This is a genomic window from Streptomyces durocortorensis (genome assembly GCF_031760065.1).
In the GTDB taxonomy this organism is placed as follows: domain Bacteria; phylum Actinomycetota; class Actinomycetes; order Streptomycetales; family Streptomycetaceae; genus Streptomyces.
Genome location: NZ_CP134500.1, coordinates 5268857 through 5326527 on the forward strand (window position 1 = coordinate 5268857; position 57671 = coordinate 5326527).

At 72.0% G+C, this 57671-nt stretch carries 38 protein-coding genes and 1 pseudogene (2 of these 39 running past the window's edge); 21 read left to right on the forward strand and 18 right to left on the reverse strand.

The annotated features are described in order from the left end of the window. Together RI138_RS23525 and RI138_RS23530 are read left to right on the forward strand one after the other, a co-directional pair. On the forward strand, positions 1-165 hold the 3' portion of the coding sequence (locus tag RI138_RS23525) for a GTP-binding protein (protein WP_311121499.1). The gene continues 486 nt to the left of window position 1, outside the view; only the last 165 of its 651 coding nucleotides appear in the window; its start codon lies off the left edge, out of view; the stop codon is at positions 163-165. A gap of 42 nt (positions 166-207) precedes the next feature. Next, a complete protein-coding gene (locus tag RI138_RS23530; protein ID WP_311121500.1) occupies positions 208-1443 on the forward strand; it encodes a styrene monooxygenase/indole monooxygenase family protein in 1236 nt (411 codons plus the stop codon). Between the two features lie 54 nt (positions 1444-1497). Here the strand turns inward: RI138_RS23530 and RI138_RS23535 are convergent, their stop codons facing one another. From RI138_RS23535 to RI138_RS23555, 5 genes are all read right to left on the reverse strand, one after another. Next, on the reverse strand, positions 1498-2712 hold the full coding sequence (locus RI138_RS23535) for a C40 family peptidase (RefSeq protein WP_311121501.1): 1215 nt from the start codon (positions 2710-2712) through the stop codon (positions 1498-1500). A 129-nt stretch (positions 2713-2841) separates the two neighbouring features. Then, positions 2842-5979: an outer membrane protein assembly factor BamB family protein gene (locus tag RI138_RS23540; RefSeq protein WP_311121502.1), complete on the reverse strand. Its 3138-nt coding sequence runs from the start codon at positions 5977-5979 to the stop codon at positions 2842-2844. An 80-nt stretch (positions 5980-6059) separates the two neighbouring features. Next, a complete protein-coding gene (locus RI138_RS23545) occupies positions 6060-6335 on the reverse strand; it encodes a hypothetical protein (protein WP_311121503.1) in 276 nt (91 codons plus the stop codon). Between the two features lie 4 nt (positions 6336-6339). Next, the gene (locus tag RI138_RS23550; RefSeq protein ID WP_311121504.1) at positions 6340-7122 is read right to left on the reverse strand and encodes a TetR/AcrR family transcriptional regulator; all 783 of its coding nucleotides are present in this window, start codon (positions 7120-7122) and stop codon (positions 6340-6342) included. A gap of 34 nt (positions 7123-7156) precedes the next feature. Then, positions 7157-8092: an AurF N-oxygenase family protein gene (locus RI138_RS23555; protein ID WP_311121505.1), complete on the reverse strand. Its 936-nt coding sequence runs from the start codon at positions 8090-8092 to the stop codon at positions 7157-7159. A gap of 202 nt (positions 8093-8294) precedes the next feature. On the opposite strand from RI138_RS23555, the gene RI138_RS23560 reads away from it, so the two are divergent. From RI138_RS23560 to RI138_RS23570, 3 genes are all read left to right on the forward strand, one after another. After that, complete coding sequence (locus tag RI138_RS23560) at positions 8295-9410, forward strand: ferritin-like domain-containing protein (protein ID WP_311121506.1); 1116 nt, start codon at positions 8295-8297, stop codon at positions 9408-9410. 68 nt (positions 9411-9478) lie between these two features. Then, entirely contained in the window at positions 9479-10393 is a 915-nt protein-coding gene (locus tag RI138_RS23565) for an ADP-ribosylglycohydrolase family protein (RefSeq protein WP_311121507.1), read from the forward strand. A 107-nt stretch (positions 10394-10500) separates the two neighbouring features. Then, the gene (locus RI138_RS23570; protein WP_311121508.1) at positions 10501-11358 is read left to right on the forward strand and encodes a hypothetical protein; all 858 of its coding nucleotides are present in this window, start codon (positions 10501-10503) and stop codon (positions 11356-11358) included. 74 nt (positions 11359-11432) lie between these two features. On the opposite strand, the gene RI138_RS23575 is transcribed toward RI138_RS23570, so the two are convergent. From RI138_RS23575 to ligD, 10 genes are all read right to left on the reverse strand, one after another. After that, the gene (locus RI138_RS23575; RefSeq protein ID WP_311121509.1) at positions 11433-11918 is read right to left on the reverse strand and encodes a DUF3291 domain-containing protein; all 486 of its coding nucleotides are present in this window, start codon (positions 11916-11918) and stop codon (positions 11433-11435) included. After that, positions 11915-13000 (reverse strand): amidase family protein, encoded by a 1086-nt coding sequence (locus RI138_RS23580; protein ID WP_311121510.1) that lies wholly within the window; start codon positions 12998-13000, stop codon positions 11915-11917. The genes RI138_RS23575 and RI138_RS23580 overlap by 4 nt, the downstream gene beginning before the upstream one ends. A gap of 35 nt (positions 13001-13035) precedes the next feature. Next, positions 13036-14493: a peptidoglycan D,D-transpeptidase FtsI family protein gene (locus RI138_RS23585; protein ID WP_311121511.1), complete on the reverse strand. Its 1458-nt coding sequence runs from the start codon at positions 14491-14493 to the stop codon at positions 13036-13038. Further along, positions 14490-15899: an FtsW/RodA/SpoVE family cell cycle protein gene (locus tag RI138_RS23590; RefSeq protein ID WP_311121512.1), complete on the reverse strand. Its 1410-nt coding sequence runs from the start codon at positions 15897-15899 to the stop codon at positions 14490-14492. The genes RI138_RS23585 and RI138_RS23590 overlap by 4 nt, the downstream gene beginning before the upstream one ends. 155 nt (positions 15900-16054) lie before the next feature. After that, entirely contained in the window at positions 16055-16540 is a 486-nt protein-coding gene (locus RI138_RS23595; RefSeq protein ID WP_311121513.1) for an SH3 domain-containing protein, read from the reverse strand. Positions 16541-16633: 93 nt separating this feature from the next. After that, positions 16634-18004, reverse strand: a complete 1371-nt coding sequence (locus RI138_RS23600; RefSeq protein WP_311121514.1) for a HAMP domain-containing sensor histidine kinase — start codon at positions 18002-18004, stop codon at positions 16634-16636. Next, positions 18001-18798, reverse strand: a complete 798-nt coding sequence (locus RI138_RS23605; protein ID WP_311121515.1) for a hypothetical protein — start codon at positions 18796-18798, stop codon at positions 18001-18003. The genes RI138_RS23600 and RI138_RS23605 overlap by 4 nt, the downstream gene beginning before the upstream one ends. 158 nt (positions 18799-18956) lie before the next feature. Beyond that, entirely contained in the window at positions 18957-19280 is a 324-nt protein-coding gene (locus RI138_RS23610) for a zinc ribbon domain-containing protein (protein WP_096626859.1), read from the reverse strand. Next, positions 19277-21784, reverse strand: a complete 2508-nt coding sequence (locus RI138_RS23615; protein ID WP_311121516.1) for a HEAT repeat domain-containing protein — start codon at positions 21782-21784, stop codon at positions 19277-19279. The genes RI138_RS23610 and RI138_RS23615 overlap by 4 nt, the downstream gene beginning before the upstream one ends. Before the next feature lie 291 nt (positions 21785-22075). Further along, entirely contained in the window at positions 22076-22987 is a 912-nt protein-coding gene (gene ligD / locus RI138_RS23620) for a non-homologous end-joining DNA ligase (protein WP_311121517.1), read from the reverse strand. A 76-nt stretch (positions 22988-23063) separates the two neighbouring features. On the opposite strand from ligD, the gene ku reads away from it, so the two are divergent. Further along, positions 23064-24230: a non-homologous end joining protein Ku gene (ku, locus tag RI138_RS23625; protein WP_311121518.1), complete on the forward strand. Its 1167-nt coding sequence runs from the start codon at positions 23064-23066 to the stop codon at positions 24228-24230. 55 nt (positions 24231-24285) lie between these two features. Further along, on the forward strand, positions 24286-26100 hold the full coding sequence (locus tag RI138_RS23630; protein WP_311121519.1) for a serine/threonine-protein kinase: 1815 nt from the start codon (positions 24286-24288) through the stop codon (positions 26098-26100). On the opposite strand, the gene RI138_RS23635 is transcribed toward RI138_RS23630, so the two are convergent. Further along, positions 26069-27847 carry a hypothetical protein gene (locus RI138_RS23635; protein ID WP_398863576.1) on the reverse strand — a complete coding sequence of 593 codons (1779 nt, stop codon included), beginning with the start codon at positions 27845-27847 and terminating at the stop codon, positions 26069-26071. The genes RI138_RS23630 and RI138_RS23635 overlap by 32 nt on opposite strands. Positions 27848-28156: 309 nt before the next feature. Here RI138_RS23635 and RI138_RS23640 point away from each other — a divergent pair, with 309 nt between their 5' ends. From RI138_RS23640 to RI138_RS23680, 9 genes and pseudogenes are all read left to right on the forward strand, one after another. Then, positions 28157-29467 carry a serine hydroxymethyltransferase gene (locus RI138_RS23640; protein ID WP_311121521.1) on the forward strand — a complete coding sequence of 437 codons (1311 nt, stop codon included), beginning with the start codon at positions 28157-28159 and terminating at the stop codon, positions 29465-29467. A gap of 62 nt (positions 29468-29529) precedes the next feature. Beyond that, positions 29530-30169: pseudogene (locus tag RI138_RS23645) on the forward strand (zinc-dependent alcohol dehydrogenase); the annotation flags it as partial. 312 nt (positions 30170-30481) lie between these two features. Beyond that, complete coding sequence (locus tag RI138_RS23650; RefSeq protein WP_311121522.1) at positions 30482-30793, forward strand: trypco2 family protein; 312 nt, start codon at positions 30482-30484, stop codon at positions 30791-30793. Next, the gene (locus tag RI138_RS23655) at positions 30783-33794 is read left to right on the forward strand and encodes a trypsin-like peptidase domain-containing protein (RefSeq protein ID WP_311121523.1); all 3012 of its coding nucleotides are present in this window, start codon (positions 30783-30785) and stop codon (positions 33792-33794) included. Before RI138_RS23650 ends, RI138_RS23655 begins: the two co-directional genes overlap by 11 nt. A gap of 152 nt (positions 33795-33946) precedes the next feature. Further along, entirely contained in the window at positions 33947-34483 is a 537-nt protein-coding gene (locus RI138_RS23660) for a hypothetical protein (protein WP_311121524.1), read from the forward strand. Positions 34484-35084: 601 nt separating this feature from the next. Then, positions 35085-37712 carry a GmrSD restriction endonuclease domain-containing protein gene (locus RI138_RS23665; protein ID WP_311121525.1) on the forward strand — a complete coding sequence of 876 codons (2628 nt, stop codon included), beginning with the start codon at positions 35085-35087 and terminating at the stop codon, positions 37710-37712. A 74-nt stretch (positions 37713-37786) separates the two neighbouring features. Beyond that, complete coding sequence (locus RI138_RS23670; protein ID WP_311121526.1) at positions 37787-38998, forward strand: serine/threonine-protein kinase; 1212 nt, start codon at positions 37787-37789, stop codon at positions 38996-38998. 149 nt (positions 38999-39147) lie between these two features. Then, entirely contained in the window at positions 39148-42180 is a 3033-nt protein-coding gene (locus RI138_RS23675) for an SNF2-related protein (RefSeq protein WP_311121527.1), read from the forward strand. Position 42181: 1 nt separating this feature from the next. After that, positions 42182-47740, forward strand: coding sequence for a DNA methyltransferase family protein (locus RI138_RS23680; RefSeq protein ID WP_311121528.1), 5559 nt, complete (start codon positions 42182-42184; stop codon positions 47738-47740). A gap of 50 nt (positions 47741-47790) precedes the next feature. On the opposite strand, the gene RI138_RS23685 is transcribed toward RI138_RS23680, so the two are convergent. Both RI138_RS23685 and RI138_RS23690 read right to left on the reverse strand, forming a co-directional pair. After that, positions 47791-47976 (reverse strand): DUF397 domain-containing protein, encoded by a 186-nt coding sequence (locus RI138_RS23685; protein WP_311121529.1) that lies wholly within the window; start codon positions 47974-47976, stop codon positions 47791-47793. Continuing rightward, positions 47973-48836 (reverse strand): helix-turn-helix domain-containing protein, encoded by an 864-nt coding sequence (locus RI138_RS23690; RefSeq protein ID WP_311121530.1) that lies wholly within the window; start codon positions 48834-48836, stop codon positions 47973-47975. The genes RI138_RS23685 and RI138_RS23690 overlap by 4 nt, the downstream gene beginning before the upstream one ends. Before the next feature lie 211 nt (positions 48837-49047). Between RI138_RS23690 and RI138_RS23695 the strand changes: the two genes are divergently transcribed. The 5 genes from RI138_RS23695 to RI138_RS23715 all read left to right on the forward strand — a co-directional run. Next, positions 49048-49494, forward strand: coding sequence for an ATP-binding protein (locus tag RI138_RS23695; protein ID WP_311121531.1), 447 nt, complete (start codon positions 49048-49050; stop codon positions 49492-49494). A 121-nt stretch (positions 49495-49615) separates the two neighbouring features. Continuing rightward, positions 49616-50911, forward strand: a complete 1296-nt coding sequence (locus tag RI138_RS23700) for a DUF262 domain-containing protein (RefSeq protein ID WP_311121532.1) — start codon at positions 49616-49618, stop codon at positions 50909-50911. Then, positions 50908-52098 (forward strand): AAA family ATPase, encoded by a 1191-nt coding sequence (locus tag RI138_RS23705; protein ID WP_019763858.1) that lies wholly within the window; start codon positions 50908-50910, stop codon positions 52096-52098. The genes RI138_RS23700 and RI138_RS23705 overlap by 4 nt, the downstream gene beginning before the upstream one ends. Positions 52099-52153: 55 nt before the next feature. After that, positions 52154-53095, forward strand: a complete 942-nt coding sequence (locus RI138_RS23710; RefSeq protein WP_311121533.1) for a hypothetical protein — start codon at positions 52154-52156, stop codon at positions 53093-53095. A gap of 97 nt (positions 53096-53192) precedes the next feature. After that, positions 53193-57671 carry the 5' portion of a DEAD/DEAH box helicase gene (locus RI138_RS23715; protein ID WP_311121534.1) on the forward strand. It continues 2343 nt past the right edge of the window, so only the first 4479 of its 6822 coding nucleotides appear in the window; the start codon lies at positions 53193-53195; the stop codon falls past the right edge of the window.

The following is a 57671-nucleotide window of genomic DNA, read 5'->3' on the forward strand; positions in this document are numbered from 1 at the left end:
AACCATTTCGAGGGGACGCCCGGTTACGAGGCGGAGGACGTCAGGGAGGCCCTGACCGTACCGCCGGAGGTGCCGATAGTGATCATGGACGCGCGCAACAGGATCACGGTCGTCGAGTCGCTCCTCGCCCTGGTCGGCCACGCCCTCGACGTCACCCCCGCCTAGACCGCACAGACCGCCTCGAACCAGAGACAACGGAGAGCCGCGATGCGGAAGATACTCATAGTCGGAGCCGGTCAGTCCGGGCTCCAGCTGGCCCTGGGCCTTCAGTCCAGAGGCTACGAAGTCACCCTCATGTCCAACCGCACGGCCGACGAGATCCGCACGGGCCGGGTCATGTCGACGCAGGTCATGTTCCACACCGCGCTCCAGCACGAGCGGGACTACCAGCTGAACTTCTGGGAGTCCCAGGCCCCGAGGATCGAGGGCCTCGGCGTCTCCGTCGCCGCCCCCGACTCCTCGCGCGCCGTCGACTGGGTCGGCAAGCTGGACGGGTACGCGCAGTCCGTCGACCAGCGCGTGAAGATGGCGGGCTGGATGGAGACCTTCGCCCAGCGTGGCGGGCAGCTGGTCATCCACGGGGCGGCCGTCTCCGACCTGGACTACTTCTCCCGCACCTACGACCTGGTGATGGTCTCGGCGGGCAAGGGCGAGCTGGTCTCCATGTTCGGCCGGGACGCGGCCCGTTCGCCGTTCGACGCCCCGCAGCGGGCACTGGCCGTCGCCTACGTCCACGGCATGGGCCCGCGCCCGGAGCACCCGGAGTTCGACGCGGTCCGCTGCAACCTGGTGCCGGGCGTCGGCGAGCTGTTCGTGATGCCGACTCTCACCACCTCCGGCCGGGCCGACATCCTCTTCTGGGAGGGCATCCCCGGCGGCCCGCTGGACGCCTTCCAGGGCATCAGGGACCCCTCCGAGCACCTCGCGAAGACGCTGGAACTCATGGAGAAGTTCACGCCCTGGGAGTACGCCCGAGCCACCAGGGTCGAGCTGACCGACGCCAACGCAACCCTCGCGGGCCGTTACGCCCCCACCGTCCGCAAGCCGATCGGCCGGCTCCCCGGCGGCGGTCTGGTTCTCGGCGTCGCGGATGTCGTCGTGGCCAACGACCCGATCACCGGCCAGGGCTCCAACTCGGCGTCCAAGTGCGCCGACTCCTACCTGGACTCGATCATCGAGCACGGAGAGAAGGAGTTCGACGCGGCGTGGATGCAGTCCGCCTTCGACCGCTACTGGGACACCGCCCAGCACGTCGTGAGGTGGACCAACGCGATGCTCGGCGTCCCCCCGGAGCACGTGCTGAACCTGATCGGCGCGGCCGGTCAGCTCCAGCCCGTCGCGGACCGCTTCGCCAACGGGTTCAACGACCCGGCGGACTTCGACGACTTCTTCTTCGAGCCGGAGAAGACGAACGCGTACCTGGCCTCGGTCTCCGGAGCCTGACAGCGGGTGTGCTTCGGCGGCCGGGCCCGCACCGCCGGTCCGGCCGCCGGGAGCCTATTCGGGTGCCGCGTCCGGTGCCGTGTCCGCGCCGTACCCGGTGTCCGAGCCGTCGCGGGCGCCCTCGGGGAGATCCGGGAGCGTGTACGCGGACAGCGGTACGCCGCCGGGGTCCGGGCGGACGGCCCCGAGCAGCGGGTTCGACGCCACCGGGGAGACCTTCACCTCCGTACCGGGGCGGGGTGCCTGCACCACGAGGCCGTTGCCGATGTACAGCGCCACATGGGTCGCCTTCGGGAAGTAGACCACCAGGTCGCCGGGGCGCAGTGAGGAGAGCGGCACCTTCGGGAGCCGCTTCCACTGTTCCTGCGAGGTGCGCGGGATCGGCCGTCCGGCCGACGACCAGGCCCGGGACGTCAGCCCGGAGCAGTCGAAGGACCCCGGCCCCTCCGCGCCCCACACGTACGGCTTGCCGATCTGCCGGATCGCGTACGCCACGGCGTCGCCGCCCTGCCGTGTGGGCGGCCGGGTGGAGCTGAGGGCCCCGGAGGCGACCAGTTCGCGCTGGGCCGCCGCCACGCCCTGCTGCTCAAGACCGGCCAGCTGGTCCAGTTGCTCGGCGGAGAGCGTGGCGAGCAGGGCCTCGACCCGCTCCAGCTTGCCGCGCACGGTGTCGCGCTGCTTCTTCTGCCGCGCGGCCAGCTTCTTCTGCTGGTCCATCGCCTTCCGGGACGCGGAGGCCAGCGTGTCCGCGCGCCGGGCCGATTCGGTCAGCCGGTCCACCGTAGCCGCACGGCCCGCGGCCACGCGCTCGATGACGTGGGTCTGGTCCAGGGCCCGCAACGGGTCCCGGGCCAGCAGCAGCTGGAGGAACGCGGAGAAGTCGGTGCGCCCCTGGTACTGCTCCCGGGCCAGCCGCCCGGCGTCGCCGCGGCTGAGTTCCAGCGCGGCCCGCGCCTTCGTCAGGTCGGAGTCGACCTTCTTCGCCCGCGCGGTCTGCTTCTTCAGCTTCTCGGCGGTGGCGTTGTAGGCCTCGCTCGCCTCCTCCGCCTCCTGGTAGAGGGTCTGCAACTCGCGCAGAAGGGTGGCGACACTCCTCGGCGCCCCGGCCTCGGGGGCGGCGAGGGCGGTCTCGGCGTCGACGAGGGGAGCGGATGAGGAATCGTCGGACGGTACGGGGTCCGGCTCGGCGGGTGCGGCGATGGCCGGGGAGACCGTGAGCGCCGCGGTGAGGGCGGTCGTACAGACCGCGCGCAGGAGCCTGCCTGACACGACATCACCTCCGTGACCCAAAGTGGGTTGATCCGATTAATCCGGTCACTCGGTGTCAGGTGATGCAAGCACTGCGCGGCGTGCCGTCCGAGGAATCCCCCGGACGGCGGTGGGGGGAGGGGGAGGGCCTCAGACCACGGGGAAGGCGTAGAAGACCTTGTCCCGCTGGACGACGGCGGTCCTGCCGACCGTGAGCGTCCGGTACGGCGCGATCACCGTCCCGCCCTTGGGGTCGGTGGCACCGATGTCCTGGAACTTCCACAGCCGCTCACCGTCGGCCGCCGAGAACGCCGTGACCTGGATCGCGTCGGCGGCGATCAGGGTCTTCTCGCTGGCGCTCAGCGTGATGGACGGGGCGTTCCCGATCCCCGGCACCTCCGTGGAGCGGCGCCACACGAGCCGGCCGGTCTCCCGTTCCACCGCGCCGACCTGCCGGGTGCGTTCGGTGGTGTGGATCAGCGGTCCGGCGAGGATCGGGGTGCCGAAGACCGAACCAGGGCTGCCCGCGACCCGCCAGAGCGGCTTCGTGGTGTCCGTCTCGAAGGCCTGGAGGTCGGTGCCGACCGCCGCGAACAGCGCCCCGTCCTCGTCGCCCGCGATGCCCGCGACGGGGGAGGTCGTGCCGTACTGCTTCGTCCCCAGCAGCTTGCCGGTCTTCTGGTCGAACGAGCGGATGGAGCCCTTCCCCTTGGCCGCCTTGACCTCGGCCGGCGTGAGCGTGACCGACTCCTGGCGTACGAGGATCTCGGTGGAGCGCTCCCCGATGACCCGGTAGACGGGGGTGCCCGGGGCACGGCCCGCCGGTACGGGCGTACGCCACAGCTCCTTGCGCTGCACGATGTCGTACGCGAAGAAGTACGCCTGGACGACCTCCTTGTCCTTGGCCTTCTTCTCGCCCTTCTTCGGCTTCGGCGCCTCCACGGTGACCGTGTGCGAGCCGGTGAACCAGACGACCGTGCCTGAGTGCCCGGCCAGCCGCCCGACCGCCAGGCCGGGCAGGTCGGTGAAGCCGTCCGTGTACCGCAGCCGGTGCACGACGGTGCCGTCCTCCGGCGACAGCCACAGGAACTCCGTCGGGGTGGCCACGAAGCACAGCTCATCGCCCGCAGCCAGCGCGGCCTGCCCCTTCGCGGCGTCGGCGCGCTGCCACAGCCGCTTCCCGGTCCGCAGGTCGACGGCGCTCGCCTGGCTCTCGCTGGTCACCACCAGCAGCCGGTCCCGCCACAGCGCGGTGGTGCGTGGGGCGGACTCGGAGGCCGGGTGCCGGTAGATCCAGCGCGGCTCGGGGGCCTGCCCCGGCAGCGTACGGCGGGGCTTCGGCGCGGGCTTGTCGTCCGTGGCCGCCGCGGTGTCCCCGGAGCCGAGCGCGGCAACCGCACCGCCGCCCACGACCAGTCCGCCGACCGCCGCGGCCGCGATGGTCAGCAGGGTCCGGCGGCTGGTGGCGGGGTCGGGCGCGGGGGCGGGTGCGGGGGGCAGGGGCAGGGACACCATCGGGCCACCGCCGGGCCCGCCCGGGCCTCCCGGACCTGAGGGCCCGGCGGGGAGCGCCGGGAGGGCTGCCGGAGGGTACGGGGCCGGGCCGCCCTGGGTGTGGCTCGGCTGCTGCGGGGCGGCGGGTGCCGCGGGCAGCTGGGGAGCCTGAGGGTGGGGGGCGCCCGGGGGAGCGGTCATTTCGTGGGGGACGGCGAGCTGTGTGGTCGGGCGGTCGTTCTGCGGCGGCCGCGGCCCGGTGTTGAGGAAGCGCGTGGTGCCCCGGTCCTCACCGATGTCTCCGTCGGCCCCGCTGTCCCCGTCGCCTACGGGGGTGGCTGCTGGGGGAGCGGTGGCGGCCGCCGGTGCCGGTGCGGTGGTGGGGCCCTTCGCCAGTGCGGGAAGCGGCCGCGAGTCCTGGGGCACGAGGGCCTTGCGGGGGTCCTCGGGCCGGGCGTCCTCGGGCTGGGGGTCGTGCGGCCGGGGGGCCTCGGGTCGGGCGTCCTCGGGCCGGGGGGCCTCCGGTCGGGCGTTCTCGGGTTCGGTGGGGGTTGCGGACATACCGGGGATTTCTGGAGTGGGGGCGGGTTCGGTGGAGGCTTCGGTGTCGGTGTCGGTGTCGGTGTCGGAGTCGGAGCCGGAGTCGGTGGCCGTGGGGGCGTTGGTGGCCTCGGCGGCCTCAGTGGCCTCGCCGGGCTCCTTGACCTCCTTGACCTCCTTGGCCTCCCGGGGCACTTCGGTCTCCTCGGCCTCCCGGGGCGCGTCGGCGCCAGGACCGTCCGCAGCGCCTGGACCGGCCGTAGCGGCCGGGCCATCCGCAGGGGCCGGGCCATCCGTGTCATCGGCGCCCGCGCCGGGCCCTTCCGCAGCCCTCGCCTTCTCCTCCGGCGCCCCGAGCGCCCGCACCCGCGCCTCCTGGTCCGTGACCGCCGCCGCAAGCTGTTCCGGGAGCCAGCCGCCGTGGGCGAGGCCCGCTGCGCCCTCCAGAGCCAGTTCGGCGGCGACCGTGCCCGCGGTGGGACGCTCGGCCGGGTCCTTCGCCAGGCAGGACGTGATCAGCTCGCGCAACGGCTCCGGTACGGCGTCCAGTTCCGGTTCGTCCTCGGCGATGCGGCGGGCGGCCTCTTCGGGCGGGCCCTCCGTGAACGGGGTCGCTCCGGTCGCCGCGTACGCCAGGAGCAGCCCCAGTACGAACAGGTCGGAGGCGGCGGAGACCTCCTTGCCCTCGATCTGCTCGGGCGTCAGATAGCCGAGCCGTACCGACAGCTGGCCGCCCGGCCGAGCCTCCGCCGAGGCCGCCGCGCCCAGCGGGCCGAACGCGGTGAGGCGGGGGCCGTCCTCGGCGAGGAGCACCGTACCGGGGGCGAGGCCCTGGAGCACGGACCCGGCGGCGTGCACCCGGGAGAGGATCTCGGCGATGCCCGCGCCCAGTATCCGCAGGGCCCGCTCGGGCAGCGGTCCGGCGATCCCGACCGCCTCGGCCAGCGGCAGCGCGGGGACGTAACCCGCCGCCGTCCACAGAAGTTCCGGGGCCTCGTCCTCGTCCGCACCGGTCTCCAGTGGTGGGGTCACCCAGCCGCCCGCCAGGCGTTCGGCGGTGCGGGCCTCCGCCTGGAAGCGGCGGCGGAAGGCGGGTACGGCGGCCAGCGCGGGGCGCGCGGCGGTGACCACGGCCGGCTCACCGGTCTCCGTGTCCCGGGCCACGTACTGCACGGCGCTCGCACCCTCGTGGAGGCGCGCCAGCACGGTGAAGCGGCCGAAGCGGCGTGGATCGTCCTGACGCAGCGCCTCCATGGCGCACCCCCCTTGTGACCGTCCCTCGGCACCTGACCGTCGATCTTAGGGCCTCCGCCGAAGCGCGGCCCGTCCGCCACTCAGCCGCGGCCCTGGGGCTTCGACCAGGGCCACTTGAGCGTACGGCGCTCGCGGCCCCCGGGAACGTACTCGTACACCCAGCCGCGCTGGAGGCCGAGGCGTCTGGTGTACCCGGCCGGGACGCGCTGGTACGCGTACACGGTGGCCGGGCCGCCGTCGGGGGAGGGTACCGGGACCTCGTACCACTTCGGCGGATGGCCGGTCGGGCCCAGCAGGATCGGCAGCACCCGGCCGTCCAGGGGGCCGCCGCGGAAAGGGGTGTTCTCGCTCTTCACCGGGTCAGTCTGACGCAGCCGCCGCGGGCAGCAGGTGCGCCGCCTCCGCAACGACCGGAATCACCCGCTCCGCGAGCTGTCCCGCCGGTCCCCCGGCGGTCTCCAGCGCCAGCAGGTCGCTCACCACGGACGCGGTCTCCGGGTCGGTGGCGGCGGTGGCCGCGAGGAGGGCGATGAGGTGGTCGACCAGCCAGCCGCGCAGCTCGGCGGCGGCGGGCCGCTTCCCGTCGTCGAGCCAGATCAGCGAGGCGGCCTCGACGGCCGCGATCCAGCTGCGCACCATCATCCGCAGCCGCGGCCCGGCGGGCTGCTCCCCCTCCCCCGCGCCGCCGATCCGTCCCAGGTGGCGCAGGATCTCGTCGGCGGCCGCCCGGCGCACCCCGTCCACGATCGTCGTCGTACGGGAGGTCTCCACGACGCTGCCGCCGCGCAGCAGGGCGCTGAACCCGGTGTCGTGCTCGTCGACGAAGCGCAGATAGCGGTCCAGGACCCGGGCGACCCGCTCGGTGGGCGGGCCCTCCGGAGGCTCGGTGAAGCACAGCTTCAGCTCGTCGGCCGCCGAGCCGAGCGCGGCCTCGTACAACTGCTGCCGCCCGCCGGGGAAGTAGCGGTAGACCAGCGGCCGGGACACCCCGGCCGCCACCGCCACGTCGTCCAGCGAGACCTCGTCGGGGGCCCGGTGCGCGAAGAGGCCGAGCGCGGCCAGCAGCAGCTGGGCGCGGCGCTCCTCGACACTGAGCCTGCGGTACGTCGCACGGGGCTGCGGGACTGCGGCGGTGGGCGTCATGCCACCGAGCCTAGAGCCTGTGGCCCGCACCGCTTCAGGCCAGCAGCCCGGAGCTTCGCCACAGTCTGCGACCGACGCCGTTCAGCAGCCCGATGTCGTCGAAGAAGTCCGTCAGCCGCTTGGCGCCGGTCTGCATGACTTCGGTGCGGTGGCCGCTCGCCCTCACCTCGGCCACGGCCGCCCGGCGGTCCAGGCCGACGTTCTCGTACACCTGCGGGTTGACGAAGCAGACGGAGAAGACGCGGGCAGCCTCGCCGCAGCTGACCCTGGTGAGTTCGCGTTCCCAGCGCGGGGCGGTCACCATCTGACGGCGCAGCTCTTCGCGGGCGTACCGGACGTGCCGGGCCTCCTCGATCACATGGATGCGGGTCACCCCGCGCACCAGGGTCTGCACCCGGTCGTCCGGGAACGTCAGGCGCTGCATCCAGTCGAGGATCTCCTCGCCGAGCAGGGTCGCGGCGAACGAACCGGGGGTGGTGGAGACGGTCTTCAGGACCCGCGCCAGGTTGTGATAGACGCGCGGCACCGGGTAGGTCGGGGCGCCGCCCCAGTCGATCATGCGGCCGAACATCATCGAGTGCCGGCACTCGTCGGCTATCTCGGTGAGCGCGTAGCGGACGTGGTTGCTGGTGACGGGCTTGTCATAGATGTGCCGGACCAGCAGCTGCATCAGGATGATCTCGAACCAGATACCGAGCGAGGCGAGCGCGGCGGCCTCGTGCCGGGAGAGGTCGAGGCGCTGTTCCTCCGGCATACGGTCCCACATCGGGGTGCCGTAGAGCGAGAGCAGCTCCGGGGGCCAGAACCATTTGCCCTCCTCGACGGCCGAGTCCCAGTCGAGTTCGGTGTCGGGGTCGAAGGAGTGTCTGGCCGAGGACGCGAGCAGCCGCGCGGCGATCTGCTCGCGGTCGCGGAGCGGTCCGAATGCGTCACGGAGCAGGGTCATATCGCGATCGGTCGCGGTCGTCATGGCGGGAGCACCTCACGCTGGGGGTTACCGGCAGTCATCTCTTATGAGACTGCTCGTCAGTAAGCCCGTCAATCCCCTGCGGACGACTTGTTGACCCGCTGTCTACCAACGTGTGAACCTGCTGGGGAGACGGTGGGTGGGCACGCTCAACTACCGCCGGTGCCACGGAACTTATGAGCCAGTCGAGGCGAAGGAGCCGTCCGTGTCCACACATGACCTCTACACCACCCCGCCCGCCGAACCGATCTGGCAGGTCCCCGCCACCGGAGCCGCCCGGTTCAGCTGGGACTACGACGACGGCCGCGAACGCCTCCTCGCCCTCTACCAGAAGGGCAAGGACAAGCAGTGGGACGGCAGCAAACGCATCGACTGGTCCCTGGAGGTCGACCCCACCGACCCGCTCGGCACCCCTGACGAGGTGCTCACGCTCTACGGCACCCCGCACTGGGCGAAGATGACGGGCCATGACCGGGGTGAGCTGCGCAAGCACTACACCTCCTGGCAGTTCAGCCAGTTCCTGCACGGTGAGCAGGGCGCGATGGTCTGCGCCGCGCGGATCGTGGAGTCCGTCCCCGACCTGGACGCCAAGTTCTACTCCGCCACCCAGACCATGGACGAGGCCCGGCACGCGGAGATCTACGGCCGCTTCCTCCACGAGAAGATCGGCATGCTCTACCCGGTCAACGACAACCTCCAGGGCCTGCTGGGCGACACCCTGCGCGACTCCCGCTGGGACATGCCCTACCTCGGGATGCAGGTCCTGATAGAGGGCCTGGCACTGGCCGCCTTCGGGATGATCCGCGACACCACGACCAAGCCGCTGCCGAAGCAGATCCTCGCGTACATCATGCAGGACGAGGCCCGTCATGTGGCCTTCGGGCGGATGGCGCTGCGGGACTACTACAAGCAGCTCAGCGACGCCGAACTGCGCGAGCGCGAGGAGTTCGTTATCGAGGGCTGCTACCTGATGCGCGACCGGCTCAGCGGCGTCGAGGTCCTGGAGAACTTCGGCATCGGCAAGCAGGAGGCGAAGGAGCTCTCCGAGCACTCCGAGTACCTCCAGCTCTTCCGCAAGCTGCTGTTCAGCCGGATCGTCCCGTGCGTCAAGGACATCGGCCTGTGGGGCGAACGGCTCCAGAAGGCGTACGTCGACATGGGCGTCCTCGAACTCGGCGACTCCAACCTGGACCTGCTCATGTCGCAGGACGAGGAGATAGCCGAGGAACTGGACCGCGAGCGCTTCGCCGCCGAGGAGCAGGCCCGGGTGACGGAGGTGGCGGACGCCATCGAGGAGGGGGCGGCGGCCGACGCGGCCTGAGCAGCCACGCGGATGCCCGAGCGGATACTCGGATGCGTGCCGCCGGGCAACGGCGGCACGATGCCCGTATGACGACGAACCCGCCCCCAGCCGCCACCGCCGCCGGTCTCGCGGCCGCCCGCCGCAGCCTCGAAGCCCTCGCGCTCGGCGACGCGTTCGGGGAGCGCTGGTTCCCGCTCTTCCGCGAGCGGCGGCAGGCCCTGAACGAGATCAGGGCCCGCCGTACCCCGCCGGAGCCCCTGTGGCACTGGACCGACGACACGGCCCTCGCGCTCGCCCTGCAACGCTCCCTCGACGAGCGCGGCCAGGTCGACCAGGACCACCTGGCGCTCTGCTACGCCCTCGCCTTCGACGCCGACCAGGCACGGGGCTACGGCCACGGCATGCACCTCCTGCTGCCGCAGCTCCTCTCGGCCCCGGCCGACTGGCGCACCCTGGCCCCCGGACTCTTCGACGGCGGCAGCCTGGGCAACGGTGCGGCGATGCGGGTCGCACCCCTCGGCGCCCGGTTCCACGAGGACCTCGACCGGGTCGCGGAGCAGGCCGCGCTCTCGGCCGAGGTCACGCACGCCCACCCGGACGGCATCGCGGGCGCGGTGGCGGTCGCCGTGGCGGCGGCGCTCTCGGTACGGGGCGAGTTCACACTGGACGCGGTCGCGGACGGGACGCCGGAGGGGCCGGTACGGGACGGGGTCCGGCGCGCCGCCGGGACCCCGTTCACCACGGAACCGTGGAGGGCCGCGGACCTCCTCGGCAACGGGCAGCGCATACGGGCCGACGACACCGTGCCCTTCGCGCTGTGGACCGCCGCCCGTCATCAGGGCGACCTGGAGGCGGCGCTCTGGGCGACGGCGGAGGGGTTCGGCGACGTGGACACCACGTGTGCCATCACCGGGGGCGTCGTGGGAGCGTCCACCGGGACGGCCGGGGTGCCGGAGGAATGGCAGCGCAAGCGGGAGCCGTTGGGGCGGGAAGCGGTCTGACCGGGTGCGCGCCGGTTCTGGTGCGGGCTCTTCCGGGCGGCGCGCCGGTTCCGGCGTGGGCTTCCCCGGCCGGGCGCCCGTTCGCAGGCGTGTCGTACCGTGAGCCCATGACCACCCCGCCGCAGCCATCGCAGGGCCCCTACGGGCCGCCGCCCCCGCCCTCGCACGGCTCCTACGGCCCGCCGGCCGCCGCCCCCGGGGTGCCGCAGCAGCCCTACGGCTTCCCGCAGCAGCCTCCCGGCCCGCCGCAGCAGGGCGGCTGGGGGCAGCCCGGCATACCCGCGGGTGGCGGGCCGGGGGCGGGAGGCTGGCCGCCCCAGGGTCCGCAGCCGCCGCGCAGGACGAAGACCGGGCTGATCGTCGGCATCGCGGTCGGCGCGCTGCTCGTGGCGGGCGGCATCGTCTTCGGCGTCACCCAGCTCGCCGACAAGGGCTCCGACCTGGTCTACCCGAAGGCGGAGTACGAACTCCTCGTGGAGAAGCAGCTGCTGGACGGCGAGTTCAGTCTCACCCAGGACCTCTCGGAGACGGAGGGCAAGGAGATCGAGGAGACCCCCGACGCCAGCATCCGCGACGCCAGCGCGATCGTCGCGCAGTACGGCTCGGACAAGGGCGGGGTCCTGGTGCTCTCCGGGATGCACGGGCGCCTGGCCAGCCCCGGATTCATGCGCGGCAAGATCATGGAGGGGGCGGCGGAGAGCGACGGCGCGAAGCTCGTCGTGCCGCCCAAGAAGTTCACGCCGGCGGGGTACGACATCACGATCGAGTGCCAGGTCGTGCAGTCGAAGGAGGGCGTCGGTGTCGCCAACATCCCGATGTGTGCCTGGGGTGACGACAACACCGCCGCGATGGTCGCGCTGATCCGGCCCGAGAGCATCCTCAAGTCTCCCCGGTCCATCGACCTGGCCGAGGCCGCGGCGGAGACCGCCAAGGTCCGGGAGGAAGCCCGCAAGCCGATCGGCTGACCTGCCACGGTCCGCCACGGTCCGGGCAGGGGGCGCCGGAGTCTCCCGCCGCCTGCCTGCCCGTCCGTCGTCGATCAGCGCACTCCGGCCGGTGCCGGGAAACGGGTGCGCAGGGTGAACGCTCGCTCGGTCGGGCCGTGTTCGCGCAGGTGCAGCAGCCGTTCCTCGGCGTCCGCCACCGTCGGGCGTTCCCCCGCCGGCACCCACCACAGGGCGGTCATCGCCTCCTGGATCTGCTCGAACCACTCGCGGCGCCGGCTCATCAGCTCCCGGTGCCGCCCGGCGTACATGAAGGCGGTGAGCGCTTCGACGTCCCGCCACACCGACATGTTCACGATCAGCCAGTCGTCCCCGAAGACCGGGACGTCCGTGGCGTTCCCGGAGTCGGAGCGCAGTCGCCAGAGGAACCCGTCGGCTTCGTCGGCGACCGTGTTCACCGGGTCCAGCCCATCGACGAAGTCCTTCAACTGTGGTGAATCCAGCGGGAATCTGAGCCGTGAGATGTTCACCTGCGCCAACTCGTGTTCTCCGCCGCTGATTTCTGTCTCGATAGAGGTCATGACCGCACGGTAGGCAGCACGCTCTCCACGGCGTGGGCCATTCCGAGCAGCGAGACGTCCGCCCCCCGCGCCGCCACCAGCTGGAGCCCCACCGGGCAGCCGTCCCCGGTGAACCCGGCGGGCAGGCTCGCCGCCGGGTGGCCGCTCAGGTTGAACACCCAGGTCAGGGCAGTGGAGTAAAGGTCGCCCGGACCCTCGTGCCCATGCGGCCGGTTCGGCGTGACCGGGGTCAGCAGCAGGGGCGCAGCGGCGAAGAGCGCGTCCAGCCGGTCGTCGTTCGCCCGCCGGACCGCCACGGCCCCCGGGTCCCCGGGTGCCCCGCCCCGTACCGCCTGCCAGGCCCGCGCCGGATCGAGCAGTTCGCAGCCGGTGTCCAGCAGGCGTACGGTCCCCGCCGCGACGAGCCGGTCCACCGCCGCCCGGACGACGGCCGCCACCTCCGGGTCCACGTCCGCGAAGCCGAGGCCCTCGCTGTAGACGGCGGGAAGCGGGAGCGGCGGGGCGGCGGGTGGCTCGTACCCGTCCAGCACATGGCGGAGATACCGCTCAGCACCCGCGGCCGATCGGGCCAGCACGCCCGCCGACGCGAGCCCGGACCGGTCGGGGGAGGGGAGCAGCCCGTTCGTCGTCTTCAGGCCGAACACCCCGCACCAGGCGGCCGGGATGCGGACCGACCCGGCCCCGTCGCTGCCGGTCGCCAGCTCCGCCATCCCCGCCGCGACCGCCACCGCCGAGCCCGCCGACGAACCGCCCGGCGTCCGGTCCGCCCGCCACGGGTTGACCGTACGGCCGTGGGCGCCCTGTCCCCAGGTCTGCCAGACGGTCCCGGGGCCGGGGACGGAGGTCGCGCCGACCGGGACCCCGCCCGCCGCGAACAGCCGGCGGGCCGCGTACGAGCGGACGCCCGCCGGGCCCTTCACCGCGAACGGCAGTCCGCCCAGGGGGAGTTCCCGTGCCTCCGGCTCACGGGCGAGCGCCTCGTCCGGCCAGACCTCGATGAACGCGTTGAGCGCCGGGTCCAGTCGTCCGATCCGTTCCAGGGCCCGCGCCACGGCGGACGGTGTCCTCGTCGTCCTCGTCATGGGCCCACTCTCTCCCCCTGTACAGCCTCGCGTCCTCACTCCTCCAGCGCCGCCTCCATCACCGCCCGTGCGATCGGGGCAGCGCTGCCGCCGCCGCTGATGTCGGCCCGGTCGGCGGAGGCGTCCTCCACGACCACGGCGACCGCGACGGCCGGGCGGCCGGAGCCCGGGGCCTCGGCCCAGGAGATGAACCAGGCGTACGGAATACCGGAGTTGTCGACTCCGTGCTGGGCCGTTCCGGTCTTGCCGCCGACCCGCACCCCGTCGATCGCCGCGTTCGACCCGGTGCCGTTCTCCACCGTGTCGACCATCATCCGCTGGAGCTGCACCGCCGTCGACGGGCTCATCACCCGCTCGTACGGCCGGGAACCCTCCTGCCGGACGGTGTCCCCGTCGTGTGTGGTCACCCGGTCCACCAGATGCGGGCGGCGCAGATCGCCGCCGCCCGCCACCGCCGAGGCCACCATCGCCATCTGGAGCGGGGTCGCGGTCGTGTTGAACTGCCCGATCGAGGACAGGGCCAGCTGGTCCTCGCTCATGTCGGTGTCGAAGTTGCTCCTGGCCACCCCGGACGGGATGCGCAGCCCGGAGTCGTTGAAGCCGAACTTCCCGGCCGCCTCCGCCATCCCCGCCAGACCGACCCGCACGCCCAGGTGGGCCATCACGGTGTTGCAGGAGACCCGGATCGCATCCGCCAGCGAGGCATTCTCGCAGCCGCGAGACTCGTCGGGCAGCGTGGTCCTCGTGTTCGGCAGGACGTACGGGGACGGGGTGTCCGTGGGCGCGTCCGGGTCGGTGACCACCCGGGACTCCAGGGCCGCCGCCGCCGTCACGATCTTGAAGGTGGAACCGGGCGGATAGGTCTGCCGGATGGCCCGGTTGAGCATCGGCAGGCTCTTGGCCGCGTTCAGCCGGGTCCACGCCTCGGTGACGGCCGAACCGGTGCCGGAGAGCCGCTCGGGGTCGTACGAGGGGGTCGAGACCAGGGCCAGGATCCTGCCCGTCGACGGCTCCAGGGCGGCCACCGCGCCCCGCCGCCCGCGCAGTCCGTCGTACGCGGCCCGCTGCACCGACGCCTTGACGGTGGTGACAACATCGCCGCCCGGCTGTCGGCTCCGCGTGAAATCGTTCCAGAAGGGGAGCGGCGTCAGAGCTGAGTCCGTACCGGACAGGACGGAGTCCTCGGCGTTCTCGATGAGCGTGGTGCCGTACGTCTGCGAGGCGTATCCGGTCACCGGGGCGTAGAGCGGGCCGTGCCGGTAGGTGCGCTCGTAGTCGAGCTGCTCGCCGGTCCTCCGGTTGCCGGTCACGGGCCGGTCGCCGACCAGGATGTTGCCGCGCGCCTGGTCGTAACGGGCAATGGCGCTACGGCGGTTGGCGGGGTTGTCGTTCAGCTCCTCGGCCTCGAAGAGCTGGACGCGGGCCGCGTTGACGAGCAGCGCCACGAGCAGCAGCAGACAGAAGGCGGCGGCCCGCCGGATGTAGCGGATCACCGCTCGTCCTCCTCCCCGGCTCCGGCTTCTGGCCCGTTCTCCACCGTCGTCGCGATGACCCCGGTCTCCACCTGCTCCGGGTGCGGTCTTCGCGAGACGTCACTGACCCGGATCAGCAGGGCGACGATGATCCAGTTGGTGACGACGGACGAGCCGCCCTGGGCCAGGAACGGCATCGCCATCCCGGTCAGCGGGATCAGCCCCATCACCCCGCCCGCGATCACGAACACCTGGAGCGCCAGGATCGACGCCAGGCCGATGGCGAGCAGCCGCCCGAACGGGTCGCGCAGTGCGAGCCCGGCCCGGTAGCCGCGCGCCACGAGCAGCGCGTAGAGGAGGAAGACGGCGGTCAGGCCGCTCAGTCCCAGCTCCTCGCCCGCCGTCGCCAGGATGAAGTCGGACTTGGCGGCGAAGCCGATGAGGATGGAGTGGCCCGCGCCGAGCCCGGTGCCGAGCATGCCGCCCGCGGCGAACGCGAACAGCGACTGGGCGAGCTGGCCGGGGCCCCGCCCCGCGTCGATCGAGGCGAACGGGTCCAGCCAGTCCTGCACCCGGCCGTGTACGTGCGGTTCGAACGAGCCGACGACGAACGCCCCGACGGCGGCCAGGAGAAGCCCCACCGCGATCCAGCCGGTCCGGCCGGTCGCCACGTACAGCATGATGACGAAGAGCCCGAAGAACAGCAGCGAGGTGCCGAGATCGCGCTCCAGTACCAGCACGCCGACGCTCAGCAGCCAGATCGCCACGATGGGCCCGAGCACCCGCCCGGCGGGCAGCTGGAGCCTCCAGACCTTGCGGCCCGTGTACGCCAGCGCGTTGCGGTTGGCGGCCAGATAGGCGGCGAAGAACACCGCCAGCAGGATCTTGGCGAACTCGCCGGGCTGAAAGGAGAGTCCACCGATCCGGATCCAGATCTTCGCCCCGTTCACCGCCGGGAAGAAGATCGGCACGATCAGCAGCGCGAGCGCGGTGGCCACCGAGAGATACGCGTACCGCTGGAGCACCCGGTGGTCGCGCAGCAGCACCACGACGGCGGTGAACAGTGCGACGCCGAGCGTGGACCAGATGAGCTGGGTGGGCGCGGCCTGGTCCCTCGGGGTCTCCAGGTCGAGCCGGTAGATCAGGACCAGGCCGAGACCGTTGAGCAGGACGGCGATCGGCAGCAGCAGCGGATCGGCGTACGGGGCCCGGAAGCGGACCGCGGCATGGGCGAGCAGCGCGAGCATGCCGAGCCCCGCACCGTATCCGGCGACATCGGGGGGCACGGCCCCGTTGCGGGCCAGGCCCACCGCCGCGTAACCGTAGACGGAGATGAGGACGGCCGCGACGAGAAGGACGAGCTCCACCCCGCGCCGCTTGGGCAGGCGTAGCTCGGGCGGGGGAGCGTCCGCCGTCGTTGCGGTCATGCTCCGCAACGTAGCAAGAGGTGCGCTTTATTTCCCTTATGTCACACCTTTCTGATGTCCTCGTCGCCCTGCGCGGGAACGCCTGCGTCCGCCCGCGGGGCGGGCGGCCGCGGAGCCGGGCCCGACGGGCGGACGGACATGCGGGTGAGGGGGAGTCAGCACCAGCGCGGCGCGGCGCCGATGTTCTCGATGTAGCGGGCCGAGCCCCAGGCCCAGGTGCCGTCGGTCAGCAGGTACCAGCGGTTGTTGCCGTCGACGTTGTCGCCCTTGGTCTTGCAGAAGATGTGGACGACCGCACCGTGCTCGACCGAGCCGACGATCCGGCTGCTGCGGGTCGGCTTGTCGCGGAGCAGCAGGTAGGGCTTGGCGATGACCCGGCCCTTGTAGGTCCGCTTGGGCCTCTGGGGCTCGGCCTGCCCCTGCCCCTGCGCCTCCTGGCGGGCCTCGTGCTCGCGCTGGAGGGCCGACGCGGAGAGCTCGTCGGACGTCGGGTCCGGGGCGGTGGCCTCGGCGCGCTGCCCGGCGGGCTGGGGGTCCGCGGCCAGGGCGGCGGGGGCGCCGGCCGTGAGCGCCGCGAGGGTGCCTGCGGCGACGCACAGGCCGAGCCGGCGGAAGCGCGAGGGGCGGGACAGGGGGGACATGCTGCCTCCATGCGAAAGGGAAGGGGGGCGTGGGGGACACGAGCTGGGCTCGCCCTGGTCACGCTAAGTTCGCCACAGAGGGTCCGCAACGCGTCACGGTCCGTGAGGGGAGCCTTCGTGTGAGCCGTCCGGGTCACCGTGGGCGTCATCGACGGCGGCCTCCCCGCCCCTTTCCTCCTCGTCGAGGTGTACGTACTCCGGCAGGGTCATCCGGGCCAGCGCGCCGCCGTCCGGCGGATTGCCGAACTCCAGCCGGGCGCCGATGGCCTGGGCCTGGCCCACGGCGATGGTCAGCCCCAGCCCGTGGCCCTTGCCCGCCCCCTCCGTACGGAACCGCTGTGGCCCGCCTTCCAGCAGATACGCCGGGAACCCCGGCCCGTGATCCCTCACGGTCACCACCGCGCCGTCCACGCTCAGAACCACCGGAGGGGCCCCGTGCCGGTGGGCGTTGGCGACCAGGTTGCCGATCACCCGCTCCAGCCGACGCCGGTCGGTCTCCACCCGGGCCGCGCCCGTCACCCGGACCTCGGTGTCGGTGCCGGAGGCGCGCACGACCCGTTCCGCCAGCGGTGCGAGATCGTGCTCGGCGAGATCGACCTGCTCCGTGCGGGCGTCGAGGCGGGAGATCTCCAGCAGGTCCTCGGTCAGCGCCCGCATCGCCCTGACCCGGTCGCGCACCAGCTCGGCCGGGCGGCCCGGCGGCAGCAGTTCGGCGGCGGCCGACAGGCCGGTCAGCGGGGTGCGCAGCTCGTGCGCCACATCGGCGGTGAACCGCTGCTCGGTCTGGAGCTTGCGCTGAAGCGTCGAGGCCATCGTGTCGAGCGCGCCCGCCACGATCGCCACCTCGTCCTGCGCGCGGACCGGGCGGGCGGTGCGGGGGTCGTTCACCCGGGCGTCGAGATCCCCCGCGCTGATCCGGCGGGCCACCCGGGCGCTCTGGTGGAGCCTGCGGGTCACCCGGCCGACGGCGAACAGCCCGACGAGCAGGGTGGCGGCGATGGCCAGCAGCGAGGAGCCGATGATCGCCCGGTCGAGCCCGGCGATGGTGCGGGCGCTGTGGCTGTAGTCCGTCCAGGTGGCCAGCGCCCGCCCGTCCGCCGGACCGGCCGCCCACATGGCGGGGCCGCCCTGTCCGTCCGGGTCGCCCGGCCGGTGCGGGCCGTCCGCCACGATGGTGCCCCGCTCGCCGCCCGCGGCCAGGGCGCGCAGCGAGGCGGGGAGGCCCGGCGGGTCGATGCCGGAGCCCCGTGGCAGTGGCTCCCCGGCCTCGTACGCGTCGGTGACCACCTCCAGTCGCTCCAGCGCCTTCTCGCGGGCGTGGCCGACCGTCTGCCGGGTCACCGCGGTGTGCACCAGGACGCCGAGGAGCGCGGCCAGAGTGCAGCACATGACGGTCAGGAAGACCGCGGACTTCCAGGTGAGGCCCGCGGTCCAGGAGGGGGAGCGGAGCCCGCGCCTCCTCATCGCGTCTCCGTGGGGGCGTCGGTGGCAGTGGCAGTGGCAGCGGGAGGGACGGAAGCGTCGGTGGCGGACGGCGTGGGCGAGGGCGTCCGCGTGGGTGTCGCCTTCGGCGTTCTCGGGCCCTTCCGGTGCTCGGGTGTCCGCAGGATCTCGTCCCGGGTGGGCAGCATCGCGCGCTGCCGGTCGTCCCAGGACCACGCGGTGCGGTACTCGTACCCCGGGATCACCGAGGGGGCCCGCATGATCACGTCCCGTCCCGCCAGCTCCACGCTGATCACGGCGTCGTAGGCGGACATGATCCGGGTCAGCCCGCCCCGGTCCGGCATATAGGCGCGTACGGCGAGCTGCTGGTCGGGCATGCGAATGCCGAGCACCAGTTCGTCCTTGCCGTCGCCGGTCAGGTCGCGGTAGTACGGCGGGAGGACCGGGCAGTCGTCGGGCGCCGTGCGGCAGGCGCGGATCTGCCGGACGGTCTCGTCCGGCAGCTCGTCCAGGCCGCTGTCCCGGTTGGTCCTGGCCTTCAGCCCGGCCTGCGCCACGGCGACCGGGTCCAGCCGCCGCACATCGCCGCCGGGTACCCGGATCCCCGGGATGCGGGCCGTCTCGCCCTCCCCGTAGTCGTACGGGGCGGACGAGGCGGGCGGCAGCTCCGGCCAGAGGTGCTTGGGCTCGACGGCCGACGGCGCGTCCCCCGCGCTCTCCAGGCCGCCCGCCGCACCGCAGCCGGACAGCAGGGCGAGCGCGGCTACGGCGCACGCCGCGGCGCGGGCCGTCGACGGGACGCTGTGCGGGCGCACGGGCTCGCCTCCTCTCCGGCGGGGCTCGACGGGCTCACGGACGTCCGCCGGACCGCGCGGACGACAGGGGCCTCACACCCTAATCGGAGGATCGTACGCAATGCCCACTTCGTGCCCCTACGTGACGTCTCGGTACGTCGTCGGTACGGGCCGGGGGGTCAGCGCTGGTAAGGATTCCCGCCCTGGCCCGGCGGCGTGAAACCAGGCTGCTGCTGGGCCTGGCCGTACGGTCGGCCGTCCTGCCCGGCCGCGTGCTGCGCGAGCAGCTGGTCGGCCTGCTCCTGCGGTATCTGCTGCTCCCCGCCGCAGAACGTGCACTGCGTGGCGAACTTCGTCGAGAAGGGGAACAGCGGCACGAAGAACAGCGTGAACTTCGTGACCCGTTTGCGCAGGGTGTGCGCGGCCGGATTGCCGCACCAGCCGCACACCATCGTCAGGATGGCCAGTTGGTGGAGGTAGCCCTTGGTGCCGAAAATGATCATGCCGTGGTCCCTTTCCCCGTCTCTCGTCCCGTGCCGTGCCCCGTCCTCCGGAGCGCTCGTCGGCACAGCGTCAGGAGCTTCTCGTCCTCGTGGATGTCGTGGCTGCCGTACCCGCCGTCCATCGCGTTGTGACGGCGTACGGAGGCGAGTTCGGTGTGCAGGACGTGTGCCGCGGCCGACCCTTCGGGGACCGGTCCCATCCGCGCCAGGCATTCTGCCACCCGGACCCGCACATGACGGCTGCGTTCCCAGGCGGCCAGCAGCACTTCGGTGGTCTCCCGCGGCCGTCCGGACACCTCCCACAGCGCGATCGCCGCGTCCACGCGCAGCCACAGCTCGTCGTGGGCCAGGAGCCCGCGCAGCCGGGGCGCGACCACCTCCGCGCGCGGCCCTAGGGCCCCCAGCGCCACCGCCGCCGCCCGCCGGTCGTGCACCTGGTCGGACTGGAGGCCCTCGATCAGCACCGGCAGCACCGCCCCGGTGTCCCCGGAGATCGCCCACAGCGCCTCGGCCGCCTCCGTCGCCGCGGCCGTCCCCGGGTGGCGGATCAGCGCCCGCAGCTCAGGGACAGCCTCCCGCGCCGCGGGCCCGAACGAGGCCAGCGCCCGCAGCGCCGCCGTACGCAGCCAATCGCCCCGGTACGCCGGCGCCCCGCGCAGCACCCGCAGCACCTCGGGGGCCGCCTCGCCCGCGCGCAGCCCGGTCAGCCCGGCCAGCAGCGGGCTCGCCCGGTCGTAGGCGCCCTCGTCCAGCTCCACCTCCGCGAGCCTGCGCCGCAGCGCCCCGGCGAGCGGCCGGGCCGCCGCCCCGAGGTGGCCCACCGCGAACCCCACGTCGTGCGCCACCTGGGGAAGCTCCAGGGCCGCCGCGAGCGCGGGCACCGCACGGGGGTCGCCGAGGCGGGCCAGGGCCTTCACGGTGGAGCCGAGGCCGGGCGGGCCGCCGGCCCAGGCCTTCACCCAGCCGCCGGGGTCGGCGGCCAGCCGGGCGGCCAGGGCGTCCGCCGCGGGGGCCGCGAGGCGGAACAGCTCCTCCAGCACATGGCACGCGGCCTCCGCCAGCCGGGGCTCGGGGTCGCCCAGCTGGTCGCCGACGAGCGCCACCAGCTCCTCGTAGGGGCCGCGCCAGGCCCGTATCAGCCCGCCGCTCATCCGTACGGCGTCGATGCGCTGCCAGCGGTCGGGGCTGCGCAGCTGGTCGGCGAGCAGCGCGGTGCGGTCGCCCACCCGGTCGTCGAGGCCGACGTGGAGCGTGCGCAGCAGATCGGCGGCCCAGGGAGTGCCGTGCCCCGGGCTGTCCTGAGCGGACAGGGCCCGCAGCTGCCCAACGAGTGTCGGCGCCGCGACCTGCTCGCTCCGGCAGCCCTCCGGTGCGGCCACGGGCTCGGAGTCGGGGTCCTGGTCCATGGCCCCGGAGCCGTCTGCGGGCCCGGGGCCGGCTGTGGCTGCGGCCCCGGACCCGGGCTTGGACCCGGGCTTGGACTCGGGCTTGGACCCGGCCCCGGCAACTGACTCGGCCCCGGCCCCGGCAACGGACCTGGGCTTGGACTCGGTGCCGTCTGCGGCCCCGGCCCCGGCTCCGGCTGCGGCCCCGGCACCGGACCCGGCACCGGACCCGGCTTCGGCAGCCGTTTCCCGGCCGGGCTCCGGTGCCGAGTCCGGGGCTCGCGCACCGCCCAGGCCCCCCGTGCCGTCCAGGTCCCTCGCACCCCCCGGCTCCCTCGCACCGTTCGTCCCCGTGGCGGCGCACTCCGTCGGCGCCGGGGGTGCCTCGGGCGCCGCGCGCATCTCGCGCAGCAGCCCCGACACCACCGGCACCACATCACCGGGCAGGACATCGGGCGAGCAGCGCGCCAGCTGGGCCAGGGCCGCGAGCCGCAGGCCCGGTGTGTGGGCGCGGGACGCCAGCCCGTTCAGCCACTCCGCCACCCGGCCCGCCAGCGGCCGGTGCCGCAGAGCGACCCGCCCGGCGGCCTCGACGAGCGCGAGCCGCACCTCCTCGTCGGGCTCCACCGGCAGCCGCTCCCGCAGCAGTGCGAGGACCCGCACAGGGTGCCGGTGCAGCGTGGCGAGGGCCAGCGGGGCGGCGAGCCGCACTCCGGGGTCCTCGTCGGCGATCAGCTCGAAGAACACCCCGGCGCCCGCGGTGACCGCGGCCGCCGCCATCGCGTAGTTCGCGGCGCCCTCGATCTCGTCCTCGTCGATCTCGTCCTCGTCGTCCTCGTCGAGGTCGAAACCGCCGATGCTGGTGAGCAGTTCGACGACACAGCCCCGGTCCTGCACGCCCGGATCCACGACCAGTTCGAAGAGGAACGGGATGCATGCCAGCGTGCAGGCGTATACATCGCCCTGGTGGTGCACCGCGCCGTACATGCCGTCGAGCGCCGTCTCCCGCTCCGCCGGATCGTCCGACGCGAGCCCCCTCAGGAGCTCCGGCACATCGTCGGCAGGCCCGTAGGCATGCTCCATCGAGGCCCAGTCGACCTCATCGATCCCCGAGAACACGCCATCCCCTCCCCACGACCACGACAGCGCCCGGACGGGTACGCCCTCGCGGCGCGCCCGTCCGTCACACCCCTTCGGCGCGCCCCGCAGAAAGCGCCTGCGCAGAGTGTGCACCACGGGTCCGACAATCCACCCGCCACTTGCGGCCTTTCCTCACGCCGTGACCAGGTCATGACCAGGTCAAGACGATTCGGCTGTGAGGTCGCTGTGAACGAGGGACCGCCACAGGGCAGTCCGCGCTCCCCGAGCTCACTTGGACCCGCCCCGAGCTCACTTGGACCCGCTCCGGGCTCACCCGGCCCCGCCCAGGGCTCCCCCCGGGAGCGGATGCGCCTGTTCCGGATCGTTCAGGGGGGCGAGGAGATCTCCGTACCGTTCCAGCCGCCCGCCCATGTCCCCGGCCCGGAACACCAGGGCACCGGCCTCCCGGCAGTCCGCGATCTCGTCCCAGGTGACCGGTGCGGACACGGTGGGCTCGGGCCTGGCGCGCAGGGTGTAGGGCGTCGCGGTCGTCTTCGCCGCCGCGTTCTGACTGAAGTCGACGAAGACCTTCCCCGGCCGCAGGGCACGCTTCATCCGGTGCAGGGCCAGCTCCGGAAGGGCCGCCTCCGCCTCCATGGCGAGCCGCTTGGCGTATGCGGACACCTCGCCGGAGGGGGTCGGCGTGAGCGGGACCAGCAGATGCAGTCCCTTGGACCCGGACGTCTTCCCGTACGCGAGCAGTCCGTCGGCCGCGAGCCGCTCCCGCAGCCAGAGCGCCACCGTGCAGCACTCCACGACGGTCGCGGGGGAGCCGGGGTCCAGGTCGAGGACCATCCGGTCGGCGATCTCCGGCGCGTCCGCCCGCCACTGCGGGGTGTGGAACTCCACCACCAGGTTGGCCGCCCACATAAGCGAGGCCAGATCCTGCACCATCACCTGCCGGGCGGCCGGGTCCTCGCTCCGGGGAACGGCGGCCGTGGCCACCCAGGCGGGCGTACCGGGCGGCGGATTCTTGGTGAAGAACAGCTGCCCGTCGGGCCCGTCCGGGTAGCGCAGGAAGGACACCGGGCGGTCGCGCAGATGGGACAGGACCGCCCCGGCGACGGTGGTCGCGTAGTAGTGCAGCACTTCGCCCTTGGTCGTCCCGGTGGCCGGATACAGCACCTTGTCGAGATTGCTGAGCGAGACCCGTCGCCCCTCCACGTCGGTGATCGGCGTCATACGATAAGAATCACACGAAAACCTATATGAACGCGCTTAACGGTCTTCCTGGTCAAAACGGCTAAAGGGGTGAACGGTGAGGTCCATATGGAACGGCGCGATCTCCTTCGGGCTGGTCAGCATCCCGATCAAACTGGTCAACGCCACGGAGAACCACTCGATCTCCTTCCGGCAGGTCCACCTCGCCGACGGCGGCCGGATCCGGTACCGCAAGGTCTGTGAACTGGACGAGGAAGAGGTGTCCGCCGCCGAGATCGGCAAGGCGTACGAGGACGCCGACGGCACCATGATCCCGATCACCGACGAGGACCTCGCCCAGCTCCCGCTGCCCACCGCGAAGACCATCGAGATCGTCGCCTTCGTGCCCGCCGACCAGATCGACCCGCTCCAGATGGACGCGGCGTACTACCTCTCCGCCAACGGCGTCCCGGCCGCCAAGCCGTACACCCTGCTGCGCGAGGCCCTCAAGCGCAGCAACAAGGTGGCCCTCGCCAAGTACGCCCTGCGCGGCCGCGAACGGCTCGGGATGCTCCGGGTCGTCGACGACGTGATCGCGATGCACGGCCTGCTCTGGCCCGACGAGATCCGCGCACCCGAGGGTGTCGCCCCGGACAGCGACGTCACCGTCCGCGACGCCGAACTCGACCTGGCGGACGCTCTGATGGACACCCTGGGCGAGGTCGACATGGACAGCCTCCACGACGACTACCGTGAGGCGGTGGAGGAGCTCATCGCCGCGAAGGCCTCCGGCGAGACCCTGCGGCCGGCCGCGTCCGATGACTCCGGCGGAGGCAAGGTCATCGACCTGATCGCGGCCCTGGAGAACAGCGTCCGCGCGGCGAAGGAATCCCGCGGGGAGGGTGAGGGGGCCGAGAGCGCCGAGGGCGGCATGGCCGATGTCCACCCCATCAAGAGGACGTCCGCGAAGAAGACCACGCACCGCACGCCGACCGGCAAGACGGTCACCCGCTCCAGTGGCTCCACGACCGCGAAGAAATCCGCCCCCAAGTCCACCGGCGCGAAGAAGTCCACGTCGACGGCGAAGAAGGCGGGGGAGAAGAGCACGCCGAGGAAGACCACCGGGAAGACGTCCACGCCGACGGCGAAGAAGACCGGGGCGAAGAAGACCACGACGAAGAAGACCACGGCCAAGAAGCAGACGTCGGCGTCCTCTTCGAGCTCTTCGAGCGGGGGCACCACCAGGAAGACGTCAGCTTCCTCCCGCAAACGCGCCTCGGCCTGACGGCGAACCCCGCCCCGCCGCCCCGCTGTCACAGTCCACCCGTACGCTACGGCGCATGAGCGCAGAGTCTCCCTCGGGACGGGTGATCGACGGCCGCTTCACGCTGGTGGAGCGGCTCGGCAGCGGCGGCATGGGCATGGTCTGGCGGGCCCGGGACATGGCCCTGCACAGGGACGTCGCGCTCAAGGAGGTCCGGCCCCCGGACCCGAACCTCGCGGAGTACGACCCCGAGGGCGCCCGCACCCTGCGCGCCCGCGTGCTGCGCGAGGCCCGCGCACTGGCCCGCCTCGACCACCCCAACGTGGTCACCGTCCACCACATCGTCGACCCCGGCGAGGACGGCTACCCATGGATCGTGATGGAGCTGGTGGCCGGTTCCTCCCTCCACGACCGGCTCGCCGCCGGACCCGTGGAGCCCGCAGAGGCCGCCGAACTGGGGCGCGGCGTCCTCTCCGCCCTGCGCGCCGCCCACGCCTCCGGCATCCACCACCGTGACGTCAAGCCCGCCAACGTGCTGCTGCGCACCGACGGCCGCCCCGTCCTCACGGACTTCGGCATCGCCGCGATCCGGGAGTCGACCAGCCTCACGGCCACCGGCGCCCTCATCGGCTCGCCCGACTACATAGCCCCCGAGCGCATCCGGGGCACCGAGGGGGACCCCTCATCCGACCTCTGGTCGCTCGGCATGATGCTGTACGTCGCCGTCGAGGGCCGCCACCCGCTGCGCCGGGCCACCACCCTGGCCACCCTGGCCGCCGTCCTCGACGAGGAGATCCCGCCGCCGGTACGGGCCGGGGCCCTCGCCCCGGTCCTGGGCGCGCTCCTGACCCGGGACATTGCGGCCCGCCCGGACGCCGAGACCCTGGACGCCCTGCTGGCCGAGGCCGCCCGCACCGGTTCCGGCGACGGGAGCCCGGCCCGGGCCCCGGGCCCGACGCCCACGGAGCCGGTGTGCGATCGGCCCGCGCCCTCCGGGCCCGGAGGGCCGGAGGGCCGTGTCCCGACCGCATACGGCTTCCCGCCGACCCCCGCGCCCGTACCGAACAACCCGCCCGCGCCCGTACCGAACAACCCCTACCGGCCGGGCAACCCCTACCAGCAGTCGTACGCGGCTGCCGTTCCCGTCCTCACCGAGGAGGAGCGCAGACGGCGGAGCCGGCGCCGCACCCGGATGGCTGCCACCGCCTCGTCCGTCGTCTCGGCCCTGGTGCTCGCGGGCGTGGTCCTCTGGACGAGCGATGTCCTGCCCTTCGGGCGTTCCGGTTCCGACGGCGGCGACCGCCCCCGTGACACCGCGGGCGCCCCTGCGGACGGCTCGAAGGAGACGCCCCCGGCCTCCAACCCGACGCCGGAGGGGGTTGCCGACGACGAAGGCGACGACGACGATCGCCAGGGGGGCGAGGAACCGGAGACCCCCGAGAACCTGCTCACCCCGGACGGAGCGCGGGCGGCGATCAAGGCGCTGAAGCCACTCATGGGCGGGACGAAGGTCACCGACTTCACGCTCCACGGCGAACACGCCTCCGCCGAGGCGCCGCTGGAGTCCAACTCCCGCCTCTACGACCGGTTCAGCTACCGCGACGGCCAGGCGAAGAACGACGAGCTGGGCGGCACGCTGACGTCCGGGGAAACGACGGTCGACCTGAACTCCGTCGACTGGGACGCGCTGCCCGCCCTCCTGCGCACGGCGGGGCGGACGCTCAACATCCCGGAGCCGGAGAGCCGTTACGTCATCGTGGACCCCTCGTCACCCTTCCACGACGACCGCCCGGTCCTGCGCGTCTACGTCACCGACTCACACGGCGGAGCCTTCCTCACCGCGCACCTGGACGGGCGGGTCATCGAGAAGAGCCCGCGTCCGAAGGGCTGACGCCCCGGGGGACCGACACCGGCCGGACCGGGTCCGGCAGCACGGGCAGATCCAGGCCGAAGGGGCTCCGCTCGATGACGTAGGTGCAGCTCGTGTACGTGTAGCCGGGCCGGACCTTCGACCCGGCGGAGTAGCTGTCCACCCGGGCGGTGGCGCCCGTGCCGTGCTTGTAGAGGAAGTGGTAGTCCCCTGCCGGGAGTCGCAGCCGTGCCTTCGGGTAGCTTCTGCCGCTCGTCCGGCAAGCCTGCCGCGCGCCGACGGCCGCGCCGCTGTACCGCCTGCATCCGTCGCAGGCCTTCAGGGAGACGGTGCCGGTGACCGGGCCGGTGTAGAGCACCTCGACTGCGTTCGGCGCGTCGTTGCTGATGACCAGCTCCATCCGGGCACCTCCGGGGCGGCCCTTCGGGGGCAACCGCCTGCCCGCCGGGGGCCGGTCGGCGGCGATCTCGGCGGCGATGGCTATGTCCCGCGCCCGGCGCACCCGCTCGTCGCTCTTGTACGTCCGGGCGAAGTCCGTCATCGTCCTTCGCGCGTCCCCGAACTTCCTGTCCTTGAACTGATCTACCCCGCAGGCGTACGCCCCGTCCACCACACCCTTGTCCGCATCGGCGCGCAGCGCCTTCACCCGGTCGGAAGGCAGCCCGGCCGCGGTGGTGCCGAGGCGGCGCAGCACCGCCGTGGCCGCGCACGGCTCGGCGCCCTTCAACGCCGCGACCTGGGCCTTGATCCGCTCGCTGATCGCCGGTCCGACCTGCTGGGCGGGCGCGGAGTCTGGGAACGTACGCAGCAACTCGCCCAGCTCCGCACCGCCCCCGCCGCTGCCTCCGGCCGCAGCGCCCAGGCGCGAGACCCCGCACCCGTACAGCGAGGCGGCGAGGGGTTCGTCGGGCCAGGCGGCCAGGGTCCCGAGAAGCCTCTCGCCGACCGCGTCCGGCAGGGTGCGCAGATAGGTCAGCGGTTCGACGGCTTCGCAGTGCCGCTTCTTCGCGTACGGGGCGGAGACAGCGTCGTAGTACGCCTTCAGGCGGTCCGGGAGCAGCTTGGCGGCCCGGGAGGCCGGGTGGTCCTCGGCGAGCGCGCGATAGACGCCGAGCGCCTTCTCGTACTCGCCCTTCGCCGCCCCGAAGGGCTGCCGAGCCGCCGCCGCGACCCGCTGGTCCCCGCCCTCCAGCCGCTCCAGCAGCATCTGCTCCCGGGCCTCGTCCCGCGCGGAGCCGTACACCACCGCCCCACCCGCCGGCACGGCCAGCAGCACCACCCCGAGACCGGCCGCCAGCACCGGCCGCCACGACCCGCCCAGCGCCGAACGCCGGGCGATCCGGGCCCCGTCGGCGGCGGCGAGTACGAGCACGGCCAGATACCCGACGAGGACGCCCCCGGGCACCCCGTCCGGATCGGCGGGCAGCGCGACGAACAGCAGGGCAGCCGTGGCCGCCCAGCACCCGGCCGCCCGCCCCCAGCGCCCCAACAGGGCGTAACCGAGCCCGAGCCCGGCCAGATTGAGCATCCCGGCGGCAACCGCCCGCAGCCCGGCCCCGTCGGGCGGCGGCCCGGCATCAGGTGCGTGGGAGGGCGGCGGCCCGGCCTCCTGCGCATGGGAGGGCGGTGGCCCGGCCTCCTGCGCATGGGGGGACGGCGGACCGGCATCCGGCGCATGGGAAGGCGGTGGCGGGACCGCCCCGCCGATCCCGGGCGAGGCCCCCTGTCCCGCATGTCCCGCAACCCCGTGCTGATCACCGGACTCCATAACGGTCCCCCCACCGTCGAGCCGCACACGTCACCGTGATCCTGCCCGGTTCTGTCCCCGGTCACGCACAGAATCCGTCACCGCCACCTCGACCCCTTGGCGCGTCTCCGGGCCGCAGGCCGGACGGCTCATCCTCTACACTGCCCAACGCCGCGACTGGCGCGTGCCCCGGGCAGGGGCGCTCCGTGGAACCGACCACGAGGAAGCGGCACACCCCGGGCCCGCCCGGGGCGTCATCTCCGGAGAGCCGTCCGCCTGGGCATCCGGGTCCACGCCGCATCGAGCGGCCGACCCGGAAGGACCCCTTCCATGACCACCCGGACCCCGGCAACCGCACCCTCTGCCACCACCGCGCCCGCGCCCCGCCATCCGGCCCTCATCTCCGCCGACCCGGAGCTGGCCGCCCTGATCGGTGCGGAGGAACGGCTCCAGGCCGACACCCTGCGCCTGATCCCCAGCGAGAACTACGTCTCGGCCGCCGTACTCGAAGCCTCCGGCACGGTGCTCCAGAACAAGTACTCCGAGGGCTACCCCGGCAAGCGGTACTACGAGGGCCAGCAGGTCATCGACCAGGTCGAGACCCTGGCGATCCGCCGCGCCCGGGCCCTCTTCGGGATGGATCACGCCAACGTCCAGCCGTACTCCGGCTCCCCGGCCAACCTCGCCGCCTACCTGGCCTTCCTCCAGCCCGGCGACACGGTCCTCGGCATGTCCCTCCCGATGGGCGGCCACCTCACCCACGGCTGGGGCGTCTCGGCCACCGGCCGCTGGTTCCGGGGCGTTCAGTACGGAGTCCGCAGGGACACCGGCCGGATCGACCTGGACGAGGTCCGCGACCTGGCCCGCGCCGAGCGGCCCAAGCTCATCTTCTGCGGCGGTACGGCCGTACCCCGCACGATCGACTTCGCGGGCTTCGCGGAGATCGCCCGCGAGACCGGCGCCGTACTGGTCGCCGACATCGCGCACATCGCGGGCCTGATCGCGGGCGGCGCGCACCCCTCGCCCGCCGGGCACGCGGACGTCGTCTCCACCACCACCCACAAGACCCTGCGCGGCCCCCGTGGCGCGATGCTGCTCAGTACGGCCGAACACGCCCGCGCCATCGACCGCGCGGTCTTCCCCGGCCTCCAGGGCGGCCCGCACAACCAGACCACCGCCGCCATCGCGGCCGCCCTGGGTGAAGCGGCCACCGCCGGCTTCTGCGCGTACGCCCACCAGGTCGTGGCCAACGCCCGCACGCTGGGGGAGGAGTTGGCGGCGCGCGGCTTCGACCTGGTCTCCGGCGGCACCGACAACCACCTCCTGCTGATCGACCTCACGAACAAGGACGTCCCGGGCAAGGCGGCAGCCCAGGCCCTCGACCGCGCGGGCGTCGTCGTCAACCACAACGCCGTCCCCTACGACCCCCGCAGGCCCTTCGACCCCTCCGGCATCCGCATCGGCACCCCCGCCCTGACCTCCCGCGGAGTGCCCGCCTCCGCGATGGCCACCGTCGCCACGTGGATCGACACAGCCGTCGAGGCGGCCCGCAGGGGCGACGAGGCCGCACTCACCACGATCCGCGCCGAGGTGAAGGAGCTGATGGACGCCCACCCGGCGCCGGGACTGCCGATGGCCTGACCGGGCAAGTCGTTCCCGGTGCGGGTTTCGTCATGTCATGTGGCGGATGGGGAGCCGATATTTCCCTCACCCCGGTACCCGACGGTGTCCCGCCGCAGCGCGCCGTGCTGGCCGGGATTGTCGAGACGGCACTCAACGCACTGTGGGACGCGCCGCCGAGGGTCGGCGACCGCATGGGCCGTCGTGGGCGCGGTCGCGGTCGGCTGCTCCGTAGCGGCGCTTCTCGCCCGGTTCCCCGGCGTCCGGGTCCAGCTCGTCGACATCGACCCGGCCCGGGCGGAGGCCGCCGCCGAGCTGGGCGTCGAGTTCGCCGCTCCCGTACACGGGACGGGTGACTGCGATCTCGTCTTTCACGCCGGCGCCACCCAGTCCAGGCTGCGGCGCTCGCTCGAACTGCTCGCCTCCGAGGGCTGTGTGGTCGACCTGAGCTGGTACGGGGACCAGCCGGTGACCCTGCCGCTCGGGGAGTTCTTCCATTCCCGGCGCCTGACGCTGAGGAGCAGCCGGGTCGGCGCCGTCCCGCCGGGGAGACGGGGGCGGTGCACCACCGGAGACCGGCTCGCCCAGGCACTCGATCTGCTGCGGGACCCGGTCTTCGACGCGCTGATCACCGGCGAGTCCGACTTCGACGAACTTCCGCGCGTGATGGCCGAGATCACTGCCGGTCGGCTGCCCGGACTCTGCCATCGCATCCGCTACAGCCCTCAGCACCCCGGCACCGCCGTCCCCTCTGCCGAAGTTGCCGGCCATGCCGACGAGACACTCGGCCCCCTTCTGGTGGGAGAGGCCGCAGCGCCGGTGTTCCTGAGGCCCGCTCCGTACCCCGGGGGGCCCCGGCCCGGATGAGACTGGTCGACGCACGTGCCGTCGGCGATGTGGCCCTGCTGCGGTTCGCCCCGAAGGAACGTTCCGTCGAGCCCCTCGAAGTCAGCTGACCACAACCGTAGTTGACGACCCATAGGTATGATCGCGGGGCGTGCGGGCGGCCTGTCACAGGCGGAACGGGGGACGGTCATGAGCAAAGCGGTGGAACTGGCGGATGTCATCACCCAGTTGCGGAGTGAGCTGAGCCGGGCCATGGCGGCGGGGGACGACGACGAGATCCGCTTCCAGGCGGAGAAGCTGGAGCTGGAACTCACCGTGGGGGTGGAACGGAGCCTGGAGCCGGGAGTCAAGGTCCGGTTCTGGGTGCTCGACGCGCAGAGTTCCGCGCGTGCCGCCCACATGACCACGCAGCGGATCACACTCACCCTCCAGCCGGTGCGCGGCGACGCGCCCGACAGCCCCGTGCTGATCTCCGGCGCCGAGCTGCCTGATGAGGTCTGACCCCCGGAACGGTGGGGGCGGCCTTGACCCGCATCGGCTCGCGGAGATCATCGTCAGGACCGGAAGCGGCAGGCGGCGCGGCTCCGGCTACCGGATTTCCGCCGGTGTCGTTCTCACGGCTGCCCACGTGGTCGCCGACGCGACCGAGGTGGTCGTGCGGTGCGACGCCGACCGGCCCGGTGAATGGTCGGTCCCGGCGGCCGTGGCCTGGGCCGACGGAAGCAGCGACCTCGCCGTACTGAATCTCACGTCACCGGCGGCCCTCCCCGTGGACGCGGACATCGCTCCGGCGCGTTTCGGGCGCATCGCCGACGACCGGCACGGCGTGTTCGTCGTGCACGCCGCGGGGTTCCCGCTGTGGAAGCGACGTCGCCGGCCGGACGGTACGTACTTCCGTGAACTGCACCAAGCGGACGGTACAGTCGCGGCGCTCTCCAACCTCCGTACGGGCACGCTGGAGATGACCGTGGCACCGGCCGGCGCCGACCCCGACCCCGACGTGTCGCCCTGGGCAGGCATGTCCGGCGCCGCGGTGTGGGCGGGCAGCCGCATCGTCGGCGTCGTCGCCGAACACCACCGCTGGGAGGGTACGGGCAGGCTCACCGCCGTCCGTCTCGACCGGGCCGTGCGCCAGCTCGCCGCCCCGGACCGTGTGGAGTTCGCCCGGCTCACCGGGTTCCCCGCGACGGCGGACCTGCCTTTCGCGGTGCCGGGGGAGTCGGTGGAACCGCCCGGCGACGGGGACCCCGACCCCGAGGTGCGGGTGGTGGGGGTGCCGGTGGCGCACGGTATCGAGCTGTTCAAGAACCGCACCCACGAGACCGACCTGATCGCGGGCCACCTGAGCGACCCCGCCAACCGCATGGTGACAGTGATCGGGCGGCGCGGCATCGGGAAGAGCGCGCTCGCCGCGAAGGTCATGGACCTCCTCGACCGCGGCACATGGCCCGGAACCGTCCGGGGCCCGGTCCCGTCCGGCCTGGTCAACCTCTCCACCCGCACGACCGGGATATCGCTGGAGCGCCTATTCTTCGACTGCGCCCGCCTGCTCGGCCCCGAGCGGGAAGCGCGTCTGCGCGAGGTCTGGTCCACCGGCGGGACGGTCCACGACCGGCTGGACCAGCTGCACGCGGCCATGGGCGGGCGCCTGATCGTCATCCTCCTGGACAACCTGGAGGACCTGCTCCACGACGACGGCGGCATCGCCGACGAGGGCCTTGCGGTCTTCCTCGACTGGCTGTTCCGGACCCGGGGCACTCCGCGTCTCCTCGTCACCAGCCAGTTGCCGGTACGCCTCGCGCCCGAACTGCGGCGCTTCACCGCGCAGGTGGAGCTCTCCAAGGGCCTCGGATCCGCCGAGGCGGCGGCCCTGCTGCGTGAACTCGACCGGGACGGCAGCCTCGGCATCGCCGACCTGTCCGACGACGAACTGCTGAACGCCGCGGTCCGCGTCCACGGTGTGCCGCGCGCGCTGGAACTCCTCGTCGGCGCGGTCGCCGGAGACACCTTGCTGCTGCCCACGCTCAGCGACGTCCTGAAGGACTTCACGCACCGGCACGACGTCGTCGCCGACCTCGCCCAGGACCGCTACCGGCGCCTCGACGAGCAGGCACGTGCGGTGCTCGGAGTCCTTGCCGCCCTCCGTATCCCCGTGAAGCAGGCGGCGGTCGAGGAGATCCTCGCCGGACTCGACCCGAGCCTGCCGGTGACCCCCGCCCTCACCTCCCTCGTCCGCACGCACCTGGTCTCCGTGGACCGGCCGAGCCGTACCCTCGCCCTGCACCCCATGGACGCCGACCTCGCCTACGCCCAGATGCCCTCGCACGGTTCCCTCGGGAGGCAGACAGTGGAACGACGGCTCGCAGCTTGGTACGCGGGGCAGCGCCGCCCCGACGACGCATGGCGGTCGCCGGAGGACCTCGAACCGCACCGGCGGCAGTTCGAGCACCTGGTGCGCGCGGACGACCACGACGCCGCCGCACGCGTGCTGAACGAGATCAGTGAATGGCTCGTCTGGCACGGCTCCGTCCTCTCCGCGGTCTCGATGCACCTCACCGTCCGCGGGCACATCGGCGACGACCGGGTACGCCTCGCCCACACCGTCGCCTACGGACACGCCAGGCTCAGCGCCGGTCCGATGGAGCAGGCGGTCGACCTGTTCACCGAAGCGGTGGAGCTCGCCGAACGCCTCGGAGACCGGTCCGCGCTACAGAACGCCCTGTTCGGCCTCGGCGACGCCCACCGGCAGATCGGGAACCTCGGAACCACCGTCGAACTCCTCACCCGGGCCGCCGGGCTCGCGGGCGAGCTGGGCGACACCGAGCGCGAGGCGCATGCCCTGCTCTCCCTCAGCCTCACCCACAGCTACCTCGGCGACGGCGAGCGCGCGCTGGACGGCGCCGACTGGCTGGCCGCGATCGCCGACGCGAGCGGAGATCCGCTCACCACCGCACGGGCCGGTAACGCACGCACCATCGCCCTGCTCACCCTGGGCCGCTGGCAGGACACCATTGCCGCAGGCGCCGAGACGGCCAGGGCCTACCGGGCCTCCGGCACCCCGGAGGCGATCGCCTACGCACTGAACGCGCAGGGCATCGCGTTCCTGGCCCTCGACGCCCCCGCCCAGGGAATCCCGGTCCTCGAAGAGGCCTGCCACGAGGCCTCACTGATGGAGAACCCCCGGGGCGAGGGCGTCTGCCTGCTCAATCTCGCCTGGGCGTACTGGTGCGACGGCCGTCATGGGCAATCCGCCGGCACGGCCGAGCGCGCCTCGACCGTCCTCCGGATCGCCGGCTCCGCCCAGGAGGAGGCGGCCCGCTCCCTGGCCGAGGCCGCCCGTGCCCGCCCCCTCGCGCCGCGGAAGGCGGCGGCCGCCCTGAACCGAGCGGCCGCCTCTCTGGACGGCAACGCCGAAGTCATCGCCCCCGCCTGGCTCACCGAGCACGCCGACCGGCTGGCGGACGGGGCCGCCCCGGCAGCCGGACCGCAGCCCGAGGCCTGAGATCGCAGACGCACCGTGGGGCACCTGCGTCACAGAAGTCCCTTCCATCCGTCACAGCGATCTCCTAGTCTCACACTCTGTTCACATGTGGTCTGTTCACTTCTGACAATTGCTGACCTTGCGACAGAGGTCAGGCGCGGGGGTAGTGAAGCATGCGGGAAAACCGGCGCTCGAAGTTGAGCGTTCTCGCCGGTGCGTCGGGACTGGCGCTCTCGGCCGTCACCGCGACACCAACACTGGCCGACGACGTACCGGAGAGCCCCCGGGAAGTGGAGATGGCCGCGGACGTGAAGGTCGTCGAAGGCATAGCCCCGGCACTTGGACCGGCCGCAGGACCGGCCGCAGGACCGGCCGGAGCGGCCGAGGCCGCTACGGCCTCGGACACATGCCTGGGCTCCACCGCCGCCTATGGCTCCAGCGGGTGCTTCCAGCACAACGCCGACATCGTCTGGGCGGGCGACACGAAGAAGGACGGCATGTCCGCGGCTGTCGGCGTCTACACCGACTACGGGCGCGCCGAGGAGGTCTGCGTCAACAATCTCGGCGTGAACACCTGGGCGGGCTGCGACAAGGACTACCGGGAGAGCGGGAACGTGCGCCTTCGCGTTCTGCGCTACGACGGCGACACCGGCAAGTTCTACCAGCCTGAGGCCTGGTCCGGCTGGGTCCCGGTCGACGGAAAGTACTGACCGGAAAGTACGGAAAGTACTGACCGGAAAGTACTGCCCCGCCCACCTTGGTGCGCTCCGCTCGACCGCGACGGTGCGGAGCGCACGAAAAAACCGGACCAGCCTCGCTGGTCCGGTTCTTCAATCCGGAAGTGCCCCCGGCAGGATTCGAACCTGCGCACCCGGCTCCGGAGGCCGACTGTCCTTGCGGTGTTTTCCCAGATCACACTGATAAGTGATGCTGAGTCATATGTGCGGTCCCATACGCGTCCCGTCAAAATGAAATGCTCCGTTTGGTGGTTGTTTTTGCTCATTGAGGGCTAATCTGATGTCAGGCTCTGAGTGGAAGCAGGGAGTTTGAGGCTGCCTGTGTCTGTCCGAAGGCTGGCCCCACCATGATCGCTCAGGAAGCAGTTCAAAATGGGGCGTGAGTCGAGGAGCGGATGCGGCTGATGGGCGAGAGTGCCCTGTGATCGCAGGATGCGCAGACTGTTCCAGGCTTGCACGGGAATTACATGATGCCGCGGTGGGGTGGCCCCTGGACTTCACCGCCGTAGATTCCTCCTGCTGGCGAGTCTGTGTGCGGCACAATGGCGAGACGGCAAGCGGGGAGGGGGCGGGCGTGCACGCGCAGGAGACGACGTTCAGCAAACTGGTCCATGGCGAGACGCAGTTCCAGGTCCCGCTCTATCAACGCACTTACACATGGCAGCGCGACGAGCTGAGCCAGTTGTGGGACGACGTCCTGGAACTCGTCGAGGACAAGCGGGCGGGCAACGAGCCGGCGGCACACTTTCTCGGGTCGGTCGTGCTCGCGCCGGAGCGGGTCGCGGCGGGCGGGATGCAGCGCTGGCTCGTCGTGGACGGTCAGCAGCGGCTCACCACACTGATGCTCTCCTTCACCGCGCTGCGGGACCGGCACCGGGCTCGTGGGCGCGAGAAGAAGGCCGCCCGCATTCACGACCTGATCCTGGTCAACGGTTACCAGGACGGGAACGACCACTATCGCCTGTTGCCCACGCAGGCCGACCGTGAAGCGTTCGTCGCCTGCGTGGACTCCCTCCCCACGGCCGGAGGAGCGGGGAACATCGGCGGCGCCTACCGGTACTTCCTCGCTGTCCTGACCGAGGGTGAGGAGACCGCCGAGGAGGACGGGTCCGGCGAGCAGTGGATCGGTGCCGTGGAGTCCGTCCTCCGGGACCTTCTCTCCATCGTGTCGATCACCGCAGCCGAGGGCGACAACGTCTACCGGATTTTCGAGTCCATCAACAACACCGGCGTCGGCCTGAGCCAGAGCGACCTGCTCCGCAACTACCTCTTCATGTGCCTGCCCAGACGTGGCGAGGCCGTCTACCGCAACCTGTGGCTTCCGATGCAGGAACTGCTGGGACCGAGCAGGCTGGAGCTCCTCGTCTGGCTCGACCTGGTCGTCGGAGGCGACAGCCGCGCCAAACAGAGCGAGATCTACCGGGACCAGAAGAAGCGCCTCGAACCACTGAGTTCCGACGAGGAGGCGCTGGAGGCGGAGGTCCTCCGGCTGCGGGTGAGGGCGGGCCGCCTCATGCGGATCGTCGAACCGTGGCGGGAGAGCGACCCGCGTCTGCGTGACGTCCTGGAACGCCTTGCCCGTTGGAGCGGTCAGACACACTACCCGCTGGCGCTCCTCCTGCTCGACCGGCTGGACGAAGGCGACTGCACACCCGGCGAAGCCGCCACTGCCCTCTCCTACGCCGAGAGTTACCTGGTCCGGCGTCTGTTCGCCGGTAACTCCACCACGGGCAACAACCGGACCTTCATGCAACTGCCCAAGGAGGTCGAGCGGGAACTGGAGAACGGGCGCCCACTCGCCGACGCCGTACGCCACGCCCTGTCCGCCAGAACCGGGACCGGCGTCTGGCCCTCCGACGCCGTCGTGCGGACGTCGATCCGCAGCCGTCCTTTCTACAAGTCGGGCCGGTCGAACCAGCGGTTCGAGGTGCTGCGCCGGTTCGAGGAAAGTTTCGGCGCCAGCGAACCGGTCGACTTCACCAGGGCGAAGCTCACCGTCGAGCACGTCCTGCCGCAGCGGCCCGCTCAGCAGTGGTTCGACCTTCTCGCCGAGGAGGCCGGGGAGAGCGAGAGCCCGGAGGAGCTGCACGCCCAACTGGTGCACACCCTGGGCAACCTGACGCTCTCCGGGGACAACGCGAGACTCTCCAACCACCCCTTCCACCGCAAGCAGCAGATCCTGGACTCAAGCGCTCTGCGGATGAACCAGCGAATCGCGGGCGTGGAGCGCTGGGGCAGAGCGGAGATCCTTTCCCGCGCCGACGAACTGGCCGAGCTGGCGTTGGACTTGTGGCCAGGCCCCCTCGACGGCGTGGTCCACGCCGATGCCGAGTGGGCCGGCTGGGGCGAGCTGCGCCAGGCACTGCTGAGCATGCCGGCGGGCACGTGGACGACCTACGGCGACCTGGCGACCCTCATCGGCACCCACGCGGTCGCTGTCGGTAACCACATCAGCACCAGGCCCGCCCTGCACGGCGCCTACCGCGTGCTGATGGCGGACGGAAAGATCTCTCCCGGCTTCCGCTGGCCGGAAGGGCACACAGGTGCCTCCGATCCGCGCGCGGTGCTGGAGAGCGAAGGCGTACGGTTCGACGACCGGGGCCGCGCCCGCCGCTCCCACCGGCTGACGGCTTCCGACCTGGCGACGCTGGTGGGCAGGGACGACTTCGGGAACGAGGCACCCGCGCCCGAGTCCGATGGGGCGGGAGCCGAAGGGGAGTCCGCGGCCACCCGCTTCGAGAAGCTGCTGCACGACAACCAGACGCCGGACACGGTCGCGGGAGTCCTTTCGTGCCTGCGGTTCTGGACCGAACGGGGCGGCGTGCTCACGTACGGCAGGAGCAGCGAGACCAGCTGCTCACCCACACTGCCCCTGGCCGGTTCCCGGGCGCGCTCGGTGTGGCCCCTCGCCCTGTATCCGGTGACCGGGACCGTCGAAGTGGTCTTCCAGCATCTCAAGCGCCGACCGCCCTTCGACGATGAGCAGTCCCGGCGCGAGCTCATGGCCCGCCTGAACGGTGTGGAGGGCATCGACCTGGCGGCGGCCAAGCTGGACCTGCGTCCCGCGTTCCCGCTGGAGGTGTTCGCCGAACACGGTGAGCAGCTCCGCGGCATCCTGGAGTGGTTCGCGCACACGGTCGAGTCGACCCAGGCCCGCGCGGGTGCCGGGACGGCCGCACGGGGCGACGGAGGAGCTGCATAGACTGCTGGCTGGTCCTGCCGGATCCCCCGCACCGAACGGCGGGGCAGCCGGCGGTGAGGGGGAGGCATGGCACCGTGGAACCGCTGAGGGAAGACGACCCGACGGAGATCGGGGGATTCACCCTCGTCTGCCGGATCGGCTCCGGCGGCATGGGCCAGGTGTTCCTGGGCGAGTCCGCGGCCGGCCACCAGGCCGCGGTCAAGGTGATCAAGTCCTCCGTGCTCGACGAGGACACCCGGGCGCGCTTCCTGTCCGAGGTGGAGAGCCTGCGCACGGTCTACGGGCCCTTCGTCGCGGCCTTCGTCGGAGCCGACGCCGATGCCGACCGGCCCTGGCTCGCCGTCGAGTACGTCCCCGGACCTGATCTGCGGACCCTCGTCGCCGGCCAGGGGCCCCTGCCGCTCGCGGAGACCGCGAGCCTCGGCGCGCTGCTCGCGGAGGGGCTCGGCACGGTCCATGACGCGGGGCTGCTCCACCGCGACCTCAAGCCGCAGAACATCCTGCTCGCCCCCTACGGGCCCAAGGTGATCGACTTCGGCCTCGCGGTGCTCGCGGAACGCCGTACCGCCCTGACCGCCACCGGTTACGTCGTCGGCAGCGTCCTGTGCATGCCGCCGGAGCAGGCCCGGGGCGAGCAGCAGCTGGACCGGTCCGCCGACGTGTACGCGCTGGGGGCGGTGCTCCTCTACGCCGCGGCCGGGCACTACCCGTACGAGGGACCGACCTGGCAGGCCGTCGCCCTCAAGATCGAGGACCCGGCGACCCCTCCCGACCTGGCGGGCGTACCGCCCGAGCTGGCCCCGCTGATCACGGACATGTTGGCGTCCGACCCCGACGCCCGCCCCTCCCTGGCCGAGGTCATCGAACGGCTGGTGCACGTCATCCGAGAGCAGGGCCTGACCGCCCTCCAGGCCAAGCGGCGCCTCACCGACCTCACGCCCGAGATCATCGTGCCGCAGCTTCCTCCTCCGGCACCCGCCCCCTCGGCCGACGCCGATGCCTACACGCCTGCGGTCCTCGACCAGGCGGCGGCCGAGGACGACGAGCGAGAAGGCGCACCGGCGTCCTCCGGAGCCGGGCAGCACGGGGCGGACGGAGCGGGGGAGGAGGAAGACGACCCCGACGAGGTCACCCCCGGAGCGGGTACCTCCGCCCACCGGGCCGCCGAGCCCACGCGTCCGGACACCCGCAGGCCACGGGGCGGGGTGACGGCCGTCCGGCCCGCCGCGCCCCTGAGGATCGCCGAGGGGATGCGCGCCGCGTACGCCCGCGAGGCACGTTTCTGAGCCGTGGCCCTTCCCCGTCCAGGCGGGCGCGATGCACTGCCCGGGGAGCCCTCGGCCCTCCCGTTCCATCCCGTACGACGTCCTCCTCCGCCGTGACAGACTTGCATCGGCGAGAGCGCACGCAGCAGGGGAAGAGGAAAGGACCGCGAGTGACCGACCAGGGGGCGACGGAGGAGGGGACCCGGTTCCCGCCGGGCGCGCAGATCCTCGTACGGGACGAGGAGTGGCTGGTCCGCAACACCACCACCACCGACCACGACGGGGAGCGCATCGAGGCGGTCGGCGTCTCCGAGTTCGTCCGGGACGAGGAGGCCGTCTTCTTCAGCGGCATCGACGCGGTGGAACTCCTGGACCCGGAGAAGACGCGCCTCGTGCCCGACACCTCCTCGTACTTCCGGCGCAGCCGCCTGTTCCTCGAAGCGGCCCTGCGCAAGACGCCGCTGCCCCAGTCCGAACGGGGCCTTGCGCTCGCCGACCGCTTCCTGCTCGACCCGCTCGTCTACCAGCAGCGCCCCGCCGAACTCGCCCTGTCCATGCGCAATCTCCGCCCCCGGGTCCTCATCGCCGACGTCGTGGGTCTCGGCAAGACCCTGGAGATCGGCCTCACCCTCGCGGAGCTCATCCGCCGGGGCAGGGGCGAACGCATTCTCGTCGTGACCCCGCAGAGCATCCTGGAGCAGTTCCAGCACGAGCTGTGGACCCGCTTCTCCATCCCGCTCGTACGACTGGACTCCCTCGGCATCCAGCGCGTCCAGCGCGATCTGCCCTCCGGCCGCAACCCGTTCACGCACTACAAGCGCGTGATCATCTCCGTGGACACCCTCAAGAACATCGGCCGCTACCGCCACCACCTGGAACGCATCCGCTGGGACGCCGTCGTGATCGACGAGTCCCACAACCTGATCAACCCGGGCAGCCAGCGCCGCGCCCTCGCGGAGATCCTCGCCCCGCGCACGGACGCCCTGCTGCTCGCCAGCGCCACGCCGCACAACGGCGACAAACGGTCCTTCGCCGACCTGATCTCCCTGCTGGACCCGGCCGCCATCGCCGACCGCGACCACTACGACCCGGCCGAGGACCTGGGCCACCTCTACATCCGGCGCACCAAGATCAGCCCCGAGGTGCGGGACGAGATGGGCACCGAGTGGCCGGACCGTGGGCCGACGGTCTCCCTCCACTGCGCCGCCACGGAGGCGGAGGAACGCGTCTTCGCCGAACTGGCCGAGCACTGGATTCCCACCACGCAGGCGAGCGCGGAGTTCGGCACGGCCGCCCAGGACCCCGTCTCGGTCGCCGTCGAACCGGTCTTCGCCTACAACCTGCTCAAGACCTTCCTGTCCTCGCACAAGGCCCTGGGCGAGACGGTCACGAACCGCGTGGCCTCCCTCCAGGACCGGGTCCACAGGGCCGAGGAGAAGGGGCAACTGCCCGACCCGGCCATCGCCACCGAGCAGGCCGCGCTCGCCCGGCTCCGGCAGATCGTCGACGGCATGGGCGACGGCACCGCTCCCGGCGACTCCGCCAAGCTCGACGCGCTCGTCACCCAGCTGAAGGAGATCGGGGTCGGCCCCCGGTCCACCACACGGGCCGTCGTCTTCTCCGAACGCGTCCGTACGCTGACCTGGCTCGCCGACGTCGTTCCGGCCCGCCTGGGCCTCCCGGTGGGCGCCGACGGCACGTCCAAGGCCGTCGCCGTGATGCACGGCGGTCTCAGCGACGAGGAGCAGGCCAAGGTCCTGGAGTCGTTCGGCCTCGCCGACACCCCCGTACGGCTCCTGTTCACCGGCGACGTCGCCTCCGAGGGCGTCAACCTGCACCGCCAGTGCCACCACCTCGTCCACTACGACATCCCCTGGTCCCTGATCCGCATCGAGCAGCGCAACGGCCGTATCGACCGGTACGGGCAGAAGCACGAGCCCCGCTTCCACGCACTGATCCTCACCTCGGCCACCCCCGGAGCCAAGGACGACCGCACGGTCGCCGAAAAGCTGCTGCGCCGCGAGGAGGAGGCCCACAAGCTCGACGGCACGGCCGAGGCGGTGTCCGGTCTCTACCGGGCCGAGGAGGAGGAGCGCCGCCTCATCAAGGAGCTGGTCCGGGGCGGCACGGTCGAGGAGTTCCTGGACTCCGGGCCCGCCGAGGAGGACACCGCACTGGCCGACCTGTTCGGCCAGGTGGACACCGTCACCGAACACGAGCTGCCCGCCCGCGCCGAACTGATCTCGCTCTTCGACGGTGACACGGCCGACTTCGTCGCCACCGCCCTCGACGAGGTGTACGAGGAGCGCGCCGCGGACCTGATCGGCCTGGCCTCCGGCACCGACGCCCAGGGCGGCGGCTACTTCTCCCTCTCCCCGTCCCTCGCTCCCGACCTGCTCCACCGCCTCAAGGCCCTGCCGCCCTCCTACCTCAGGGAGCAGCGCGTCGCCGACCGGATGCTGGTCACCTCCGACCGCGCCCTCGCGCAGCGCAAGCTCGACGAGGCGAGGAGCAGCAGCACCACGATGTGGCCCGAGGTCTCCTTCCTCACCGACATCCACCCGGTGGTGGAGTGGCTGACGGACAAGGTGCTGGTCGAGTTCGGCCGGCAGGAGGCCCCGGTCATCACCACACCGCACGTCGACGGCCCCGTCTTCCTCGTCCAGGGCATCCACTCCAACGCCCTCGGCCGCCCGACCGTGGTCCGCTGGATGGCCGTGGGCGGCCTGCGCCCCGACGGAACCGGGACGCCCGAGGTGCGCCCCATGGCCGACGCGCTGCGCGACGCCAAGGTCGGCCCGAGGCTCGCCCGCACCGGTGGCCCGCAGGACCCCGACGGCCTCCAGGCCCTCGTCCCCGCCGCCGTCGCCGCCGCCCGCCACCACCTGGACGCGGGCCGCGCCCAGTGGGAGGAGCGGATCAGCGGGCCTCTCGCCGCCTACCGCGCCCATGTCGCCCGCTGGCGCACCGACTCCCTGCTGCCCGGCGTCACCGACCGGCGCGAGCGCCTCGTCGAGGAGACCGCCGACGAACTGGCCCGCCTCCTCGACCAGTTGCAGACCACCGGCCGCCCGCTGCTGCGGGTCCTCGCCGTCCTCGACCGCCCCGGCACCCCTGACGCCCCCGGAACCGACCCGGCCCCGTTGACCGGCTCACCGGGCTCGTCCGCCGCCCACCCGTCCGACGCCCAGGCGGAGAACTGACGTGACGTACGACTCCCTCGTCAACCACGGCGACTACCTCTCGCCGCACTACCTCGCCGAAGTCCTCCCCAAGGACCTGAAGGCGAAGGACGGCCTCCTCACCCGCTGGGCGGCCTTCGAGGAGGCCGAACGGCGACGCCACGCCGACGCGGTGGCCGAGGCCGCCCGCGAGGGCCTCGACCGTGACGCCGTACCGCCGCGCGCCCGCACCCCCCGGGAGGGGCTGCGGGTCCTGCACGGCCCCTACTTCGCGGGCCGCGCCGCGCTCGCCCAGGACGCCGCCGCGCTCACCGAGCCCGCCGCGCTCGCGCCCGAGGGGTGGCGCAAGCGGTACACCGAGAGCCACCTGGAAACCCTCCGCGCCCTCGGGTACACGGACGCCCACGAGCAGACCGTCACCGTCCACAGCGCCGACCGCGCCTACGACATCCAGGTCCTCCACGCCGAACCCGGCCTGTACGCGGTCGGCTGCGGCTGGACCACCGAATCCGACGCGGCCCTGGACCCGGACGGCGCGGGCCGCCTGCTCCACCCGGTGCGGACGGAGACCTCGGCCCCCGACCTCACGGACGCCAAGGCCCTCACCGACTTCCTCTTCACCTGCGACACACCCCCGCGCCACGTCCTCCTGCTCGTCGGCGGGGTGATCGTCCTCGCCGACCGCCTCGCCTGGCCCGAGGGCCGCTACCTCGCCGCCGACCTCGACGCCGCCCTGCACCGCCGCGACGACCGCCACGGCGGCGAACTCGACACCCTGGCCGCCCTCTTCGGCTCCGACTCGCTGCGCGCCCCCGCCGAAGGCGGCACCGCCCCGCTCGCCGCCTTCCTCGACCGCTCGGGCAAACACGCCGTCGGCGTCTCCACCGAACTGCGGGAGGGCCTGCGGCTGAGCGTCGAGTGGATCGCCAACGAGGTCTTGGACCGCCTGCGCGAACCGGAGAACGGCGTCGCCCCCGCCGACCTGGACGACCCGGCCCGGCTCGCCAAGGAACTCAGCCGCGAGTCGCTGCGCTACCTCTACCGCATCCTGTTCCTCCTGTACGCGGAGGCCAGCCCCGCCCTCGGCATCCTGCCCTCCGACTACCCGGAGTACGAGCAGGGGTACGGCCTCCAGCGCCTCGGGGACCTCGTCCTGCGGGACCTGGTCGGCGAGCGCTCCCGGCGCGGCTTCCACCTGTACGAGTCGCTCGACCTGCTCTTCGAGAAGGTCGAGAACGGCCACCGCCGCTACGGCACCGAGCCCGAGGACCTCGCGGCGGAGGAGGCGGCGCGCGAGGCGACGAAGGCCGAGGGCGAGGCCGCGAAGCTGCTCGCCGCCGGCACGATCACCGAGGCCGAGTACACCGACCGCATCCGCGAGGCCGACCGCGCCCGTCGCGCCGCCGCGCGCTCCACCGGCGCGGGCCTGCGCTTCGAGGCACTGCGCTCCGAACTGTTCGCCAAGAAGGCCGTCCGCCTCATCTCGGACGACCAGATCGAGAACCCGGCGTACGAGGAGGGCGGTACGGACGGCCGCCGCCCCTTCCTGGACACCCGGCTGCGCAACGAGACCCTGCACAAGGTGCTGCGCCGCCTCATGCTCACCAAGGGCCGGGGCAGGGAGCGCGGCGGTTTCATCTCGTACGCCCAGCTCGGCATCAACCAGCTCGGCGCCGTGTACGAGGGCCTGATGTCCTACACCGGCTTCATCGCCGAGGAGGAGCTGTACGAGGTCGCCAAGGGCGGCGACCCCTCCAACGGCAGCTGGATGGTCCCCGCCTCCCGCGCCCAGGACTACGACGACGCCGTCTTCGTCAAGCGCACCGACGAGGAGACCGGCCGCCGGGAGCGGGTGGCCCACCCCCGGGGCTCCTTCGTCTACCGGCTGGCCGGCCGCGACCGCCAGACCTCCGCCTCCTACTACACCCCGAAGTCCCTCACCGAGGTCACCGTTGAACTGGCCCTCAGGCACCGCCTGGACCAGGACGGCACCACCACCCCGGCCAGGGAACTCCTGGAGTGGAAGATCTGCGAACCGGCCCTCGGCTCCGGAGCGTTCCTCAACGAGGCCATCGACCAGGTCGCCGCCGAGTACCTGCGCCGCCGCGAACGCGAGCTGGGCCGCAAGGTGGACCCCGAACTCCGGCAGATCGAGCTCCAGAAGACCAAGGCGTACGTCGCCCTCCACAACGCCTACGGCGTGGACCTCAACGCCACGGCCGTGGAACTGGCCGAGGTCTCCCTCTGGCTCAACTCCATGCACCCCGGCATGCGGGCCCCCTGGTTCGGCCTCCACCTGCGGCGCGGCAACTCCCTCATCGGCGCGGGCCGCAAGGTCTACCAGGCCGACACCCTCACGGGCGGCGGCTGGCTGGCGAAGAAGAACCCCCTGCCCCCCACGGACCTGCCGTTCCGCGACGGCCCCCTCCCCGAGGGAGCGGTGCACCAGTTCCTGCTGCCCGCCGTCGGCTGGGGCGCGGTCGCCGCCGAACCGGAGGCCAAGAAGCTCGCCGAGGACGAGGCCAAGGCGCTCGGCCGCTGGCGCAAAGGCATCCAGAAGGCCCCCAAGGGCCCGAAGCCGTTCCAGGAGCGCGGCGACGAGACCGACGAGGCCCGGAGCAAGCGGTACGAGCGGTGGCGCAAGGCGGCCGACAAGACCGAGCTGGGCCGCCTCCAAGGCGTGGCCCGGCGGGCCGAGTTCCTGTGGTCCCTGGTCGCGACCCGGCTGGAACTCTCCGAACGGGCGGTCGCCCGCCGCGTCGACGTCTGGGGCGCCGACTGGCTAAACCAGTCCACCGAGGCCGAGGACAAGCAGAAGGTCCTGGACGACCTGACCCGCCACGGCACCCCGTACTGGCGGCTGAAGACGGTCATGGACGCCTGGTGCGCGCTGTGGTTCTGGCCGCTGGACCGGGTCGGCGAACTCGACGGCGGCGATCCGGTGTACGGCACGGGGGGCGCCCTTGTGGGTGGGGCGGTGGTCCCGGGGGTGGGGACGGAGGCCGCCGCACCGGAGCAGGCGGCTTCGGTGGCTCCGGGCGATCCCGCGTCCGGCCCGGCGCCGGGGGACCAGCTGTGGCGGACGGCCGGACTGTTCGACGACCCGGACGGGGAGCAGGACGAGCTGGGCGAGGCGCTGGCCTCCTCGGACGGGGGCGTACGGAAGACTCCGGCGGCCAGAAGGTCGGCCCGCTCCGCCCGCCCGCCGGAGCGCCAGGTGGTGCCGCTCCAGAGCTTCGCCGACTGGCTGGAGTTCCTGGAGGCCGTTCTCGGTACGTCAGACATGCCGGAGGAGTCCCTGCTCTCGGGCATCGAGAAGCTCAGCCCGGACGATGCGCTGGAGCTGCTGGCCGATGTGGAGGACCGCCTGGAGGGCTTCCTCGGCATGCGGTCGGCGGCGCTGCTCCCGTTCCGCTACCCGTGGCTGAACACGGTCGAGGACATCGCGGGCACGACGGAGAAGGACATAAGGGCGGAGGACGGCCACGGCTTCTTCCACTGGGAGCTGCACTTCGCGCATGTGTTCCGGGGGGCGGCGGGCGGGTTCGACCTTCAGGTGGGGAACCCGCCTTGGGTGCGGCCGGAGTGGCTTGAAAACCAGGTGCTGGCAGAGCTTGATCCGTGGTTCATGCTCGCCGAACAGCCCGCGGCGACAGAGCGGCGGGAAAAGAAAGCGTTGTTGCTGGGAGACGGAGGGGCACTCAGGTACTACCTGCGTGAGCTCGCTGCGGTCTGCGGGGTATCGGGAGTGTTGGGTTCACCTGCAGCGTACTCCGTGCTCGCCGGGACTCGCCCAGATCTGTATCGAGCCTTCATGAGCCGGGTATGGAGCAATCTTGGCCAGGACGGCATGGCGGGCCTGATCCATCCGGACACCCATTTCGGAGGGGTAAGAGACGGGCGGCTCCGCGGCGCGGCCTACCGGCATTTGCGGCTGCACGCAGGGTTCGTCAACGTTGGTAACTGGGCCTTCGAGGCGAGCAGAAACACCGAGTTTGGTGTGCACATCTATGGTGCATATCAAGAGGCGATCCGTTTCGACAACCTAAGCCGCCTGTATGGTGTCGAGCCCCTGACGGCATCGCTGCTCCATGATGGCAAGGGTGAGGTACCTGGCATGAGGCATGCTGGAACCTGGGACCTGCGTCCGCATCAGGCACGAGTCATTGAGATCAACGAATTTGTGTTGACTGAATGGCGACGGCTGACAGGAGACATGGATGTTCCTGTGTCTCAGGTTGCGCTGCTGCAGCCGACCACTACTCAGGAGCAGGGTGCGATTGAAGCTCTTTCGGCTGTCGGCGTGCGAATCGGTCAGCTGAAGCCGCCTGTCAGCCCAGGCTACAACGAAACGAATGCCAAAAAGGATGGGTTCATTCTCTGGTCTACGTCCCAGCCCGACTCGCTGTCCGAGCTGGTGCTTCAGGGGCCACATTTTGGTATTTGCACTCCGATCGGCAAGCAGCCCAAAGTGCCATGCCGGGGAAATCATGACTGGGTCAGCTTCGACTTGGTAGCTCTTCCGGCGGATGCTGTACCACGGACAAACTACATCCGCCCTGAGGCGCTCTCATTCAGGGAGTACGAACGCGGACAGACTCGCTGGTTGGACCGCTCGCGGTTGAAGGCCGAGTGGCAGCCGAGCGCGGAGGAGTGGGCTACACGCAGCGATGTGCTGACAGAGGAAGAGCTGGAGTTGAATGAGGGCGAGCAGCGGGAGCTACTGCGCCAGCGCCTGTGGTTCTTCCGGCCCTACACTCATTTCTACCGGCTCGCGTGGCGGCGAATGATCCCGTTCAATACCGAGCGGAGTCTCTTCGCGTGCGTTGTGCCGCCTGGTCCGGCACACGTGCACACCGTGCAGTCGATGGCTCTAGGGGACAATCGGACCAGTGCGCTTAATGCTGGTTTCTGGGCTTCGTTGCCTCTCGACTACCTGCTTCGCATCACTGGAAGGTCGGATCTTCAGGTAGCAGAGGCCCACAAGATGCCCTATGCCGACCCCGCCCACCCTCTGTCTGGGCCCCTACTCCTCCGCACACTTCGGCTGAACTGCCTCACAAACGCCTACGCGCCGCTCTGGACTGAGCTGTACGACATGACGTGGCCGGGCTACGAGAACTGGGCTGTGGCCTGGCCTGACCTGGCGCCACTCGCAGGCGGGCTCCAGCGAACCTGGGCGTACGGCACTCCACTCCGTACCGAGTACGAGCGCCGCGCAGCCCTTGTGGAGATCGATGCCCTAGTGGCGGTATGGCTCGGGATGAGCGCGGACGAACTCATCGCCATCCACAAGGCGCGATACGCGATCCTCGCGGACCGCGAGGATCGCATGTGGTTCGACGCCAGGGGGCGGCAGCTGGCGCAGGACCCGTACGCCCACGGCCACGGCCAGACCAAAGAGCACTACGAGCACTTCCTCGCCTACCAGAACAAGGAACGGTCCGAGCCCCCCGAGGGCTACACCGCCCCCTTCTACAAGGCCAACCGCGAGGAAGAGATGCGCGAGGCACACGCGTACTTCTCCGCGCGTCTCCAGGACGCCATCGACCAGGGGAAGTGGACGCCGCCCGCCTCATGAACGGCTGTGCCCCGCACCGGATAACTCCGGTGCGGGGCACAGTGTGAGGCTTAGCTCTGTGCGGCGTACGTGACGAAGTCGTCCCAGGCGGCGGGGGAGAGGGCGAGTTCGGGGCTCCGCAGGTCCTTGGAGTCCCGGACGTGGACCGCCTGGGTGCCCTGCGCCACCTCCACGCAGCTGTCACCCTGCGAACCGCTGTAACTGCTCTTGAACCAAGCCAGGTCGGACGTGCTCATAGCGCTCCTCGCAATCGCTTCAGCAGGCTCAGCGATTCCTCGGGGGTCAGAGCCTGCGAGCGCAGTTTCGCATACCGCTGGTGCAGGAGACTGATCTCCTTGGCGTGCGTGATCAACCGCCCGTTCTGCTGGCCCTCGGAGTAGGCGAACCATCGGTTGTCGGGTGTCTCAGCCAGCTGCATGGGACCGTCCATGCCCGCATGGCTCACCCTCACCGTAGGCATCACCTGCAACTCCACGTTCCAGTTCCGCTCCACCAACTCCACCAAGTGGTCCAGCAGTTCCCGCGTCACGTCCTTCCCGCCCGTGCACCGCTCCAGCACCGCCTGCTCCACGATGAAGCTGAACGCCGTCGGCGGTTTCCGCGTTACCGCCAGGAGTTCCTGCCGGGCCAGCCGCGCCGCGATCCGCTGCTCCAGCTCCGCCGGGTCCGGCAGTGGCGGGACGTTCAGGGAGACGGCTCGTGCGTACGCCTCCGTCTGCAACAGGCCCGGCACCACCCGGCATTCGTACGTGTACAGGCTGATCGCCGACGCCTCCAGCCGGGCCCACTGCCGGAACCAGCTCGCCAGGCCCGGCTTCCGCGACAGATGGGGCGCCGCCGCGCGCAGTGCGCCCGTGTTGCCGAGGTGGGGTTCGGCCCCCTCGACGAAGTCGATGTCCGGCATCCGCCGGCCCTGTTCGACCGAGGCGACCGCGTGCTTCGAGAAGCCGACCAGCGTGCCGAACTCCTCCCGGCTCAGGCCCGCGTGTTCGCGTAAAGCCTGGACGAACGCGCCGAAGGTGCGCACACTGTCCGACACCTCGGGTTCCCCGCCGCCCGACGCTCCCGTACCCCAGTCCGTGTACTCACCGGCCATCGCAGGACACCTTCCGTACCGCCCACCGCCGGACCGCTTCCGACGCCCGTCATCGTCACGTACCGTGACGCGTACTGTCCATCGAACAGCGCGTACGCTGCCGCCGCGTACGTGCCTCGGACCTGGTGAACCCGCCGTACCAAGCGGGATCTTGGGCCTATGACAGCACCAGCCCCCCACCGTGACACAGACGGATTCCGTTACCGTACGTGTGTTCACCCAGCGTTTCCGCTCCACCCCGCGCGGCGCCCGGCTCGCCCGCAGGCTCGCCCTCCAGCAGTTGGACGCCTGGGGGCTGCCGTACGGCGGCGACGCGTCCGACACCGCCGCGCTGCTCGTCGCCGAACTCGCCGCGAACGCCGTCACGCACGGACGCATTCCCGGCCGCGACTTCGAGGTCTGCCTCAGGCTCCTCCGCGTGACCCTGCGCGTCGAGGTCTCCGACGCTCGGGGCGAGAGCCGTCCGCCCTCCCCGGGCGTGCCCCCGCCCGCCCCCGGTGCGCTCGCCGAGACCGGCCGGGGGATGCTGCTGGTCGAAGCGCTCGCGGACCGCTGGGAGGTCCTGGACCGGTTTCCCGTCGGCAAGACCGTCGTCGTCGAGCTGGACCTCGAAGGGGCGACGGCCCGGACGGGCTCAATGATTCGGACCGAGTGCTGATTGCCGACCGCTGTGGACGGACGTCGGGCGGTCGAGCTGACACTCTCCGGCCCCCTCGCTAGGCTGGGCCGGGGACGGCACGGCACAGGGCGGTGGCGGCGGACAGAGGGCTGCGGGTGCCATGGCGGTGGACGAGGGCGGCGGTAAGCGGGCCGGCGTCGAGAGCGGTCGGACCCTGGGAACCCGGGGCTACGCCATGGCCGAGGACATCGACCAGCCGGACTCGCTGCTCCTGCCGCTCGGACCGCCGATCGAGATCGGATCGGACGGCCGTCCGACCGGCGTCGAGCTGGAGCTTCCCGCCGACGAGGAAGGGGAGGAGCACGGCGCCCACCGGGACGCCGATGACGCCTCCGCCCCGTTCCGGCCCGACAACATCCGGATCCACACCGAGACCACGACCGTGGACCTGCTGCTCTCCCGGCTGCGGGAGGGCATGATCGACCTCGCGCCGGACTTCCAGCGCCGCTCCGGCATCTGGAGCGACCGTGCGCAGAGCCGCCTGATCGAATCCCTGCTGCTGCGCATCCCGATCTCCAACTTCCATATGGCCCAGGGCGACGAGGACAAGTGGGCCGTGGTGGACGGCGTCCAGCGGCTCACCGCCATCGCCCGGTTCATGGAGCCGGAGATCACCGGCCTGGAACCCCTCACCCTGCGCGGCATGGACTACCTGTGGCAGCTCGCGGGCAGCACCTACCAGGACCTCACGGGACGGATGAGGATCCGGCTGCGTGAGACCCAGCTCACCGTCCACATCATGCAGCAGGGCACCCCGGAGAAGGTCAAGTACAACGTCTTCACCAGGATCAACACCGGCGGTATGCCGCTCACGCCGCAGGAGCTCCGGCACGCCCTGGTGGGGGGGGAGGTCCGGACGTTCCTCGCGGACCTGGCCGAGGAACCGTCGTTCGGGGAGGCCACCCGGTGGAGCGTCTCCGACGCCCGGATGGCCGACCGCGAGATGGTGCTGCGCTTCCTCGCCTTCCGCCTGACCAACCCGTCCCAGCACTCCGAGACCGACTTCAACAAGTTCCTCATCGACTCCATGTACCGGATCAACGCCCTGTCCGACGAGCGACGGGATCAGCTGGCGCGGGAGTTCCGGACCGCCATGCAGTGCGCCTGGGAGCTGTTCGGCGAGCACGCCTTCCGGAAGTGGCAGGGAGGCGAGCGCAGCTCGCCCGTCATCAACAAGGCCCTGTTCGAGACGATCTCCGTCCAGCTCGCCCTTCTCGATGATGACGAGCGGGCCCGGCTGGTAGCGTCGCGTCCGACGGTGCACGACCAGTTCTTCCGGCTCCTGGGCGACTGGGACTTCGACCGGTCGATCTCGGTGGGGACCGGGAGCCCGGCGAGAATCCGCACCCGATTCCAAGAAGTGGCACGACTGTTCCGGGGGGTAGCCGCACCGTGATCGACCGTTTGACGCTGCACAACTACAAGGCGTTCCAGCATGCGGAGCTTCCGCTCGGCCCGCTCACGCTTCTCACCGGTCTCAATTCCTCCGGCAAGAGCAGCGTGCTCCAGTCCATCGGGCTCCTGCGCCAGTCCTACGAGTCCGGCGACCTGGTGCTCTCCGCGCTCACGGCCGAGGAGAGGCGAGCCGGACGCCGTACGAACGTGGCGGGCCGGGGATTCCTCCTCAACGGCGAACTCGTCGGGCTCGGCACCGGCGAGGACGTCCTCCACGAGGATTTCACGGAGGACGAGCCCCGGATCGGCCTCGCCGTCGACGAGGGTGCGTACCACTATGGGTGGACCGCCGCGTACGAGGCCGAGCAGAACCTTCTGCCGCTGGCCGACGCGGACCTCCCGGACACTTCCGAGGGCGAACGGGAGCGACCGGCCGGCCCCGAGGCGGTGACCCCGGCGTTCCTCACCGCCCCCTTCCAGTACCTTCACGCCGACCGCATCTCACCGGCCGAGTTCTACCCGCGCGACCACCAGGCGGCCATCGGCCGCGGCTTCCTCGGCGTACGCGGTGAGCACACCGTCAACTACCTCCGCCACCACCGTGAGGATCCGGTCCCCGAGGGGCCGCTGCGCCACCCCAAGGCCGCCTCCGATCTGCTGATCGACCAGGCCGCCGCCTGGATGGGCGACCTCTGCCCCGGAGTCGACATCCAGGCCGACGCCATCAAGGGCACCGACGCCGTGAGCCTCTCGTACGGCTTCCGCGGCACGCTCGGCGCCACCAAGCGCCGTCGCCCCGGCAACGTCGGGTTCGGCCTCACCTACGTCCTGCCCATCGTCGTCGCCTGTCTGAGTGCCCGCCGCGGTGCCCTGATCCTCCTGGAGAACCCGGAGGCGCACCTGCACCCGCAGGGCCAGACCCAGATGGCCACGCTCGCCGCCTCGGCCGCCGCGCAGGGCGCGCAGGTGATCATGGAAAGTCACAGCGACCACGTGATCAACGGGGTACGCCTGGCCGTCAAGCAGGGACGGATCACTCCCGAGCAGGCGGTGTTCCACTACTTCCGGGGGGACGGCACGGGCGTGGACTTCGTCAGCCCGCGGGTGGACGCGGACGGCATGCTCGACCAGTGGCCCCCGGGCTTCTTCGACGAGCTGGAGAACACGCTCGACCAGCTCATCGGCTGATGCCCGCCGGGGAGGGCGGGGCGAGGCGCACCGACATCGTGGCGGAGGGGGAGACATGCCGCAGCTGTTTCTGAACGAGAAGTCCTGTGGGACGAAGGCCGACCCGGACCGGGTCAACCGGGCCATGACCGACATGGTCCGTGCGGTCCTGGCGGTGGCCAGGGAGGACCGGGCGGGAACCCTGCTCGTCTCCGGGGAGCCGGTGACCGCGTTGCAGCTTGCCCAGGGCCACGCGATCCAGAAGTGGATCGGGTCTCCGGGTACCAAGGACCTGTGGCAGCGGCTGGCCATCCTCCAGTCCAAGTGGCCGCTCCGGGAGGCGTTCCCGGAGGGGGAGACCCACGCGGACGTCGAGTACCGGCACGACGGCGACGCCGTGGAAGGTCTCGGGGCCGCGCACCTCACCGGGGGACTCGGCATCTCGCTTCCGGTCGACTCCCGCTGGGACACCGACCTGCTCACGCTCGTACGGGAGGAACTGGTCGACGACGAGGACGGCGGATCGGCCGTCACCGAGGTCGACGTGGTGCACGCCGCCCGACGCGAGCACGTCGCCACCCACCTTCCATGGATCCGGCGCGGGGCGAACTCCGCACGGCAGAAGGCCGTCGAGAGCCTGCGGTCGGGTACCGAACTATGGGCACGCTGTCCGGAACTCTTCCCGACCCTCCAGTTCACCCCTCTCGCCGAGCAGCACTTCGCCGAGCTGGCCGAGGTGTGGGTGCGGCCCGTGGGGGAGCGGCTCGGGGAGCTCCAGGACGCCGTTAGCGACTGGGACCCTGCCCGGCAGCCCATCGCACCGCAGTGGCGGTCCTACGTACGCACAGAGTTCGAGTCGCGCCGAAGGCTGTGCTGGTTCCCCGACGCCGACGGCAAGAACCACCTCTTCGACTGGCACTGCGACTTCCTCCCGAAGCCGGGCCGGATGCACTTCCGGCTGCTCCACGAGGAGCGCACCCTCCGTATCGCGTACGCGGGGCGCAAGCTCGACGTGTGAGGCGGGAGCAGGCTCGCGTCGCCGCCCGGTTACCGTAGGCCGATGGCCGGGCATCCTCGGCCGGTCTGCTTCCATCCGCACCAAGGAGGACCCGCGCGTGCGTCCCACCCTCGCCGCCGACCAGGTACGGGCCAGCCTGAGCCAGTACCTCGCGACGACGTACGCGCTGGCCGACGAGTCGACCCGTCGGGCCCTGGAGGGGTTCCTCGGTGACGCCGAGGACGGCATCTTCCGAGGCCCCTACCTCCGCGTCCGCACCCCCTTCCGGAGCGCCGAGAGCGACGACTGGCAGCGGCACCTCGACTGGTGGCCCCAGGGCTTCACCCCGCACCGGCACCAGGAGCGCGCCTGGGAGCGGCTCTCCACCCTGCACAGCCCCGCAGCGCCCACCCTCGTCACCACCGGCACCGGATCGGGCAAGACCGAGTCGTTCCTGATCCCGGTCCTCGACCACTGCCGCCGCGAACGCGAGGCAGGCCGGGACGGCGTCAAGGCGATCCTGCTCTACCCCATGAACGCCCTCGCCACCGACCAGGCCCACCGCATCGGCGAACGCCTCGGCGATCCGAAGGACACCCGGCTGCGCGAGGCGGGCGTGACGGCCGGGCTCTATATCGGCGACCGGCCGTCCCAGGAGTTCAAGCAGGCCAATCCCCACATCGCCGTCGACCGGGACGAGATCCGCCGCACCCGGCCCGACATCCTGATCACCAACTACAAGATGCTCGACCTGCTCCTCCAGCGGCCCGAGGACCAGCGGCTGTGGCAGGAATCCCCGCTCGCCTACGTCGTGCTCGACGAGTTCCACACCTACGACGGAGCACAGGGCACCGATGTCGCCATGCTGCTGCGCCGCCTCGGCTCGGTCACCAGGCTCGCGGAGCCGGGGCGGCCGCTGGGGTCCGTCTGCCCGGTCGCGACCTCGGCCACCCTCGGCGAGAGCGGGTCCGGCGACAGCGGCGTGCGCACCGGGCGGAGGGAGGCCGGGCGGCCCGGCATGCTGGAGGTCGCCGAGCAGGTCTTCGGCGTACCGTTCCCCGCCGACGCGGTCGTGGGCGAGGACCGGCGCTTGGCGCGGGACTTCACCGGTGAGAGCGACTTCACCCTGCCGTTCCCCTCGCCCGAGGAGGTCGACGTGCTGGGCGACCCCACCCGCGACCCGGGAGCCATGGACGACCTCGTCGCCGCGTTCACCGGCCTGGCCGGACCCACCCCCGAGGAGCTCGGGGGCGTTTTGCGCCGCCACCGGCTCACCTCCGCCGTGCTGGAGATCCTCGACGGCACTCCCAGGACCCTCGCCGAGATCACCGAGATCCTGCCCCGGTACGCCTACCACTGGGGCGTCGCGGTGCAGCGGCGGCCGGCCCTCGCGGCCAGGGCGCTCGCCCGCTACCTCGCCCTCCTCTCGTACGCCCGGGACCCCGAGAACCCCGGGCGGCCCCTGCTCTCCATCGAGATCCACCACTGGGTGCGCTCCGTCTCCCGGGTGCTGCGCGGCATCAGCGGGGCCCGCGCCGAGTTCCGCTGGGACGACGAACGGGTCACCTCCGGCGGCGCGCTGGCCCGCGCGGGACAGACCTCCGGCGCCGGTCCGTCCCCGTACGACGGGGAGAAGCCCGCCCTGCCGCGCGACGCCGTGGGGGAGGGAGCCGTACCGGCCGACGACAGCGCACCGCCGCCCGCCGAGGTCTTCCTGCCGGCCGTCTTCTGCCGCGAGTGCGGACGCTCCGGCTGGGCCGCCTACTCGCCCGAGGTCGACCCCGCCCACCTCGACCTGAACGCCACCAAGATCCGCCGGGCCTCCGTCGGCCGCGACAAGCGCCGGGTGCGCAACATGATCGCCGCGACCCCGCGCGAGGTGTACGAGGCGGCTTTCGGGGCCGGGGCGGACCGCAGGCGCGGCGGGCCCGCCGTCATGGTCCTGGAAGGCACCGGCGGGCGGCTGCGCCCTCTGTCACCCGAAGCCGACTTCACCGCGCCCGCCGACGGCGAGGCAGCCCGCCGGCCGGTACCCCTGCACAACGCCGCCTTCGTCCACACCGACCTCGACGGCGACCGGGCGGCCGAACGCGACCAGTGCCCCGCCTGCCGGACCTTCAACTCCATCCGCTACCTCGGTACCGGCCTCGCCGCGCTCGCCGCCGCCTCCGTCACCCAGCTCTTCACCGGCGGCGAACTGGACAAGAGCCTGGGAGAGGACAAGACGCTCCTCTTCAACGACTCCGTGCAGGACGCCGCCCACCGCGCCGGGTACGTCGCCAGCCGCTCCTACACCTTCTCGCTGCGGGCGCTGCTCGCCAGCCGTATCGGCGAGGACGAACCGGTCGCCCTGAACGACCTCGCCGCCGACCTGATCGCGGACGTCGTCGACAGCAAGGCCGTCCAGGCCGCCGTCATCCCACCGGACCTCCACCTCGTCCGCGGGGTGGACACGCTGCTCTCCGGACGCAGCCGCGGCTCCCGGGCCACCTGGGAGCTGATCGCCCAGCGCCTGGCGTTCGCCACCGTCATGGAGTTCGGCCTCCGCTCCCGGCAGGGCCGCACCCTGGAACTCACCCGCACCATCGCCGCCGACGTACCGCTGCCGGACCCCGACGCGGTGGCGGACATCGTACGGGAGACACTCCTGACCACCCCGGGTGACATCGCGCTGCCCGACGGCTCCGCGCCCGGACCCGAGAGGTACACCGGCTTCGTGCGGGGCCTGCTGGAGCGGATGCGTATCCGCGGAGCGGTCCGGCACGCCTGGCTGGACCCCTGGCTGGCCCAGGCGGGAGTACGCAGATGGGCGATCTGGGGCGGTCGCGAGACCGGGATGCCGGCCTTCCCCCGAGGCGTCTCCGCCCCCGCCTTCCTGCTCGGCACCCCCAAGCAGGGCAGCGAGGACTTCGACGTCCTGACCGGCCGGCTCGGCTGGTACCAGGACTGGGCCGTGCGCTCCCTCGGGCTGCGCCCCGAAGCGGCCGGCCTCTTCCTGACACGCCTCCTGCCCGCGCTCGCCGACGCCGGCGTCGTCTCCGCGCGGACGGCCCTCGACGGCACCACCCGCGTCTACGGACTCCAGCCCGGCCACATCCAGGTCCGGGCCCTCGCCGACGACACGCTGCCCGACGCCACCGCGCACTGCCCCCGGTGCTTCTGGGAGCAGACCGTCCACCCCGACCTCGCCGACCAGTGGCACGGGCAGCCCTGCCCCCGCTACCGGTGCGGCGGAACCCTCGGCACCGGGCGCGACCTGGACAGCGGACTGCGGCAGCGGGACTTCTCCGACGACTTCTACCGCCGCATGTACCGCGAGGCCGGGGTCTTCACCATCAACACCGCCGAGCACACCGGCACGCTCAGCCGCGCCAGGCGGGAGGCGGTGGAGAAGGCGTTCCGGGAGGGCACCCGCGTCCACTACGCCAACCCGCAGGTGCTGTCCTGCACCCCCACGCTCGAACTCGGCATCGACATCGGCGACCTGTCGGCCGTCGTCCTCGCCTCGCTGCCGAAGGGCCCGGCCAACTACATCCAGCGTGTGGGCCGCGCCGGACGGTCCACCGGCAACGCCTACCTGCTCACCATGGTCGACCGCGGCCCACGTGACCGCTACTACCTGGAAGACCCCCGGCTCATGATCGCCGGAGAGGTGCTGCCGCCCGGCTGCTACCTCTCCGCCGCCGAGATCCTCCGCCGCCAGTACCTGGCCCACCTCCTCGACCTCGCGGGCGCCGGACGGCTGGTCTCGCCCGACGGGACGCCCCTGAGGCCCCTTCCCGGACGTGCCACCGACCTCTTCGGGACCTCCGCCTGGCAGGCCGAGTTCGCCGAAGCGGCACTCGCCGCCGGAAACCGGCTCGTCCAGGGCTTCCTGGACCTGTTCCCGCCCTACGACGAGAACCGCGGCACCGGTGTCAGCCCGCAGGCCCGGGCCGCCCTCGTCACCTACGCGACCGACGCCGGCGAGGACGGGCTGGGTGCCGCCCTGGACACGGCCCGCCGACGGTGGGAGGACCGGCGCGCCGAACTCCAGCGCCGTACCGAGGCCATCGACCGAGCCCACGGGCTGCTCGTCGCCGGCGACCCCGACCACGAGCGGCAGGGACGCGAGCTGCGGGCCGAGCGCCGGGACGTGGCACGCCTCTCCCGCGAGATCAGCCGCACCACCGCGCACGGGGCCCTGGTCGACCTCGGCCTGCTCCCGAACTACAGCCTGATCGACTCGCCCACCGAGCTGGAGGCCACGCTCACCTGGACGGAGAAGGGCCCCGACGGCACACGCACGCACCACAGCAAGACCCTGCGGCACAGCCGCCCCGCGCGCCTCGCCCTCTCCGAGTTCGCCCCCGGCAACCACTACTACGTGCAGGGGTACAAGCACCGCGTCACCGGACTCGACATCGGCAGCCCCGGACGTCCCGCCTGGCTCTGGTGGCGCGTCTGCCCCGACTGCGGTCACGTCCGCACCCACCGGGCCGAGCAGGACGCCGCGCCCTGCCCCCGCTGCCGGTCGGCCGCCATCGGGGACATCGGCTGCCTGCACAAGGTCCTCGTGCCCCGCCGCGTCACCTCCCGTGACGAGCGCGACGACGTC

What these genes read in the sequence shown, in the direction of transcription:
- RI138_RS23530 (WP_311121500.1), top strand. Translation starts at nt 208, where the DNA reads ATGCGGAAGATACTCATAGTCGGAGCCGGTCAGTCCGGGCTCCAGCTG.
- RI138_RS23540 (WP_311121502.1), bottom strand. Translation starts at nt 5,979, where the DNA reads ATGGAGGCGCTGCGTCAGGACGATCCACGCCGCTTCGGCCGCTTCACC.
- RI138_RS23550 (WP_311121504.1), bottom strand. Translation starts at nt 7,122, where the DNA reads ATGACGCCCACCGCCGCAGTCCCGCAGCCCCGTGCGACGTACCGCAGG.
- RI138_RS23555 (WP_311121505.1), bottom strand. Translation starts at nt 8,092, where the DNA reads ATGACGACCGCGACCGATCGCGATATGACCCTGCTCCGTGACGCATTC.
- RI138_RS23565 (WP_311121507.1), top strand. Translation starts at nt 9,479, where the DNA reads ATGACGACGAACCCGCCCCCAGCCGCCACCGCCGCCGGTCTCGCGGCC.
- RI138_RS23570 (WP_311121508.1), top strand. Translation starts at nt 10,501, where the DNA reads ATGACCACCCCGCCGCAGCCATCGCAGGGCCCCTACGGGCCGCCGCCC.
- RI138_RS23575 (WP_311121509.1), bottom strand. Translation starts at nt 11,918, where the DNA reads ATGACCTCTATCGAGACAGAAATCAGCGGCGGAGAACACGAGTTGGCG.
- RI138_RS23580 (WP_311121510.1), bottom strand. Translation starts at nt 13,000, where the DNA reads ATGACGAGGACGACGAGGACACCGTCCGCCGTGGCGCGGGCCCTGGAA.
- RI138_RS23590 (WP_311121512.1), bottom strand. Translation starts at nt 15,899, where the DNA reads ATGACCGCAACGACGGCGGACGCTCCCCCGCCCGAGCTACGCCTGCCC.
- RI138_RS23595 (WP_311121513.1), bottom strand. Translation starts at nt 16,540, where the DNA reads ATGTCCCCCCTGTCCCGCCCCTCGCGCTTCCGCCGGCTCGGCCTGTGC.
- RI138_RS23600 (WP_311121514.1), bottom strand. Translation starts at nt 18,004, where the DNA reads ATGAGGAGGCGCGGGCTCCGCTCCCCCTCCTGGACCGCGGGCCTCACC.
- RI138_RS23610 (WP_096626859.1), bottom strand. Translation starts at nt 19,280, where the DNA reads ATGATCATTTTCGGCACCAAGGGCTACCTCCACCAACTGGCCATCCTG.
- ligD (WP_311121517.1), bottom strand. Translation starts at nt 22,987, where the DNA reads ATGACGCCGATCACCGACGTGGAGGGGCGACGGGTCTCGCTCAGCAAT.
- RI138_RS23630 (WP_311121519.1), top strand. Translation starts at nt 24,286, where the DNA reads ATGAGCGCAGAGTCTCCCTCGGGACGGGTGATCGACGGCCGCTTCACG.
- RI138_RS23635 (WP_398863576.1), bottom strand. Translation starts at nt 27,847, where the DNA reads ATGGAGTCCGGTGATCAGCACGGGGTTGCGGGACATGCGGGACAGGGG.
- RI138_RS23640 (WP_311121521.1), top strand. Translation starts at nt 28,157, where the DNA reads ATGACCACCCGGACCCCGGCAACCGCACCCTCTGCCACCACCGCGCCC.
- RI138_RS23650 (WP_311121522.1), top strand. Translation starts at nt 30,482, where the DNA reads ATGAGCAAAGCGGTGGAACTGGCGGATGTCATCACCCAGTTGCGGAGT.
- RI138_RS23655 (WP_311121523.1), top strand. Translation starts at nt 30,783, where the DNA reads ATGAGGTCTGACCCCCGGAACGGTGGGGGCGGCCTTGACCCGCATCGG.
- RI138_RS23660 (WP_311121524.1), top strand. Translation starts at nt 33,947, where the DNA reads ATGCGGGAAAACCGGCGCTCGAAGTTGAGCGTTCTCGCCGGTGCGTCG.
- RI138_RS23685 (WP_311121529.1), bottom strand. Translation starts at nt 47,976, where the DNA reads ATGAGCACGTCCGACCTGGCTTGGTTCAAGAGCAGTTACAGCGGTTCG.
- RI138_RS23690 (WP_311121530.1), bottom strand. Translation starts at nt 48,836, where the DNA reads ATGGCCGGTGAGTACACGGACTGGGGTACGGGAGCGTCGGGCGGCGGG.
- RI138_RS23700 (WP_311121532.1), top strand. Translation starts at nt 49,616, where the DNA reads ATGGCGGTGGACGAGGGCGGCGGTAAGCGGGCCGGCGTCGAGAGCGGT.
- RI138_RS23710 (WP_311121533.1), top strand. Translation starts at nt 52,154, where the DNA reads ATGCCGCAGCTGTTTCTGAACGAGAAGTCCTGTGGGACGAAGGCCGAC.